Raw genomic sequence first — 56,768 nt, 5'->3', positions numbered from 1 at the left:
AGCCCTTCTCCTTCTTCGCCAGGTTGCGCTGAGCGCGAGCAAGCCGGGCGCGATATTTCCGCTCATGCTTCGGGTTGGTGATCTTCTCGCCGGTCGAGAGTGTCAGGAGACTGTCCAAGCCAGCGTCGATACCGACCGCCGAATCGGTGGCGGGGAGCGGCTCCACACTGGGGTCGTCGCACAGCATGGAGACGAACCAGCGTCCGGCCGCGTCCCGGCTGACGGTCACTGTGGACGGCGTCGCCCCCTCCGGGAGCGGCCTCGACCACACGATGTCCAACGGCTCCGCCATCTTCGCCAGCATCAGCCTGCCGTCCCGGAAACGGAACGCCGAGGATGTGTACTCAGCCGAAGCGCGGGACTTCTTCTTCGACTTGAAGCTCGGATACTTCGCCCGCTTGGCGAAGAAGTTCGTAAAAGCCGTCTGCAAATGCCGAAGGCACTGCTGGAGCGGAACCGACGATACGTCGTTGAGGAACGCCAGTTCCTCGGTTTTCTTCCACGCGGTCAGCATCGCCGACGTCGCGTTGTAAGTAATCCGTTCCTGCCGCAGAGTCCACGCCTCGGTCCGGGCCTGAAGCGCCAGGTTGTAAACCTTCCGCACGCATCCGAAGATGCGCGACAGCTCGGCTGCCTGCGCATCGGTCGGATAGAAGCGGTACCGAAATGCCCGCTTCACTGGAGTGGCCACAACACACACGTTAACGCGTCAACTCGTGGGCATCTGCGGGCGGTTGGGGGCGGACACAGTTTCTCACTGACGGCGAAGCGGCTTTCCCTGCCCTGCTCCGCAGGAGTCCCGTTTCCTCTCCGCCCTGAAGGGCTCGGAATATCCACGGAGGAGATCAGATGACCGGCGCAACCCCCAACATGTCCGACAGGGGGCCCGACACCTCGCCGAACAGTTCTGTCGGCGGCCTCGGCCGTCTGTCCGCTCTGGTCAGGGATGGCTCCGTCACCTCGGTGATGCTCGCTACCGCGAGCATGCAGGGTGGGCTCAAGGGCAAGACGTACGGCACCGCGCACTTCCTCGACGACGTCGCCGTCCACGGGACTTCGTGGTGCGGGTACCTGCTGGCCACCGACGCGGACATGCGCCCCCTGGACGGCTTCGGCATCGCCTCCTGGGACACCGGTTACGGGGACATGCGGCTCGTTCCCGACCTGGCGACGCTTCGCACGCCCACGTGGATGCCCGGCAGGGCGCTGGTGCTCGCAGACCCCGTCACCCACGACCAGCAGCCGGTGGCCGTCGCTCCCCGCCATATGCTCAAGCGGCAGCTGGAGCAGTGGGAGCGGCGCGGGATCACCGCCAGTACCGGGCTGGAGGCCGAGTTCGTCCTCTACCACGGCACCCGCAAGAGCGCGGAGCGCGCGGGATTCCAGAACCTCACGCCGCTGTTCGGGGGAAGCCGGGACTACGGCCTCCACCAGCCTCCTCTGCTGCGTAAATACCTCACGGACCTGCACGCGGCACTGACGGGGACTGGTCTGCCGCTGGAAGCGATCAAGTGCGAAGGAGCCTCCGGGCAGGTCGAGGTCACCTTCCCCCACTCGGAGCCCCTGCACGCCGCTGACCAGCACATGCTGCTGCGCCACGCCGCAGTCGAGATCGGCACGGTGCACCGCGTGCTGCCCCTGTTCATGGCCGCTCCCGACACCGGGGTCGGCAGCGGCCTCCACATTCACCTTTCCCTCCACGACGCCGAAGAGCAACAGCCGCTCTTCGCCAGTGACGGGACGGATCTACCCGAGGAGGCTCTGCACGTCATCGGCGGACTCCTCACCGCGATGCCCGTGCTCGCCCCGTTCTGGGGCCCGACGGTCAACTCATGCAAGCGGCTCACGCCCGGTACGTGCGCGCCGGTGAACTACAGCTGGGGATTCGACAACCGCACCTGCGCGGTCCGCGTCGTCGGCACCGGTGCCCGGCGCCATCTGGAGATCCGGCTGCCGGGCGCCGATGCCAACCCCTATCTCGCGCTCGCCGCGGTCCTTGCGGCGGCCGGCCACGGCCTCGACAACAAGATCGTCCCGCCGTCACAGGTGCACGGCAACGCCGTCACCGACACCGACCTGCCCCCTGTTCCCCGCTCGCTGGACGAAGCACAGCAGCTCATGCGGGTCAGCGACCTGCCTGCGCAACTGTTCACCCCCGAGGTCGTCGAGCACTACGCCCTGTCCGCTCACCACGAGGTCGAAGCCCATCGCGTCGTGGTGAGCCCCGAGGAACGACGGCGAGAGATCGCCCTCCAGTGACCCCTCCCCTCCACACCAGCAGCCCAGGCATCCCGCGCACGCCAACCCACCTGGAAAGAGAACGTATGACCGCGGCCGACACCAGCATCGAGCTCACCCAACTTGCGTGGAACGTGAAGGACGGAGGCATCGACGGCGCCAGCGAGGACCGGCGTATTCAGCAGCTGGAGTTTCTCGACTCGTTCTACGACCTCGATCTGCTGTGGATCATGGAGGGCACCGGCTGGCATGAAGGCCGGCGTATCAAAGACGTTGAGAACATCACCGGTCTGACCGCGCTGCCGCCCGTGACATCCCGCATCGGCGACGGGCGCAACCACAGCATCATGTTCTACAACGCGGACAAACTCACCCCGAGCAGGCCGCACACCGAACTCGCGCGTGGTGCCTTCTACCACGGTGTTTCGCGGGACGTGTTCGACGTTGACGGCATCCCTCTGCTCGCTCTCGGCACGCACCTGTCCTTCGACAGCGGCGCGGCCCGGCTGGCCGAGGCCCACTTCCTGGCCGACTTCGGCGGGGAGTTCCCCGGCTGGCCGGAGGACAAGGTCCTGCTCATGGACGCCAACGCCCCGGATGACAACGACCCGGAGCTAGAGGACTGGTCGCGAGTGCCGCAGTATCTGTGGCACCGCTACCGCGAGGTCCTCCCGGACGGTTCCTTCGGCGGCTGGGACCGGGGCGCCCGCCGTCTGCTCCTTAAGTCCGGTTGGTGCGACCCGCAAAACGATGTGCGCGTCCAGCGCGGGCCGACCGTGGGCTACTGGTACGACAACGAGAAGGTGCCCTTGCGCCTGGACCAGATCCTGGTCACGGGCCGGCGCATCGAGGTCGTGGATTACCGCACCCTCATGCCCGAAGCCCCGGACTTGACCAAGCTCTCCGACCACCTGCCGGTCCAGCTCGACATCCGCCTGCACCGCCGCCCCCGCGAATCGCAGGCCAACAGCGCCGCATGACGGATCCAGGGCGGCCACCGGCGCATCACCGTGCCCTGCGCTACCCGGCAACCGCCACACGCGGGCTGGCCGTTGCGCTCCGGCAGCGCGCCCATATCCGAAATCCCTGTCCTCTAAATCACTAAGGAGCGTGAGTGAAGAAGAAGCGCGACGACCAGTACCGGCTCGTGAACGCGAATGTGGAGCGCAACGGCGGCCCCGAGCTGGAACCGGGGACCTTGCCGCCGGTGTTCTTCGCGGTGCATCACGAGGTCCTCGTCCCGTTGGCGCCGGACCTTCTCGGTATGACGGAGCTGACGCATGCGCAGACCCGGGCCGGTGCCAGTCCTGAGGAAGTGGAAGCGGCGGAGCGGCGGTTCAAGGCCCACAAGGACCTCCTCAAGATGGAGGGCTTCCGCGCGGAGATGGGCTACGGCAACAATCCGACGGGCTGCTTTGTGCGTCCTGGCTCGTTCCTCTTCGGGCCTGATGCCCGGCGTCCCTTCTTGGGACAGCGGACCCCGCCGACCGTCCTGACCCTGCGCGTGCCCGGGGCGCCGGCGGCGATCCATGTCGGTGTCGCCCACCAGTCGTTCAATTCGCCACCGGCTCGGGAAAACGAGGTTTTCGGCCTCACCTCGCTCGTGGACAAGATCAAGGCTGATCGCAGGCCGGCCGACGAGGAAGGGGAGCCCGGCGCCGCGGCGCCGGGGGAATCCGCTGATCCTGGCTGGGCCGCGTGCTGGCTGCTCATGGACGCGAATGACCTGCCTGAGCCCGAGGGGGAGTTGGTCCCCCATCCCGACTGGTCCTCCCCCAGCGTCACCGACGAGGTGCACCGGGCCCACCGTGCCGAGCTGCTGCCCGACGGGTCCTGGCGCAGTTACACGAACGTGGACAAGATCATGCACCACTGCCGCATGTACGACGCGGCCCGCTGGGCGGCGCACCACGGGCAGTTGCAGGCGCTGGCCCCCACTGCCGGCCGGGCACGGCCCGACCAGGGCGGCCCGCACCGGATCGACCGCGTCTACATGGACCCCTACACCGTCCAGGCGGTGGAGGAGGTCCATGTCATCCCCATGGACGGGCTCAGCGATCACGACATCGTGGTGGTCGACATCTCGAAGCGCAAGCTCGTCGAGACTCTCCTGCGGCGCTCGGTCGAGCCGCTGCCCGGATGGCGCAAGCAGCCGCTCCTGCCGAGGGTGATCACACCATCCCGCGCCGAGGTGATGCATGGCCTCGTAGGGGACTCCCCCGCTAAACCGGCGGCCTGACCGCCGCACAGCCGTTGCCCGGCACGCGCACACCCTTGCCGGGCAACGGCGGCCTCCCCAAGCGCGTTGATCACCGCCCGGCCGTCTTCGACCGGCGTCTCACCGCCAGCATCACCTGGATTCCAGCCCGCACCCGATATCCCGGAGGTAGCCGTGAGTAGTTCGCTGGACGGTCACCAGGATCTGCCGCCCAGCACCTCCCGCGTCTACAGGCTCTTGGGCCTGGTCTTCTCCGACACCATCGACGCGGGCTTGACCGCTGCGGTCTGCGGCCTGCCCGCTGGGCAGGCCGCCCAGGTGCTGCAACAGCTTTCTTCCCTGCGTCTCCTGGGGAATCTCGGCCACCAGCGCGGGCGCGACATGGTCTACCGCTTTCACCACCGTGCACGGCAGCACGCGCGGTCCCTGGCATCTGTAGACGAGCCCAGCGGAACCGAGGCAGAGGTCACCCGTCGTTCCCTCGACTGGTATCTGCTCACCGCGACCGCGTGCGAACGTCTGGTTACCCCTGCGCACCAAGTCCTCGACCGGGACACTTCCGCCCCGGACATCGTGGCCGCGCCCCTGCTCGACGAGACGACGGCGCTCGCCTGGCTCCAGGCGCAGCACGCGAACCTGATGGAGGCTGTCCGCGTCGCCCACCGAAAGGGTCTCTACGCCACGACGTGGCAGCTGGTGCACGCGATGTGGCCCTGGTTTCACCGGGTGCACGACTACAACGCCTGGTTCGAGGCCCACGAGCTCGGCTTCGACGCCGCACAGCGCTGCGGACACCGCCTTGCACAACGGATCCTGCTCAACACATGGGGCGTGGGGCTCAGGTCGGACCGCCAACTCGATCGCGCCCTCGAAGTGTTCGAGCAGGTGCATCACCTGGCCGTCGCGGACGACGACCAGCGCACCGCGTCGCAGGCCCTCCACGAAATCGGCAACGTCCACCTGGACTCGGGCCGGCTCGCCGAGGCCGAACGCTTTCTCCAGCAGGCGCGCGCCATTCGAGCCGCCCTCGGCTACGAGCGCGGCGTGGCGCTCACCGACATCTGCCGCGGCCGGGTTGCCTTCGACTCCCAGGACTATGCCCGCGCCACCGACATCTTCCGCGCCGCGTTCCGCGCGCTCGTTGCGGAACACTGGTTCAACGCTGCCCGGGCACTGGCCTGGCTCGGCGCCTCCCGCGCGCAGTCCGGAGACTTCGCCGAAGCCGAGCGGTGTCTGCGCCACGCCAGCAAGGAGTTCGCCGACCACGGCTCGGACCGCTGGACGGCCCGAAGCACCGAGATGCTCGGTGATGCCCTCACCCTGCAGGGCAGGACCGGACCCGCGCGCGACCACTACCTCCGTGCCCTGGCCCTGTACGAGCCGATCAGCCCGCGCGACGCCGCTCGGGTCCGAGCTTGCCTGGACGCCGGCTCCTCGGGCTGACCCGCACGAGGCCGCCCACGACCGCACCAGTGACGGTCGGATGCCATGCCGCCAACCCGCACCGTCAAACTCACAGCCCAGGAGGGGACCATGTCCGCAAGGCGTCTCGCCAACCTCAACGCCTACAAACTCACCCCCCTGACTCGCACCACCAGTTCCTGGGGCGCCCGGGTCGATGCCATCTGCGAGATAGGCCCCGACATCCTGACCCTGCAGGAAGTCGTCGTCAACGAGCGGTCCACGAGTCGGGAGTACTGGGAGGACTATGCCGCCGAGCTCATCCAGGATCTCGCCCAGCAGTGCGGCCTGACAGCACAGGTGGGCGCGACCTCCGGGTACCCGCACGGTACCGCCATGGCCGCGAACTGGCACCGGCCCTGGTTCACAGCGATCCTGTGGAACCCTGAAACGGTCCAACTCGTCGGCGACTCCTACCGGCCTTTCGGCGCACCCGACTTCTGGCACGGCTGCACGACGGCCCGCTTCGATATCGGCGCCGAGGAGCCGGTGCTCGTCGCCAGCTACCACGGCGACCCATTCCGCCCCCGATGGCGTGCCGAAGAGGCATTGCGCTTGAAGGGCATCTTCCGGCAGACCGGCGGCGTCCAACCCGGCTTCGTCCTGGGGGACTTCAACTCACTGTCCGCGGCCAGAGTCAGAGGCTGGTTCGGTCTGCGCCGCTACTACGACCACAACGTCTACCTCCGTCAGCGCCACGACGATCTCGAATTCCAGGTCGCCCCCCGCTCGATCGGCCGCTGGTGGAGGCGCAACGTACCCGAACGCGCGACCCAGGCGCTCCTGCGCGACGGATACATGGTCGACGCTGCGGCCCACCTGGGGGTGCCGTGGCAGCCGACCGTTGGACATTGGGAAGACGGCAAAGGCGACCCCGATCCCTGGGGAGCACGGAGGATCGATCTCATCCTGGCCACCAGGCCTGTCGCCCCAGCGCTGACGGCCTACCAGGCCCACCGGAGCCCGACCGCCGAGGAGGCGTCCGACCACCTCCCCGTCTACATCGACGTCGAGCCCAGCAAGATCCGAACCAGCTAGGAGGAGCGATGAGGAACTTCATGGGACCGAAGCGGCTGTGGGGCCGCGAGGCGGGCCCGGAGGAGGACTGGATCAAGCCGCATGTGCTGTGGCTGCCTCAGCGCGACCGGCAGGTGATGGACTACTTCGGTCGGCTGCGGGAGGTTGTCGAGCAGTACCCGGACGTGATCACGCCGATCGCGGACGAGGACGTGCACATGACGGTCCAGAAAGTGGAGCCCTTCACCAGCGACGGCGTCCGAGTGGACAGCGAACTGCTTGACCGCGCGGCTGTGGCTGTTCAGCGTGAGCTCAACGCCCTGGAGGCCTTCGAGATCGAGATCGGGCCGGCCCGCGCGTCGGGGTCGGCCGGGATCGTCGAGATCTGGCCCGAGACGGGTCCGGCCGCGCTCAACCGTGCCGTCCGTGCGGGTCTGATCTGCGCGGGCCTGTCCCTGCCGCCGGAAGAGGAGCACTTCTGGCCGCACATGTCCTGCGGCTATGGCACGCAGGACAGCAGCACGCCGGAACTCGCTGCCCGCTCCGACCAGTTCGCTTCCGCGATCGGCAAGACCATCCGGCCCGCGGTCCGCACCCGCGCCACGGTGTCGAGCGTGTGGCTGGTGTGGGAGCGCCAGGACGCCCAGCGCAACACCTACACGTTCACGCGCGCCCACGAATTGCATCTGAGCGAGGCCGCCTGAGCCAGCCGGCGTCCACGGGCCGGTGCCCGCCGTCGTACGCACGGACACCGGCCGTACGACAACAAGTCGCTCCTACTCTCGGAAAGGAACTTCTGTGCAAGCGACGACTTTCATGTCGCATGTGCGCCAACACGGGGCGACGAGCAGTACCCGGCCCTCCAGCGGCAGACGCCCGGCCGTCCCACGTGCACCGGGTCCGCCGTCGCTGACCGACAAGCTCGCCGCTGACCGCGACAACGTCCGCTTCGCCGACAAACGCATAGCCGACCTCGACCTGACCCGTCTCGCTGAGGTGTGCCGCGCCTTGGCCTTCGATCAAGCCGTCTGAAACCCGAAAGGAGCACGTTCCTGTGGAGACGTACACCAACACGGACCGGATCTTCGACAGCGCCGCCGCCTTCTACCACGTCAGGCCCGGCTACCCAGCGCAGCTTCTGAATGCCGTCGCCCGCCTCGCGAGTGGCGGTCGCGTCCTGGACCTTGCTACCGGGACCGGTGTGGTCGCCCTCGACCTGGCTCGGCGGGGCATTGCGGTCACGGCGGTCGACCCCTCGCTGGAAATGCTGGACGAGGCCCGGCGGCAGGCCGACCTCCAGAACGTCACCGGGATCGACTGGCGGCAGGGCACCGCCGAGCGGCTCCCGGACGGTGTGGGAGACGGCTTCGCCGTGGTGACCCTCGGGGATGCCTTCCACTGGGTGAACCGCGAAGTCACCCTGCACAACCTCGACAGCATCGTCCGGCCCGGCGGCTGCGTGGCCCTGCTCTCGCACCGCTGGCACGGGCATCCCAAACCGAGCTGGGACGCGCCGGTCCACCGGGTGCGCGCACGCTACCTGGGCCAGCGCCGACACGCCGGACCGACCGGTGGCCAGCGCCTCAGGTTCCAGGACGGACGGCACGAGGACATTCTGCGGGCCTCCGCCTTTTCCGACCTCGTCCATACCATCGCCGACTACCAGATCGACGTCTCCCTCGACGACCTCGTGACCTGGCAGTTCTCCCAGATCTACTCCTCACCAGCTGTCCTCGCCGAGCAGCGCGACGCCTACGAACGCGACCTTCGCGCGCTGCTGGCCGCCTGGGAGCCCAGCGGCCGATTCCGGGAAACCAGCCAAGCCCATCTGCTCACCGCACACCGCCCCGCCGAACCCGCACCAGCCTGACCACACCCGCCCAGCGCAACACCTGCACGTTCACGCGCGCCCACGAATTGCATCTGGGCAAGGCCGCCTGAGCCAGCCGGCGTCCACGGGCCGGTGCCCGCCGTCGTACGCACGGACACCGGCCGTACGACAACAAGTCGCTCCTACTCTCGGAAAGGAACTTCTGTGCAAGCGATGACTTTTATGCACGGCAGTGAACAGTGGCCTGACGGCCTTGAGCTGCTCCACGTCTACGCACTGGTTGATCTTGAGCGCAATCCGCGGCTCGCCCGGCTCATCGCCGCGCAGCGCGCCGCCCTCGCGGACTTCCCGCTCGCCTACGTCGAGGACCAGTGGCTCCACATCACCCTGGCGCAGATCGTGGGACACAGTGCCGGCAGTCTTTCCACCGCGCAGCGGGAGGAACTGGTGTCCGGACTGACGAGGCGGCTGAGGGACATGGAGCCGGTCACCGTCATGGTGGGCAGCTGCCTGAGCTATCGCACCGGAACCATCTACGACCTGAGCGCAGCCGGGCCGCTGGTTGAGGTCGGCCGACGGGTGCGCGCGGGGGTCGAGGAGGTCTTCGGGCCGGACGCGGGCGCCTTCGACACTGGCGTGCTGCATCTCACCCACGCGTACGCCACCGGGGAGGCCGACTCAGACCAGGTCCAGCGCAAGCTGCGGCGCGTGGAGCCCGGTCACGCCCCGCTGGCCATCGATGCCGTGCACGTGGTGAACGTTCGTGCCGACAACCAGAACAAGACGATCACCTGGGGCCAACCTCTTGCCCGGATCCCCCTCGGTGGCGCCGCACAGGACTCCGCCCGTTCCCACGAGAGTGGTGGCCTTGCTGGGGCTGAAGTGGGTGCAGCTGACGTGGAATCAATCGACAGTCTGCTGCAGGCTGCCGAACTCGCCGTCGACGAGGGCGCGTTCGAGCGGGCCGACGAGCTGTACATTGCAGTACTTGCCGGGGTGGAGATTGGCCCTTGCGTGGGTGACCTGTGGCACCTGCAGATCGTGCGTGATCACGCCCTCGTCGCCTACGGGCTGGGGCACTGGGCGCAGGCCGAGGCACAGCTGCGGCGTGCCCTGGCGGGCCGGGAAAAACTCGCGGGCCGCGACGCGGCCTCCGTGGTCGATTCGCTGGCCCGGCTGTCCGAGGCCGTCGGCGAGCAGCACCGGTGGGTGGAGGCAGAGGCCCTGGCCCGGGAAGCCGTCCGCCGCGCCGAGCGCGCGCTCCCCGAGGTGCACGAAACGGCCCTGGGAGCACGTCTGGCGCTGGCGTGGGTGCTCGCCTCGACCGGCGAGCCCGACGCCGAGTCGCTGCTACGGCCCCTGGTCGAGACGCTGGACGCCGTCCACGGCCTCAACCATCCGGACACCCAGGCCGCCCGGCACCTGCTGGTCGAGTTCCTGTGCGACCAGCAGCGCCTCGAGGAAGCGACCGTCCTGGCTGAGGACCTGCTCGCCATCCGCGAGGCCACGCGGGGGCCGGAGCACCCCCACACCCTCCTGCTCCGCGCCCAGTTCGCCCTCCTGCTGCACCGCACCGGCCGCGGGGACGAAGCGGCGGTCATGGCCGAGCAGACCCTCACCACGAGCGTGCGCGCCCAGGGGGCGCAGGCGCACCACACCATCAAGATCCGCAACATCCACCACGAGATCACCGTGGGCTGACCACCCCATCTCCCCCGCTCGCCCGTCCCTTCCTCCCCTGTCTCCTTCCACAGAAAGACGATCACCAAATGCTCCATACCGGCTTCTCCTTGACCACCGGGGAACTCTCCGGCGGCGGCCGCCCCAGCGAGGACCGCATCGTGCAGGCCCCGGGAGCGGTCATCGTCCTGGACGGCGTCTCGACCGTCTCGGACGAGGAACCCCGCGGCGGCTGGTACGCAGAGGTCCTCGGCAACCAGGTGGCCTCGGTCCTGGCCGCCGACCCGGACGCCGACCTGCGGCACGTGCTCGAACAGGCCATCTTGGCGATCGTCCGCGAGCACGGCCTGGTCGCCGGATCATCCCCGGCTGCCACCGTCTCGATCGTGCGGCACGCCGGCGAGACGACCGACGCGCTCGTTCTGGCGGACACTCCCGTGATCGCGCGCACCGTCCGCGGGGAGCTCGACCCCGTACGCGACGACCGCCTCGCGCAACTGGTCTCCGGGCACCCGGCGTACGAGGAATACCGGAGGTGGCTTCTGGCCGGCCGCAGCTTCGCGGCGCCGGAACACCGGGCCCTGCTCCAGAAACTCCGCGCCCATCAGCTCCGTCACCTCAACAACGGTGCACCGGGCGGCTACTGGGTCGCCGAAGCCGTCCCGGAAGCCGCCCGCCACGCGGTGGTGCGCTCCTGGCCGACCGCCAGCATCGCCGACATCCTCGTGATGACGGACGGGGTGAGCGCCGGCGTGGAGGAGTACGGGCTGTACTCCACCTGGGACGACCTGACCAGAGCCTGCCTCACCGGCAGCCCCGAAAAGGTCGTCCGCGCGATTCAGGACGCGGAGGCGGACGATCCCGACGGTCGGCGTTGGCCGCGCTACAAAGTCCACGACGACAAGGCGCTCGCCTTCCTGCGGTTCGCCCACGTCGACCGCGCGGCCGCATGAGCGGCGGCAGCGCGCCGACCCGTCAGCGACCGGCGGGGGTCCGGCCGAGCGTCCGGGAATCCGTGCTGAACGTCGCGCTCGGCATGCACACGGACGGGACGTGGCGGCGGACCGCGATGTGGCAGATAGCGGCCGCCGCAGGCGTGTCACGGCAGACCCTCTACAACGAGTTCGGTGACCGGGACGGCATCACCCGGGCCCTGCTGGAGCGTGAGACCAACCGGATGCTGGATGGAGCGGGCCGGCGGTGGCGTCAGGCCCGCGGGAAGGGCGCGGACCACGGCGACTGCCTCGCCGCAGCAATGAGCTGGGTTCTCGCGTTCGCATCGAGCCGTTCCCATCCCTTGTTCCACGATGTCCTCACCGGCCATGGCTACGGGACAGCGGCCACAAGTGGTGGCCGAGGACTGGCCGGTGCCCTGGCTGACCTCTGTCGCCGTCTGACGGACGCCGCCGTGCCCGGCGGCCAACCCGCCCGTCCCGACCAGCTGCGGGCCGTCGAGGCCGTCGTCCGGATGACGCTGTCCTACCTCCTCGTCCCGGCCGAAACCCATCAGCAGGCTCGTGCGCAGATCGCCCACACCGCGCGGAACCTCCTGCCGGGCACCGGCTCTGCCCCCGTCCCGGCCGGCGGCAGAGCCGGTGCCTGCACACCAACCACCTGATACACAGCTCGCGAAAGAGAACACCTCCCGATGGCAACAGCAACAGCGCCCGACGACGCTCTTCCCCAGGCCGAACGCGCCTACCGAGACGGGCAGTTCTACGAAGCCGAAGTCCTCTACCACCAGCTGCTCGGCGACCTCCCGCAGGACAGTCACCTGTTCCTGGAGGCCCTGCGCGGCCGGGCCCTCGCGCTGCACGGGCTGGGCCGTTTCCACGACGCGGAGCAGCAACTGCGGCGGATTCTGCTCGCTTGCATACACGAGCCTGAGGGAGAACGCGCAGTCGACGCGCTCGGCCACCTTGCGGCGGCCGTCTGCGAGCAGGAGCGGTTCATCGAGGCCGAGGCTCTGGCGAGAGATGCCGTCCGGCGAGGCGAGTCGGCGCTCGGGCAGCGGCACGAAGCAACGCTCTTGGCCCTTCTCTCCCTGGGGCGGGTCCTCGCGCACACCGCGCCGGCGGAGTCTGAACCGTGGATTCGCGAGACCCGCGAGGTGATCGCGCGTGCCCTGGGCCGGTCTCACCCGGTCACCTGGTCTGCGCAGCATCTGCTGATGGCCACCCTGCGCGCGCTGGGCCGGTGGGACGAGGCGGAGCAGGCCGCCGACGGCTTGATCGTGATGCGGGAGCGTCATCAGGGCGCCGGTCATCCGTACGCGCTGCAGGCCCGGTGCGATCTTGCCTTGATCCTTCACGCCGCTGGGAAACGGCTCGAGGCGTCGGCCGCAGCTGACGACGTCGTGGACGTGAGCGTGCGGGCCCTGGGGCCGCAGCACCCGGTCACCGCCCGGATACGTCAGGACCACGCGACGATCACCGGCCGATAGCCGGCGCCCCTATTGCCGTACGCCGCCTCGGCGGCATCCGGTCCTGGACCGGCAGCACCTGCGAGGAACCCTGTTGCTGATATCCCCTGTCCCTGAACTATGGCCCCACCAAAGAGAAGCGGTGGCCGCGACGGTGGGCGAACTGACCACCAGCGAGCGCGTCACCTTGCCGATGGCCTGCGGAACCGGGAAGACCCGGACTGCGGGCGAAGTGGCCCGCCTGGTCGTTGACCCCGCCACCGGGCGGGTGCTGTTCGTCGCCCCGCTCCTGGAACTGCTCGCTCAGACCCTGCGCGAGTGGCGCAGGGTGTTCGGTGACGACGTGCTGGGCCGGATCACTGCGGTCTGCTCCGACCCGGCGGTTGTCGCCGACCACCGGCCTGAACTGGATGCCGAGCGTGCAGTCGTCACCTCCGCCCCGGCCGAACTCGCCCGCCTCATAGCCTCAGGGGGCCGGGCCACCGTGGCCTGCACCTACCAGAGCCTCGGAGTGATCACCGCCGCGCACCGGGACCACGGGCTCCCGCCCTTCGACCTGGCCATCGCTGACGAGGCGCACCGCACGGCAGGGCTGGCGGACGGGCAGTGGACGGCGTTTCACGACAACACCCGCATAGCCGCGCGCCGCCGCCTGTATCTGACCGCGACCCGGAAGATCGTGGCGGCGGGCGGCGACCGCATCATCAGCATGGACGATACGAAGGTCTACGGAAACGCACCGTTCAAGCTGTCCTTCTCACGCGGCCGTGAACTCGGGCTGCTGGCCGATTACCAGACGGTGGTATCCGTCGTCACCGACCAGCAGATCCGTGCCGCCGCATCCACCATCCGCTCCCGCCCGGAGTTCCTCCAGGTCGGTGACTCCGCACTGTCGCCGTCTATGCTCGCCACCCAGATCGCGGTGCTGCGGGCCGCGCGTGAACACGGCATCCGCAAGATGCTGACTTTCCACAACAGCGTGGCCGACGCCCGCTGGTTCGCGACCACTCTGCCCCTCACCGCGGGCCTCCTTGACGACGGCGACCGTCCGGCGCGGATACGGGCTGACCATGTACACGGCGGCCAGCCCCTGGCCCAGCGCCGCCGCATTCTCGACCTGCTGCGCGCCGACGACGACGTGTTCACGCTGGTCAGCAACGTCCGTGTCCTGGGCGAGGGCGTCGATGCCCCCGCGGTTGACTCGGTGGCCTTCATCGACCCCCGCCACTCGGCGATCGATACTGTTCAGGCTGTCGGCAGGGCGCTGCGACGAGGCAGTCACCAGGGGCCCAAGACCGCCTACATCTTCGTCCCGGTCCACCTCGGGCCCGGGGAAACCCCGGAGGCAGCCCTCGACTCCTCCGCCTACGCCGCGGTGTGGCAGGTCCTTCGCGCGTTGTCCGCCCACGACGATGAATTCGCCGCGCACCTGGCCGGCCTGCGCCGCAGGCTCGGCTCCCTCAACGGCCGGCCCCTGCCCACCCGAAACCAGCTTCCCGAGTGGCTGCACATCACGGGCGTACCCGTCCCGCCCGGATTCGCCGACGCCATCACCGTTCGGGCCGTGCGGTCCAGCACCGAGACGTGGGAGGAATTCCTCGGCGCCTGCGCCGCCTACAAGGCCGAGCACGGCGACCTCCTCGTGCCCGCCGTGCACGTCACAGCGGGTGGTTTCCCTCTCGGGCAGCGGATGAACTACGAACGCACCCGCTACAAGGACGGAACGCAGACCCCTGCGCGGCGGGCCGCGCTCGAAGAGCTCGGAGTCGTCTGGGACGCCCTGGAGCACCAGCGGCATCGGGTCCTCGATGAACTGCGCGCCTTCAAGAAGGCCCACGGGCATTTATCCATTCCGGCCGGCTACGTCACGCCCGGCGCCCATCCCCTCGACCTGTTCAATGCCGCACGCCGACTGCGTGACCGGCACGCCGAAGGCCTCCTTGACGCCGACCACGTGAAGGCGTTGAACGCGCTCGGCATGGTGTGGGAGAACCGGCGGGAGGAAATCTGGTCCCGGTTCCTTGCCGACCTGGACGTCTACCAGCGTGCGCACGGCGACCTCGACATCCCACAGGAATACCGCACCCCCGGCCCTGACCCCCGCCGCCTGGGCAGACAGGTGGCATCGGTCCGCAGAAGCAAACGGAAAGGCACCCTCGCACCGGAGGCGCTCCGGGACCTGGAGGCGATCGGCTTCATCTGGAACGCCGACGCGCACCGCTACCAGCTGCACATCACGGCGCTGCAGGCCTTCAAAGCCGCCCACGGGCACGCCAATCCCACGCAGAGCTACGTCACGCCGCCGCCCGAGAGCATCCATCTCGGCCGATGGGTCTCCAAACAGAGACAAAAGGCCCGCGCCGGCAGCCTGCCTGCCGACTACGTCCGGCAGCTCACCGATCTCGGCGTCCGCCTCCCTGTGACCGGACCGGCCAAGCAGTGAGCCCCATGACCACAAGGCGTCGCCCACCACCGGTCAGCGCCCGTTGCCCGCGTGCGCCTCCCCGATGCCACTAGGGCCTGCCCGCCTCACGACGGGCCGGCTCACGAGTACGACCTGCGTCGCTCCTTGACTCACATTCCTGTACGGCCCCGACCCCCAACGAGGAGAACCATGCTGACTGTCATGAGCCAGAATGCCCAGTACGGAGCAGACCGGGACGGACGCTGGGAGAGCCTGATCGAGGTCATCCGCGGCGTCGCCCCGCACCTGCTCCTGCTTCAGGAGGTCGACTGGCTGGCCGACACCGACAAGGCCGAGGCCGCTGAGCAGGCGCTCGGCATGAGCCTGGCCGTCGCGCCGTCCCGGAACCTGAACACCGCGGTCGCCTGGGATCCCGCGGTCCTGGAAAAGCTGGAGACGGAGACCAAGTACTCCGCCACCGACATGCACCACGGCTACTGCGCGCCCCGCTTCAATCCCCTGGGCCTGGAGCGGCAGCTCCCGGCCCCGCTGGTCGCGATCAGCACGCACCTGACCCCGTACTCCGCCGAAGTCGCCGCGACGGAGGCCCAGTTGCTGATTGCACGGGCCTACCGGTACGGCGGGATCGGCATCGTGGCCGGCGACATCAACCACTGCCCGCTGCACGACCCGGAGATCGACTGGGAGGCCGTCCAGCCGTACAACCGCACCTCCCGGTGCCTGCCGCGCGACAGTGAGGACGAGCCCTGGCGCGGCAACCGCATCGTGGGCAAGAGGTTCCGGGACGGCGAGTTCACCGACGTGGGCGGTCACTTCAAGGACTGGCAGGCGACCGGAAAGGCCGGATTGCTGCGCGTCGACCAGGCTCACGTCACCCCTGCCCTGCGTCCGGCGCTGCGGTCGTACAAGCGAGTGGACCCGGGCCCGGCCAGCGACCACTACGGCATCACCTGGGAGCTCGACCTCGAAGCGGTCGACACCACCCTCATCCGCTCCTACACCTGAGCCCGACGGTCGCCGCCCAGCACGGACGGCATGACGCCAGCCGACCCCTGACACGCTGACCGGTTCCGGGCAACACCTACCGGTGTGCCCGGAACGCCCACTCCCACCGGAGGAACACGTCCTGTTCCGGGTGGGGAAACCGGATCCCCGTACGCTGCGGAAGCGGACCGACGGCACATGCGGCTCCTCTGCGGCGGGAGCACCCCCTCAACCCGGCTTCACCCGGCCGTAGGTCTGGGCCTGCCACAACACGACGGACGGCGCCGACAGGGCGCCTGCCCCTACGACATCGAGAGCAGAGACAGCGAACGTGGCCGTGACAGCATCACCCCTGTGGGATCACCAGCACGAGGCGCTGGAAGACCTCAGGAAAGAACTCTTCTCGGCGAGGCGCGTCACCAACGTCATGGCGTGCGGCACCGGAAAGACCCGGGTCGGAGCCGAAGTCGCAAAGGCGGTGTCGCCGTCCGAGCCGGTGCTGATCGTGGTGCCCACGCTCGATCTGATCGCCCAGACGCTCGCAGCCTGGCTGGAGGCGCTCGGGCGTGAGGCGCTGGGCCACATCATCGCGGTGTGCGGTGACAGAGAGGTCGCCGACCGCGACACGACCGACGACTTGCGCGCCCTTCAGATCGAGGTCACCTCCGACCCCGGTGAGCTGGCCGAACTGCTGCGCACGAGGCGGGGACGCAGCACCGTGGCCATCACCTATCAGAGCCTGCCGACTCTGGTCGCTGCACACCAGTACCGGGGTGTGCAGCCGTGGAAGCTGATCGTGGTCGACGAGGCTCACCGTTCGGCCGGAATCAGGGACCGGCAGTGGTCGGCCATGCACGACGACGAGCTGGTGCCCGCATTCAAGCGCCTCTACATGACGGCGACACCGCGTCTGGTCAGCGTGCGCGACGGCGATCTGTCCGAGGTCGTCAGCATGGACGACGAACGGGTCTTCGGCCGCGTCGGACACCGGCTGAGCTTCGCGACGGCCCGGGAGCGCAGACTCCTGGCCGACTACCGGGTCATCGTCTCCGTTGTCACGGACGAGGAGATGCACCGCCTTGCCACCGAACGCGACGGCAGCACCTTCCTGCAGCTCGGGCGATCCGCGATATCCGCGCCCATGCTGGCCCGCCAGGTCGCGATTCTGCGGGCAGCGCGCGAGTTCAACGTCCAGCGCATGATCACCTATCACCGTCTGGTGGCCGACGCGCGCTGGTTCGCCCAGACACTGCCCCGGGCAGACGCGTTGCTCGGGCCGGCGGACACGTTGACGACGGGCTACGTCCGCGGTTCCCAGACCCGCGCCCAACGGCGCGCGGAGCTCGGAAAGCTGGCGGACAAGAGCCTGGACCGGGTGGTCATCTCCAACGCGCGGGTCCTCTCGGAAGGTTATGACGCGCCGGCCGTTGACGGCGTGGCCTTCATCGACGCCCGCAAATCCACGATCGACACCGTTCAGGCCGTCGGCCGGGCACTGCGTCTGGGCGGCAGGACCGACAAGACCGCGTACATCTTCGTCCCGGTCCTGATGGAACCCGGCCAGGACCCCGTCAGCGCTCTGCAGGACTCCGCCTACGGTCCTGTCTGGCAGGTGGTGAGCGCGCTGGCCGCGCACGACGAAGCTCTCGGTGCGGAGCTGGAGGCCAGGCGCCGCGAGCTGGGCGGGGGGTACCAGCCCTCCCGGGATCCCCTCGCGGATCTGCCGGAGTGGCTCCAGGTCCACGGCATACCAGTGCCCCACCGATTCGCTCAGGCGATCACGGTAAAGGCGGTCCGCTCCACCACCGCCTCGTGGGAAGAACACGTCGGGGCCGCCGTCGCCTACGCCGCCGAGCACGGCGACCTGCTGGTCCGCAGGGACTTCGTCACCGACTCCGGGCTTGCCCTGGGACAGTGGATCCAGTGGGTCCGCCAGCTCCACAGCACCGGCAGACTGTCGCCGGCCCGGCATGCCCAGCTCGAAGAGATCGGCATGGTCTGGGACGCCCTCGACGAGTACTTCACGCGGCGCCTTGAAGCTGCGGCCAAGTACCGTGCCGAGCACGGAGACTTGCGCGTCCCCCGCAATTACGTCACCTCTGGCCCCGACCCGATTCGCCTCGGCGCATGGATCAACAACCTCCGAGGCCGGCAGGAGAAGGTGTCCGCTCAGCAGCGTGAGGCGCTGGACGAGCTGGGCATGGTGTGGGCGGTGTTCGCAGAAAACTGGAAGCGGGGCATTGAAGCGGCCCGCGCCTACCACCAACAGCACGGTCATCTTCGGGTCCCGCGCGACCATGTCGAAGAGACTCAGGACGGCTCCGAAGGCTTCGCTCTGGGACTGTGGCTGCAAGTCAGGCGTGATGAGTACAAGAAGACGCCCCCGGAGAGGATCGCCGAACTCGACGCACTGGGAATGATCTGGAAGCCCTACGAGGACACGTGGCGCCGCAATTTCGAAGCGGCACGGGCCTACTACGCCCGTCACGGCAACCTCGATCTGCCGACCCGGCACATCGAGCAACTACCCGACGGCGAGGTCGACCTCGGCGCATGGCTCTATCGCCAGCACGCCGAAATCGAAGCCGGCACACTCAGCGCCGAACGCACTGCCGCACTCGAAGGCCTGGGCGTGAAGCTGATACGACCTTTCGAGCGAGCGTGGCAGCAAGCTGTCGCCGTCGCGCGCCTGTATCACGCAGAATTCGGCAACCTGAACGTGCCAGCTAAGCGCACAATGACCGGCCTCGACGGTGAGGAATTCAGACTGGGGGCCTGGATATCAAAAGTACGGGATCGTCGAATTCGCGGAAAACTGACAGAAGAACGGATTTCAGAACTTGACGCGCTCGGCATGATCTGGGATGTCAAGGAGGCCACATGGCGGGACAACTACGCCGCCGCCAAGGAGTTCTATCGCACCCATCACCATCTGGAGATCCCCTCGAAGTACGTCACCGACCTCCCGGAAGAACTGCGCCTCGGCGGCTGGATCAGCCGCCAGCGAACCGAGCATAAAAATGGCAGACTCGCTGCGGAACGTATCAGGGACCTCGCAGAGATCGGCATGCGATGGCTGAATTGACAGTTCCGCCAACACTGGCCAGAACGGCCGACTCGGCACCCGCACCAACGGCCGCCGCCTCGGCCGTACGGCTGCCGGAGCGCCCAGTACCAGTGGCACAGCACTCTGCCAACTGTGCATCCCCAAGAGCCTCAGTTGGCCAGGACCGCGTAGGGTAGCCGGTCTTCCAGGGGGTGGGGGGGGGGGGGGGGGGGGGGGGGGGGCGGGCCCCCCCGCCCCCCCCCCCCCCCCACCCCCTGGAGAGAGTCAGATATATTCTCCGGGCCTTACTGCGCCAACGCCCGGGTCACTTGTGGCACCACCGCGCAAACGCAGGGCAGCCCCGGAGCGACCACATCAGAGCCGACCGCAATGCCGTCGGCCACGGTCTCACCCGGCGGCGCTCCGATTCCCCGCCGCCATCGGCCTGCGCTCCGTCCGAGGACGGCGTAGCCGCGTCCTCTCCGCGCCGGTTGAAATGGTCAGTGCCGTCGCCTTCCGGAAGTCCAACAACTAGGCTCAGGGCATGGATCAGCTCATTTCCGTCAGCCCAAACCGGACCATCCTGCGTGACGTCACCTCACCGAAGTGGTGCCGAGAAACTTGGATGACTTCCTATGAATTCCTCATCACCAACGCCACCGAGAACTGGCGGGACATCATGGCCGTAGGGGGGAACCGGGCATTTCAGCACTCTGCCGATACCGAACTCCTGGAGTCCCTTGAGAAGAAGGCCGCTCACCTCGCGGCCACAGAGGCCGAACGGCTGACCCAAGCGGACCTGTTCCATCTCTCGCCGGACCGGAGCGAGAGCGCCCGAACCGACTTCTTCGCACGCCGTAACCTGAGCCCCGATCAACTGCCCTCCGAATCAGGGTACGTAACCTGGTCTCGGCCCATCGCCCGCACCAGGAGCAACGCCCCAGTGGTTGCCGCACACTGGGGCCCCACCGAAGGCGGAGAAGGCACATGGGTGGCGTTCTGGGCCGCACTCGAAGGTGAGCATTTCCAGCTCGTACAAGCTCTGGGCTGGAACGTCTACGAGCAGGAGTCCGCGATTCCGCACGGCACCTTCCCCGCCCAGTACATGCAGGCCGGCCAGGAGAGTTGGACCGCCATGCTGCGCGCGCTGTTCAACACCTGGAGCGTCCTGACCGGGGAGCGCCGGAAGCTGAAGGAGGTGAAAGCCGAGGTCGCCCAGGCCAAGATCATGCGACAGCTCGGACTCAAGCCGCGCCCGGTTCATCACCTGCTCTGAACTCTCGAACCTCCCCCTGGCACGAAGCCCCGCACCCGACTCCGTCCAAGCCCCCTTCAGACTGAGAAACGTGAGTTGGTCTGCACACAGAAACGACGTGGAGCGCTCCTCCGCGCCAGGTGACGGCGAGGCGACCGAGGGCGCTTCCGACCCCTGTCGACGAGTCACAACGAGTGTCCCCGTCGTCGCCGTCACATACGTGTGGTTGCCAGCGTGCTCAGCCCTGGATGTCCCCGGCACTTGACCTTGGTTGGATCATCAGGGCGGTCAGCGGGCGAGTGCGGGTCGGCCCGACCACCTCGAGCCACGCCTTGCCGCCAGGGACGCAGTAGGGGATGCCGTGGTAGCCCTGCCACTTCCAGTTGATCCACCACAACGGCTCGCTGCGGTGTGCCCTTGCAGACGTCGTGGGGTGAGCAGCCGCGTGCCAGACAGGTCGATGTCGTCGAGCTCGGCACCCAGGCGTTGCAGGTGGGACAAACCGGCGAGGGCCGCGCGCCGCAGCGGGCTGTCCGGCGTCCAACGGCGGAAGGCCCACTGCATGTTCGGGTCGTCGAGCAGGTAGGTGTCCGGCGCGTCAGGGAGGGACACCTTTGAGATGGTGATGAGGTCCTTGTGCTGCCACTTGATCAGTTCGGCGCGTACGGGGCGGGGGATGTGGCGGTCGAGCCCGGTGAACGCGTCGATCATGTCGTGGCGTTCGGCGCGGCCGGCGTCGGGGTCCTCGGCGATGCCGTGCAGGACTGCGAGTGCCTGGTCGAAGGTGTCGCCGCGCTGCCACAGCGGCAGCATCACGGTGCCCTCTGCTTCAAGTTGTTTGCGTACGGAGTCGTCGAACTGGAACTGCAGGCCGCGAGAGGTTCCCGTCAGGGCGCGGCGCAGCGGGGTGTAGGGGTTGCCGCGTCCGGTGAGCAGCGAGTGGAGGATGATCTCCTTCATCCGCTCGTCGCGCTCGATCCGTACGGCGACATCGACGTCGTGTGGGGCACTGGCGCCGCGCGCGAAGCTGCCGAACAGCCAGATCTGCCGTACTAGGCTGAGCGGCCACTCCTGGCTGTCGTCGAGCCGGTACAGCATGTGTTCGATCAGTTCAACGGCCCGTGCCCGCTTCACGCCTTCCCCTTCCATTCCTGGCGGCCAGCGTAGTGGCGCGGCGCCCACCCAGGCGACGCAGGTCAGACCGAGTTGTTCGGAGTCGGCGATGATGCGCAGCACTCGGTCGTCGTCGAGGCCAAGGTGGACAACGACGGCGAGTTCTTCGGTCGTGCGGGCACCTGCCTCCTGGGTGAAGTGGTGGGCACCGAGTTCTCGAGCGGGCCGAGGGGCGGCTTCGGGCATCCCGTCGGCAGGGTTTCGAGGACGGGGAGGATCCATCGGGTGGAGAGGGAAGCACCGGTACGGGCAGAAGTACACAGCGCGCGTCGTGGGCGGCCCGCCCGGTCCCGCAGAAGACGTAGGCTCAGCCGGTCGGCCGCCGAGAATCCCGGGCGCCTGCCAAGCGTGGGAGAGATCCGCCTTGTGCCAGAGCGGAGTTGACTCGCTATCATGTCCGCAGTGTGCTGTCGCCAGTGCATGCTCGGGGTCGGTCCCACCGTCGGCCTAAAGGGAGTGAACCCCGCGGCCGCGGGGAGGCGAGCGTGGATCAGGCATTTCCTTGACCATCCGTGCACACGGCTGGGCTCGTGGTGGGACGGTCCGGCTGGTGTTGTGTACAGGAGCCGGTCATGCCGCGACCTCGCAAGAAGAAGTCCTCACTCTCCCACCAGCAGAAACTCGCCCGAGCCCTCAATCAGGCCTGTGGGTGCGGATACCAAGAAGCCCTGCGCCGTGTCACCGAGGCGGCCCGCCAGCAGCTGCTGCCGCCGGTACTGGACCAGGCGGGCCGGACCGCAGCGCTGGAGCTGCTCCTCGCCCCGGACCGCCACCGTGGCCCGCAGGCCCGGCCGATCCTCACCGAACACCTCCAGCAGCGGATGCTGACGGCCTTCCGCGCGGCCCACTGGCCTGTCGAAGCCGACGGGTGGGCCGAGTCCGGGCAGTGGACAGGCTGGCCCGGTCCCGTGCGGTCCTTGCTGGCCCGAAACCGCGGTCCGCTGCCCGGGGCGATCCCCGAGGATCCCGACGACCCCGGGCACAACGACCTCACCCAGGACGCCGAGTGGACGTTCATCGCCCCCAGGATCACGGGCCTTGAGCCAGAGGCGATGGTCCTCACCCTTCCGGGCTCCACCCCGGCCGCCGAGCTCGTCCAACAGGTCTCGGCCGCGTTCGCCGCGGCCCGAGCCGCCCACATCGCCAAGCTCTCCGACCGTCGGGCGTGCGAGGTCTGCGCCGACCCCTACCCGGCGGACCACCTGCTCACCGTTACCGAAGCAGCCCGCCCGCAGGTCTGCCCGGCGTGCGCCTTCAGCAATGACCTGGTCGATCTGCACCCCCTTCAGCTGGCGGCGGACCTGGACAGGCTCTTCCACCAGGACATCACGCTCCCCGCCGGGTGGACGGCGGTGGCCGCCTTGCTGGCCTGCGCCGGCGGTCAAGCCTTCCTGGACCGGCTGCGGGGAGACGACGGACGGCGGCTGGCCGCCGACCACTGGGCGGATGCGGGCAGGCTGTGGATCCCCTTGCCTCCGGCGGCCCGACCGGCCGCGCTGGCAGGTTTCGGTCCGGGTGCCTCGCTGGCCGCGGTCGTCGAGGCCGTCGACCGCGCCCATCCGCAGCTGACCGGCCAGGTGCGGAGCCTGATCGGCGCCGAACTCGACGCTGAGCTCGAGGACGGCGAGGACGCGTACGACCCGGACGACTATTTCGTGGCGCGGCTGTGGCCCGCGGTCGTCGCCTACGCGGTGTGCCTGGGCACCCAGGCACAGGAACGGCCCGGGCGGCGTTCGCCCTGGCATGCGGTGGACCGGTTCGCGATCGACTCCCTCGAGGACGCCTTCGAGCAGGTCGGCAGCGATCTGTCGGGCGGAGCCGACGCCTACTTGACGTTGACCTTGGGCGTGGAGGCCGTCGCTGAGGCGTTGGGGTGGCCGGTGCGCACTACCGCCACCGGGGGAGGCCGGGCGTGACCAGCGAGCCTGAGGCGGTGGACGTCTCGGAGCAGTGGTCCCGGGGTCTGGCCCTGCTGCGGTCCTGGGCCGGAGAGCACGGCGACACCGATGTCCCTCAGCGCAGCCGCTACCAGGGGCTGGCGCTGGGGAGGTGGGTCAACAAGTGCCGACAACGCCGCGAACAGCTGACCCCAGCACAGGTCCGGGCCCTGGAGGAGCTGCCGGGCTGGTCCTGGAATGCCCGGCAGGACCGGTGGGCCGATCAGCTCGACGCCCTGGAGGACTACCTGGCCGAGCATCGGCGGATGCCCCCGCGCGGGGAGATGGTCGACGCGCTGCCGCTGGGCGAGTGGGTCTACGAGCAGCGACGCCGCCGTCGTCAGGGCCGGCTTACCGAGGAGCGGGCCGCCGAGCTGGAGGCCGTCCCGGGCTTCAGCTGGCTGCCCGCTCCCCGCGCGGGCAACCCGAAACTCTCGGGGCCGCGGACGCGCGAGCACGACCGCACCCGCGCCGGGCGGAATTTGCGCCAGCTCGTCGAGGCCGACGAGCGGCTGTGCCGGGCGGAACGGGCGCCAGCTATCCACCGGTTCGAGGAACCGGACCCCGGCCGGGGGCTGGTGGTGATGGTCAGCGGCGACTATCACGATCCGGACGAGGCCTTCACGCTGGTCCTGGGGCGCCGCCACAACTGGATGGACCTGGCCACCGCGATCGACCGCGTGTATGCCCGGACCGAGCAGCACAAGGCCTGCTTCAGCTTCTCTCCCGGGCACCGGCTGTACCGCGAGAGCTGGCCGTCGCGCGGCGGCGTGGACGGGATCGACGTCGACCTGCCCTGGGGCTACTGGGACTGGACGCGTTCGGCCGCTTCCCTTTCGGACGGTGGCGAGGGAAGCGGGGCCGGTGCCGGGGCTGCTGTGGCCGGGTTCCTTGCCCCCGGCCACAGCGGGACGTACCTGTTCGACTTCGGCGACCGGTGGTACCACTCGGTCAGGGCTCTGCGCTGGACAGTGGCGGAGGAGGACGAGCAGACCGGCGGTGGGCCGCCACTGCTGGCGGTGTACCCGATGTGCGAGCTTCCCCCGCAGTACGACGGGGACACGGTGCCCGAGCTGAACCATTTCCTCAGCCTGGACACCCTCCAGATCACTGGGGACAGCGCGTAGCGGCCGGTCCCGGCCCAGCACCGACTAGGAGTCGGTGCCGACGGGATCCGCCAGACCCGTCCTGGCGGGCGCAACGACGAACTCAACTCCGCGCCTTCACGCTGACAGGAAGGCCCGCCGCCCGACCCGCCCGGCGGTACGTCAGTGCCCACCCCATGTCGCGGCGGATCTCCCCGTCCGAATCGAGCTCCGTGCGCCACCACAGCCAGCCGAACATCAACTCGCGGCCATCGGCGCCAGGTGCTGCGAACGCGAACGTCGCGGCGCCCGCCTTCGCCAGTAGCCCGGCGGCTTTCTGCGCTGGGCCGAGCGCGATCAGATCGCGGCGTATGTCCTTCCGGGCAAGTTGGCGGAGAGTGCGGACGACTATCCGGAGGAGGGCAGCGATGCCCAAGGCGGCGACGCCGCCGACGAGCGCCCAGGCTGTGCTCACTACGCCCTCCCCTTTTGGATTCATGCGCGTATCGCACGCCTGTCTACCTGATCAACGGTCACGGTCACAACGCCAACCGGCCGCTGTTCCCGGGCCGCATCGGGAGGACAGCTTCGGCCCTGCCCAGGTCTGGTGCTCTCTACCGGTCGGGGTCGTCGTTCCACAGGAGGACGTGGGTACGGAACGACAGTCCGTATCCGCGGGCCAGGGCCGCGTCGACTGTCTTCTGCGCTGTGGCGATGTTCGTGCGGCGGTCCGATCCTTCCGGCATCACCATCACGCGCTGCGTCGGCACGGGCACGTCCGCGACGATGCGGTCTACCTCTTCCAGGTCGGTCTCGTAGTCCTGTGTGACGACGAACTTGAACCACGCTTTCTCCGTGTCCCGGAGCGCGGCAAGCACCGCCGGCTTGTATCGCTTCGACAGTCGGTTGCCGGAGTTGGCCAGTTTCGGCGACACGTTGTACTGCGTGACGCACGCGTCGAACTCGGCGACCGGCGCGATCGTGCCGGCCGTCTCGATGTGCACTTCGTTGCCGCAACCACTCAGCCGCTGCAACAGGGGCACCAGCCCCCGCTGCTGCATCATCGGCTCCCCGCCCGAAACAACGATGATCGTCGGCCGCGTTTCGACTTCCCACAGGGCCCGCAACCGGTCCATGACCTCGGCCGGCTCCATCACTTTCAGGCCGTACGCCGGGTCATCGTGCTCGTACCGCTTGCCGCTGCGGGTCTTGGCCGCCTTCTCCTCCGTCACGGCCCACGTGTACGCCGTGTCACACCAGGTGCAGCCCAGATTGCAGTCGAAGGTCCGCACGAACAGACAGTGCCGCCCAGCTGCGCTCCCTTCGCCCTGAACCGTCGGCCCGAAAACCTGGCTGATCCTGAGCATCTGTCCTCTCTCCTGAGCCGGGACCACCACAAGCAGGCGTCGGCCGCATCGCGCCGAGCCGACCACGGCAGCCCATGCGAGCGCCGCAGAACCGGCCGGTCCAACTGGCGGTGATGTAAGGGAAGTTCGGGGAATCCGGCAGGCATGCGTAGGCTGCTGCCGGGCGTTGACACTACAACGCCGAGCGGAGCACGAGCGACGGTATGGGCATGGAGCTCTGCATGGCGGTGGAGGGCCCGACACCGAATATCTGGGCATCACGGGCCATGTGACGGGTGGTGAGCTCGTTCGTCGACCGGCTGAGCCACCTCATCAATCTCGTCCCTGATCCAGGCGGCGCTTGACAAGGCATATCCGGTATCTCGCCCCGGTTGTGCCGAGGGCTTGCCCTGGCCAGTTTCGCCGTTTGATCAGCGCGTCTCCGGCTGAGCACGTACGGTCCGGCTATGGATGCTGGCGACGTCGACGAACTGCTGCAGCAGATGAAGGAGGCACGGTTCCCCTCGGCCTGGGATGGGTGCCGCATGTGGGCCTCCGGACTGGTCTCCTGGCACCTCGCCAACCGCCCCACCACTTGGGCTCCGCTTCAGGACCTCCAGGACCAGGCCCAGACGTACATCCACCATGTCGGTGCGGTGATCGCCAGCGCCCTGCATGCGACCGCAGTCGAGCAGCAGTTGGATGCACCCAACGGGGCTGAGCTGCTGGCCATCCCGCTCGCCCCGGCGTCCGCCCGGCTCGGCGACAGCGTCCTCGACATCCTGGTCCAGGCCGCGCCCCCGGACATCAAGCTGGCGTCGCTGCTGCACTCCATCCCGCGGTGGATCGACGCCAGCGACGACAGCACACGCAGCAAGGGCGAGTTCATCATCGAGCAGGCCCGCGACGTCTTGGTCGTGCACGCCGAGTACGCGCACGCGGTCGGCGACCGGCTGCGCGCCGTGCTGGAGACCAACCAGCTCCTGGACGACATCCAGAAGGGCGTTTCCTCCACCGACGTTCTCCTGGCACCGGATTCCCTCGTGTACGAGCGTGCCCAGCCCGTCGAGATGCACATGCAGGCGGTCAACAACCTGCAGGCCATACTCCTGGCCGACCAGACGACCGGGACAACGGATCCTGGTCGCCGGCGGGACTTCCTCCTGCAACGCGCGGCCCTCACCGACCGCATCACCCTCGGCCGGAGCGAGCGCCCGTCCGACGACGCCCAAGCCCAAGCCGAGAAAGTTCAGCCGCGCCCTGCTCGACTGGGACCGCGAGCATGCCTCCGGAACGGGCCCCGCGCTAGCCGACGATCCTCAGTGGACGGACAATCCGACCAGGTACATGCGCCAGGAGTTCAGCGCCCACCTGGACCGAATCAGCCGACCTCTCTTCGACTGACAAGCCCTCCCCCGAGCCGAGCGGACCCACTCGGCCGCGCGACCGACATCTGCGGGCAGGCCGTCCGTGCTCACCGTCCTGTCACGGACGTGCGGTCGGCAAGAGCGTGGGCGTAGGTCTCCCCGGTCGAGCGGATGCCGCAGAAACTACGGCAGGCAGCTCGGGCAGGAGTGAGGCGACGGTAAGGTCGAACTTTGTGCCTGCATCGGTGAGTTGGAGGGAGAGACTGCGGTGTTGCTTGCTCTAGTGCTGGTGAACTCAGTGCCTTACGTGATCGTTCCGGCGGCACTGATATGGGCACGGACCGGCTCGAAGTCGGCAGGAAGCATCCTGACGGTCGCCGCGTCCTTGGCGCCGCTGGTCCTGTCGTTCAACGGCCTGACAATGCTGTACTTCGGATATGAGTGGGCGACGGGCGAGAGGGGCGCGCCCCCATTCGTGTTGGCTGCGGTCGTGTTCGGGCTCGCGGCATTGAGCAGTTCCTTGCAAAACCAGAAGCCCAACTGAGCCGAGCTGCGGGCGCAGGCCGCTGCTCTTCCCCCTTTGCGGACGCCCTTCGGGCGGTCGGAACATCGGAACAGCCGTTGGCTATAAGATCGATCACGGCCGTCCGGGCGCCGGACCGTCACCCGTTCGGGGGAGGATCGTTGGGATCGTCATGAAGACTGTTCCGCGCGACCGCCTGTATCAGGTCGGCACCCGCGTCATGATCACCGGCAACCCGCACGCGCCCGGAGCACTCGCCGTGGTCACCGCCAACGGAGCCGACTCGTTCGAGGACTTCGACTACACGATCGACGTCAACGCGATCGAGACCAACTGCACCGGCTGCGGCATCCTGTGCACCGGGCCGGACGGCCCGTGTCTGGCCGGGTACAACCACTGGGCTCTGCGCCGGATCGACGGCGGCGGCAACGGCCCAGACGACGTCCTGCCCCCGCCGGTCGCCCCTGGCGCCACCATCCCGTTCACCGAGGAAATCGCTCTGGCCGTGTGACCGGACCTGGACGGTCGGCCGCTGAGGCCGCCCTGGTCTTCGGCGGCGGTCATGACGGCTGCCCGGCGAGCGCGGCAAGGCGCTCGATCTCGTCCAGGCCGTTGTTGCAGCACCGCCCGCACACGAGGCGGAGCTTGTTGGGCTTCTCGGGCAGCGGGATGTTGTACGGCAGCCGCTCCTCGCGCTGGCGAGGGTCGTTGTCACACTCGGCGCACATCAGCCCCGCCGCGCGGGCCTGCTTGGCCGTCCAGGCCGGCCAGTCCGCCGCCAGGGCAAACCCCATGGCCACCATGCCCTCGGCCCGCGGCTGGAAGACGGTGAAGCCGAAACCCGGGCAGTCGTCGGGGATCTGCTCGATGGACTCCTTCAGCGAGGGCATCCACCGCACCAGGTGCGTCAGGTCCTTCCTGGCAATCCGGACCTCCTCGCCACGCCGCAGCCGCTTGTCCCCCGAGTTGGCCAGCGGGAAGCGGCAGGCCGTCACGAGCTCGTACGGTACCTCCAGCAGGTCCAGATCCCTGCCGAGTTCGGCGGCGGTGGCCTTGAGCTCGCCGCAGCCTGCCTCCCGCCACAGCGCGAGCCCGTCGCCGTTGAGCACGCCGGAGATCCTGATCGTGGCGCCGATGCGCCGCTGCCCGGCCCGCGACTGCGCAGTCACTGCTGCTGACATCGGCCCACCTCGTCTCGTTGCGGTGCCCGGGGCGGCGCCGTCCGTACTACGCAACGACCGGGCGGACTGCCCGGCCCGCCCGGCCCGGAGTCATGGGCCGCTGTGCGACGGACCCAACCGTGTCACGTCCGCTGCCGGGGCGTTGTGGTTGTGACAACGCCTCGGGGTACCGTCGGTGACGGCTCAGGCGGGTCGGCCGAGTTCTTGCTCGACGACGGGGACAAGCAGCGGAGCCGCTGCGCTTATCTCCCAGCAGCGAGGAGGGTTGGGGTGGTTCGGAGGGGTTGGGTCGTCGACGCGGACCGGCCTGTGCCGCAGGAGACCGTAGCGGCGGGCGACGTAGTCGGTGACCGTCCCCGTCTCGCTGCCGGCCATGCGCCGCCGTGCGGTGGAGGAGTGACCGCGGGTGAGCACGTCCATGATCGCGGAGAGTTGGTACAGCACGTCGCCGGGCCGGATGGTGCCGTCCTTGAGCAGGGCGATGATCTGGCGGGTCAGAGCGGCGGCCAGGTGATCGTAGGAAGCCTCGGACACGGGGACGGGCTGGAAGAACTCGGGGCGTACTTCTCCGGTGCCGCGGATTCGGGAGGTGGAGGGCGCTGTCGGACTCATGCTCCTCGCCTTCGCACGGGGACGGGGCCGACGGCCGCCGTCCCCGTGCGACCAGGTCACAGGAACTCGGTCGCCCGGGACGGCCGCTCGCTCAACGCTACAGCCGATTCCCGGGATTGCGATGCGTCGGGGTGTCTCGGACGTGGTCCGGCCCGACCGTGTGGGAGGGGTATGGCCACTCGTGTTCGAGCTCGATGGCCATCAAGGGCTCAGCTGTCCACAGCGTGTCCAGGTCGGCTCTGCACGCCTCCCGTTCGGCTCGCAGTTCTCGAAGGCGTGATTCACTGTCGCGAGTGGTCTGGGTGAACGCGATCTTGAGAATCTGCGCGTTGTACCACTGGTTCACGGTGTGGAGCCGCTCGATAGTCGCCTCGTTCTCCGGTGGGACATCCGCTGCGGCGGCCCAGTCCCACGGGGCATCCCGGGGCGGTTGGGGAAGGCAGTCGGGGACCTCTGGTTCGAGTGGCATGACCATCCTGTCTGCGGGGGTGGCGGTCCTCGGGGTGGAAGCCGGTGATCAGCGGAGTTGTGCTGCCGCGAGGACCGGCAGCAGGCCGGCGGGGCGACAGTCGGGCGGCTGCTTGGAGACCGGCACGGTGCGGATACCCAGCGCCTCACCCCCGGAATCTGCGTGCGGGCTGTCGCCGACCATCAGGGTCCTGGCCGGGTCGACGCCCAGGCGCTCGCAGGCTATGGCGAACAACGCCGGATCTGGCTTGCGGACACCCTCCTCGTAGGAGCACACGACCGTGCCCAGGTACGGAAGCAGCCCGGCGGAATCGAGTGGCACACGGATGTCCCATCCGATGTTGCTCACGACGCCGCAGGCCAACCCGGCTGCGGTCAGCCGCTTCAAGACATCGACCGCATCCGGGTACCGCTGCCATCCATCGGCAGTCATGTGCCGGCGGTAGAGGGCCTGCGCTGCCTGGGGCCACGGCAGCCCGGCCCGTTCCAGGAGGTCCCGATAGACAGCCTCATGGATCTCCGGACCCAGCGCGCGGTGCCGCCACGCCGCGAGTTGGTCCGGCGTCAGGTCGCGGCGTGGCGTCGCCGGGCCAGGAAAACCCGCTGCCGCGGCCTTCGCCGCCCACGCGGCCTGCTCTTCCGCCTGCACCTGTACCCCGGCCTCGGCCAAGCCCCTCGCCAGCCAACGGCCCGTCGGCTCGGGGGCCATGAGAGTCCAGGCGAAGTCCCACAGGACCGCCGCCACCGTCTTCGTCACTCGGTCAGACTAGGCATCCAACAATGCCGCGTCTGCCGAACTGCCCATCACGAAAAGGGCACCGGTTCAGGCGAGCGCGCCAGCGCCGTCGTCTACTGAGACCCTCCGCGCGGCGACTGTGAGCCAGACCACCGCACGGACGATTTCAGGGCCGAGACCAGGGGCCCGCCTACTGAAATCTTCGGTGCCGCCCGACATCAGCGGAGTTGCATGTCGTCGTGTGCGGCGACACGTCCCAACTCCACGGTGTTGTCGGGCAGTCTCCAGTACATGAGCCGTGGGGCGGCGGCCGTGCCCTGTTTGATGTCGCAGCGCCAGGCGATCGCCCCGTCTGCGCGGGTGCGTGGGGCAGAGCCGGCTATGCGCATGCGGCGCGGGCGCCGGGCGGCGCTGCCGACGGCCCTGCCGGTGAGGACTTCCACGACCACGTCGAGGATCTTGTTGCGATCGACGAGCTCGATGGCCTCCAGCGCGGCCAGCCAGTCCCGCCCCAATCGGTAGTCGGTGAGCGGGTGTTCGTCGCGGTCGGTCTCGGGAACGGTCCACAGCCAGTGCTGTTCGATCTCGTAGCGGAACTGCCGCTCGGGATCGTCGTACACCTGGGGCACGGGCGGCAGGTAGCTGTCGCGGTCGGCGGCACGAAGCTTCTTGCCGAGTTTCTGGAGCTGCTGGCGCAGGTCGGCGATCGTCTCTGTCTGTTCGCGCAGCCGCCGTTCCTTGTCTGCGACCTGCCCGGCCAGCCGGGTGAGTTCGGCGGCCCCACGCTCGTCGTCAGCGCCGGCATGCTCGTGGGTGTCGCACACCGTCTCCGGCGCCGTACGCACGGCCGTCAGCGTGGATGACGCCGCAGACGTCGCCGGATGCAGCCCGGCTGCGGTACGTACGCGAGCGACGATGTACTGGAAGTCCTGGTCGGGATGGCGTGGGTCGACCTGGAAGAGCGGGTGCCGCTGCCAGGGGTCCCTGGGGGACGCGTCGGGCAGGTAGAGGCGGACCGCGCCGCCCCAGGTGTTGAACTGGGCGAGATACCCGGACAGCGCTCGGCTGGCTGCGTTGCCAGTGGTGACGGCTACCTCGGCCGCCCCGTCCAACCGGGCGTAGAGAGCGTCCGGCGAGATCAACGGCCCGTCGCCATGCGGGCGGGAGGTCGAAACGAGCACCAGTGGCTGAAGCCGGGCGGGGTCGAAGACCCGCTCAGCGAACGCGGCCGCCCCGTCCACGTCGACCTGGCGGATCGGGCTCTCCACCGTGGGCATCACGATCAAAGGTCTGGCCATGATGTTCAGTTCTCTCGCACGACGGCGGCCTGCGCGGCCTGGGTAGGCATCGTACGCAAGGAACCGACCCGGGTGTACTGGCCGGAACGCCCGCCGGGTTCAGGGCCCAGGCACACGGCGGCTCCATCGCGGCCAGGACCACCGACGATCTTCCGGGCATCCACTGCTGCCTGCGGTTGTTCACACACGGGTTGCCCCCTCTCCATACCCACCCGCAACCCTAAGCCGCTACAGGCCCCCACGTGCCCAAACCGGTGTACCGGACCTCACGTCGCACCTCACTGAGGATCCCCCTCGTGCAGTCAGGGCGTGTCGTCGATGAGCGCGGTGAAAAAGTCCGGGGACGCTCCCGGGCCGGGATGGTGCGGCTCCCACTCGATGTCGATATCTCGGTCCTCGAACGTCGTCTGCAGGTAGTCCTCGGCCCAGCGCTTCGCCAACTCTGCGTCATCGGGGCCGATCCGATCCGTCGTCTCGTAGACGACCGTGTCGGCGTCGGCGCCGTGCCGGAGGGTCCAGGCGGCGTCCATACTCCCCTCCGCCTCGTACCCGAGCGTCCAACGCGGCTGTTCAACGGTCTCGTTCATGCCCGTCCTCTCCAGGTGTGTGCGCCATGTTGCCGGACGGCGCTTACATCGCCCGGCCGGTCACCCGATTTCCATCCCCGCTGTGCCTGAGGCGCACCGAAGAATCTCCATAACTGGTGCCAACGCGGCTGCTGCAGATATCAGCTGCCGCGTGAGAGCAAGCCTCTTCCCGGCCCTGGAACCGGTCTGCCGCCACACCTGCACTGTGCACGGATGGAGGCGCGGGAGCGGCTGGATGAGGCGGCCGAAGTCTTCGTGGCGCTGACCTGCGGGTGGCTGGATAGGCGCCCAGGGCTCAAGCTGGGTTGAGCGCCCGGCGGCTGCAGGGCGGTTCGGCTCGGGCGTGGAATCGGCGTCGGGGGCACACAGCACGGCGTCCGGCTCTACTGTCGGTATCAGCCTGCGGCCTCAAAACCCTCCCGGCGTGCCGGCCGCGGTCCAGAGGGCGTACTGCCCCCGCACGTACGTGCGGGGGTCGTGCGATCTGATTCCGATGTCTGGTGTCGCATCGCTCGTGTCGTGTTCCTGATCGTGCTGGAGGAGTGCGGCGGCAGCAGCCCGTGCTTGTTCGGCGCGGTGTGCGGGCTGGTCGTCCGGTCCCCAGGCCAGCAGCCACCGGTCGGCGACGGCCGCGGTCTGCAGCAGCTGGGAGCGTCGGTCGGCCGGTGTCCAGAGCTGACCGCTCAGCTCAGCGAGAGCGTGGGATTCCCCCAGCTGCCGTGCCAGAGCGATGTGCTGCCTCAGCGAAGGTGCACCGGGGTAGGCGGGCTGCGCATAAGTGTCGTCGGTGAGTGCTATCCCGATGCTGGCTGCCCGGGCGAGCGCGGGTATGCGGTCGACCACGCACGCGCCGCCTACCGCGTGGGCGGCCAGGACCTGGTGGGCGCGCCCGATGGTGTGGAGAATCTGCGCCTTGAGCTCGACGTTCCCGTGCTCCAGCTGCTCGACCACGGCGGCGAGATGGGAGGCCAGCTTGCCCGGTGGCGCTTTCGGAAGGGATTCCACGGTGGCGACGGCGGTCGGCGCATCGACCAGGAGGCGCGCGGCCCTGGCGAGCGGAGTGCGCCGGATCGACGGGGTGTCGTCGCCTGCCGCCTGGTGAAGAGCGCACGCGATCAGGGCCTTCACCCCTGCGGTGTGCTCTTCCTCGTAGCCTTCGGCCGGCGACCAGTCCTCCACCCGGACACAGGAGTGCCAGGATTCGAGTCCGGCGGCCCACGTCGTGCACTCAGTCCAGCGGTCGGGGAAGACCGCAGTGCGGAGCTGAGCCGCAATCACGTCAGCATCCATGGGCAGCACCTTAGACGGTCGGGGTGCCGGGAGCCGGAGCAGTGGACCCGATCTGGTCTTCCGCTTGCAGCGCCCTGGGTAGCGCCACGGCTGTCCGCAAGGGTGCTCTCGCGAGCTGACTCACCCGAGGCCGGGGCAGCCGCCTCGAACGGGTAACGCGCGCATGGGAGTTGGCTCGCCGGAAACCATCCGTCCTCAGGGGGGAGTTACGGCAGTGATCGCCCAGCAGTCGAGCAGTCGCGGGCGGACGAACGCGGTCAGGGAGCCGTATGCAGTGGTGTACGCCCGGGCGATGCGGGTGTGACGCAAGTGGACGGCCAAGGTCAAGTGGGCCAGGGCGCAGGCCTCAGTCCACTCCTGGCTGCTGCACTCGTGCAGCCGGGCCGCGTCGGCTTTCGTGAGCATGTCCGTGACGTCGGGGGGCGGGGTTCTCAACTTCTCCCGAAGCGGGGCGGTGGAGGTGTCATCCGGGTTCAGACGGGCAGCGAGGTCCGCCAGGTCCAGCGTCATCAACGGGTCCCCCCGGGGCGGCTCCCCGGCATCGGTCGTCGGCAGTCGCCCGCTGATGGCGGTGTCGTGAAGCAGTTGCCACAGTGCCAATCCGACTGTGCGGGCGTCACACTCGCCGCGGAAGTCGAGGACCAGGCGCTCGAAGAGTGTGCCGTGGTGAGGCAGCGCCCAGGCCAAAAGCCCCCACGAAAACAGGGCTGAGCGCAGCAGCAGCGGCTGCGCCGGGTCGCTCAGCTCAAGGTCGTCCAGACGCCGGGCCCCGGGGAAACCGACTGCCGGAAGTAGGGCCGCTGGAGTGCTGGGGCGGCCAGGCACGTCCGAGCCGAGGAACAGCCATAGCCACGCGCCCTCTACGGTCTTCGGGATACGGAAGGGCGCGTCGTCCGGGATGCTGCCGTACTTGGCGAGGGCGTAGAGCTGGCGCACTGCGGCGGTCGGCAGACCGCTGTCGGTCCAGGCGTGGTTCTGGGGACAGCGGATGACGGCGTCGCGGGCCCCCGTGCGCAGGGTGAGGCCAGAGGTGGTGTGGCACCACGGGCAGGCGACCGGCTGTTCGTGCTTCTTCCAGTTCTCCGGATGTGTCACTTGCATGGTCAGGCCTGCGGGGACCTCGACAGTGAGGTCTTCGGGATCGAGGGAGTCGATCCAGCGCCGGCTTTGCGTCACCAAGTTTTCCCTTCTACTGCTCGGCTAACTCTGGAGCTTGACGTGCTTGTCGGCGCCGAAAGGCGACCGGCCTGGGTTTCGGCCAACCGGGACCGAGGACACCCGACCAGGGATCCGGCACGGTGCTCTGCCCGCCCCGTAAACGGCCGAGCAGTCCTCGGGAAACGGCCTTGCCCTGCTCACGCGGTATCTCGGCGTCGCTCTCAGAGTTCCGCCGCCGAAACGGTACGCGGCGCGCCGGGGACGTCGTGACCGACGTACTGGGTGAGCTGGGCCTGGAGTTCGGTCAGTGCCTCAAGTGCCCGTCGTGTCCTGGCACGGGCCACCTCATAGCGCGGCCACGCGTGCAGCTTGGAAGGATCGGGCCATGCCCGATCTGCGAGGTCCGTCGGCTCATCCTGGCCGGGCAGAGCATGCTGGGCGCAGAAGTCTGCCCAGCTCTCACGGGTCAGGGAAAGGTCCGAAGCCGCCCTGCCCGCCTCGATGGCGGCCGTGAACAAGGGATGATCGGGTTCGAGTGCAGTGAACAGCTCCTCGACGACCCGGTACACCTCGGCACTGTGTTCGACGACCTCCCCGACCCCCTGGTCCAAGTCGTGCTCCCCGTCGGTGTACATCCATACCAGCGGAGCCAGGTCAGCGAGCGCGAGCTGCGCTCGGCGGGCTGCCACCTGCTGCGCGGATTCGCCCCTTCCGGGCCTTCCCCGCCTCCATCGGCTCCACCTCACGTCTGCCCCGCTCCTCTCGCATGGTCCCCCGCGTCTGTCAGACACTCTGCCAGTACGCAGACGACCTCAACCAGGGGCCGCCCAACGTACGCCGGGGTCGGTCAGGGTCAGGCATCCCGCGGTCCCTGCCCGGGCGGAGTCATCCGGCCGACCAGTTCGTACCACCGCTCGATCGGGCAGACGATGGTCGCGGCCCGGGAGGAGGACATCCGCAGCATGACCTCGTCGCCGCCGGGCAGGAGGGCGACCTCGAGATGGTCGACCTCTCGCGTCCCCCACGCGTAATACCAGTCCAGGCCACTGTCGTCCTTGAAGGTCGCGACGACCTCGGCGGCGACGGCTGCTGCGAACGCCTCCTGGGCGGCCTTCGGGATCCGCACGGTGGCCATTTCGGGTTCAGGGAGGTCCGTCACGTCGTGTCGTCCTTCGTCGGCGGTACTCACATTGGGCTTGTCTCGGCCCGGGATGTCCTGCCTGCCGGTGCCGCCCGCGTGCGCTGGCACACCGGGCTTCAGGGGCGGATCAACTGGGCCTCCTCGGTGAGGTCGAGGAGGACATCGAGATGGGTGCCGATCGGCTCCCGGGCGGCAAGGTGGTCTTGTTCGGTCTGGAGCGCCGGCGGAGTGCATCCGGCGGCGAGCGCCTGCAACTCGGTGTGCAGTCGGGTGGCCGCCTCCGTGGCCGGTTCTGGTCAGCACCTCCGCCGCTCCCCCCTCAAAGTTCTCGGCCCCACGGGCAGTGCCGCTTCACCCCGGTACGTACGTCGATACGGGGTCGCCACGATCATGCTGTGCTTCGGCATGCGGTGCCATGCCTCCGCGAATTCACGTGAGGTCGGGGACGCAAAGGAAGCCTGAATCGGGCGGTTTGACCCTTGCGTTCCCGTTCTGGCGTTGGCGCCGCCGCGGGACAGGGCGCTGCCCGCCCGTCATCTGCCATTTCTTGAAAAGGCGTTGGCGGTTGGAGGGGTTCGCGGGCGGCCTCTACGCTGTGATCGACGAGAGAGAGCCGCGCATTCGCTGTCCGGGCGGAGCCGGCGAAGGAGGGGGCCGGAATGGGTGCGCACCAGCACGGGTCGGTGGAGCTGCCCGGGGGACCGACGGACGCCGAGGGGCGGGCAGTCAACGAGCAGCTCCTCGGCGCGTTGGTGGGTGCCGCGCTCAAGGGCAGCGAGTGCGTGGCCGAGCATCTGGACGAGGTCGCCGCTGACCTGGCCTGTCTCGTCCGGCTGGTGAGCTTCTCCCGGCTGACGGCGCTGCGCGTCTATCGCGGTGAGCTGCCCGGGTTCATGACCGATGACGACGACGGTTTCGGCCCCTCCGCTCCCGAGCTGAAGCGTCTGGTGCGGGCCGTCACCGCCGGTGAGCCGCTGTTCGAGCTGTGCGAGCAGATGACACCCGCAGAGCGGCGGGCCGCGGCCGGCGATGCGCTCGACTTGCTGATCGGCCACCTCACCGTCGCGCACTCGGAGGGCCTCGATGACACGGAGACGCTGGCCCAGCTGTGCTGCGCGATCGGCCTTGTGCTGGTCGGCTGGTCGCTCCAGGCGGCGCCGATGGTTGACCGGGAGCTGACCGAGACCTGGCAGAAGTACCAGTTCGGTCAGCGTGAGGCCGGGCTGAAGGGCACCGGTGCTGATGCGGTGACGCTGCTCCTCGGCGCGGTGCTCCACCATCAGGCTCGCAAGGACGAGGTGAGCACCGAAACGATCAAGGGCCTCGTCTTCACCCGCGCGTTGCCGGTACTGAAGGACCTGGAGCGGACCGAGGAGATCCTGCGCGTGTTCGTGGCGCCGCCGGACGCGGACGCCACCACCGCGCCGATCAAGCGGCTCGCCCGCCGCGACCGCGCCTTCATCACCGACCTGTGCAGCTATGCCCGCCACATCCTCACGCTTCATTCCAGGAACTGCCCGTACGGGCTGCGCGACACAGGCCACGAGTGCTCCGTCGAGCACCGGCTTGCCGCGGTCAGCGGCGGCAGCCAGACCCCGGTGTCAACCCCCTCCCCCAGCACGCCAGGAGAGGGACGCCGTGTCGCGCTGCCCCGCATCGGCTACAGCGAGGACCGGCCCACCGAAAGCGCCCCCAAGAGCCAACCCGACGATCACATGTGGCAGATCAACGTCGACCGGATCCTGCTGACACGGTGGGACGCCGACGTCGCCCGGTGGAATGAGAACATCTCCGAGGACTCCTCCATCAGCGGCACCCCTCCCTACGACAACGAGACGGGCCTGGAGGCGTTCGCCTGTCCGGCCTGCACGAGCCGGGAGAACTTCCTCGCCGAGGGGCGCTGGGGTGATCCGCTCACGCTGCACTGCAGTTGCGGCGTCACGATCATGTCCCCTTTCGACGCGGACCCGAACGACCTGGGCCGTCGCGTCCTGAAGCGGCTGATCCTGTGTGAAGCCGATCCGGCCTACGGCGCCCGTCGACTCATGCCCTCGCTCGCGGAACTCCAAGAGCGCGAGCGGAGCCGTCGTTCCTCCCGGTCCTACCTGGGCCCCGACGCCGATACGGTCGAGCTCGCCGAGGCGATCGACCTGGAGCAGGGCGATCTCGCGCAGGCCCTGACGACGGTCCTGCGCCCGCGGCTGCCCGAGCGGCACGGCGGTAACGCTCTCACGCTCCTCCTCCTCAAGATCACCTACGTGCTGTCGGCCCCGGCGGTCCGGGACAGCGACGACGGCACTCGACTGGCCACCGCCGCACGCGCCTTCCTCGCAGACCTGAAAGAGGAAAGCGACCGGTGGGCCCCGAGCCGACAACTTCTCCTGGACCGGCTGCGGTCCTGGCAGGGCGCAACAGGCCCGGAGGCGTGGCAAGCGGCCTGGGCCCGCATGCTCGATCTGGCCGCTCCCTGGTTCAAGGACTACCGGGTGCGGGACGGTCGGCTGCGCGACGGCTGCGCCGCCCTCGCTCTCGCCCAGTACTTGCTGGCCCGTGAAGCCGACACCGGCGTCGACCAGATCAGCAAGGACCAGGTCCTCGCCCTGCTGCCCTCCCCCGCCACGGACGGTGCAGCCGAACCCGCGGTCGAGGCACCCCACCTGTGGGCCGCACGCCTCGAGGCGCTCGGCCACGACCTCGACGCGGACGACGATCCCGTCGCCGGAATGTGGCGGCATTTGTGCACCCCGGTACGCGTCCACCCCTACAGCGAGCAGTTCGTACCTGCGCTGACGGCTGGCCTCGACGCCGTGATCGGCCCGCGCTCTGTCTACGACATCCGCTTCTGACGCCGCCCGCGGGCGCCGCTGTCTGCCGACCACTCCAGGAGATCCTTCGTGCGCTACGACCTTGCCGACGTCTTCACCGACGCTCCCTTAACAGGCGGCAACCAACTCGCCGTGTTCGCTGACACCCCCTCAGCCCGCGACGGCCGGCTGATGCAGGCCATCGCGCTGGAGATGAACCTCTCCGAGACCGTCTTCCTTCAGCCACCCGAGGCCGGCGGCGACGCACGCGTGCGGCTCTTCAGCACCGTCACCGAGGTGGACTTCGCCGGCCATCCCCTACTGGGCACCGCGGCCGTTCTGGCCCAACACCACGATGACGACGCGCTCACCGTGCGGCTGGAGACGAACGTCGGCCCCGTCCCGGTCACCACACAAAGACTGAGCGAGGACCGCTTCACCGCGTGGATGGACCAGCCGCTGCCCACGATTTCCCCCATTCCCGACAGCCAGGCCGAAGACCTGGTGGACGTCCTCGGCCTCAAGCGCAGCGTGCTGCCCATCACCCTCTACAACGCGGGCATCCCCCACCTGTACGTGATGGCCGAGTCCCCCGATGACGTGCGCGCCATCGAGCCCGACTTCCCCGCCCTCGGACGCGCGGCCGGGCCCGGGCGCGCCCGCATCAACGTCTTCGCGCTCACCGGCGCGACCACGGCCGTCACCCGCATGTTCTCCCCCTACGACCGTGTCCCCGAGGACCCCGCGTGCGGATCGGCGGCCGGCCCACTCGCCGCCCACCTCGTACGCCACCAACTCCTCACGTCCGGGACGGAGATCGTTCTCAGCCAGGGCGAAGCCGTGAACCGGCCATCCACGCTCCGGGCCGTGGCGCAGGCCGACCAGGACGAGATCGGCTCGATCCGCGTCGGCGGCGGTGTCTGCCTGATCGGCTCCGGCCGGCTCCGCCTCGCCACAACGGACCGTCCGTACCCGAACTCCCCGGCAACTCACCTCGCAGATGAGTAGATTCGGTGCGGCGGTCTCCTCGTCGGGGCCTCCTGGCCGACGCCCTTCAGCATCAGCCCGCCCGGGACGACCGCAGTGGCACCCGACGCCGACGAGCCGCACCGGCCCGTCCGACCCAGCCGTAGGAGGAGCTCATGCAACAGCGCGCACACCACCCGTACCCCTACTGGGGGTGGGCTGTACTCAGCGCCGGCCTCGGAGCCACGATCATGATGAACGCCGACAGCACGCCAGCCTTCGCAGTGGGATGGGCCGGCCTCGCGCTCGGCCTGGTCTACCTGGTCGTCGCCAACCGATCGCTGGCCCGACAGGTGACGTCCGTGAACCATGCGCAGCCGGAAGGCGGCGAGGCAAAGGCGGGCGCCGGTGCGGCATCCTGGCCGACCCCACGCCTGCGCACCCGCTTTAAGCCCGGAACCGACGCAGACACCCACGAGTAGTGCCGATGGGACGACCTCGCGATCCGCGAGATGACGGAGGAACGCCCGGTGGAATGGACGCAGGCGGTGGAACGCGCCGACCAGATCGCAGCGTTGGGGCATCACCCGGCCGACACGTGGGACGGGCGGGCGATTCGCGGTGTACTCGCGGTGGCCCTTGCATGCCTGGGCAAGCGCCAAGGCCGACCAGCGGCCGAGGTGGAGATCGGCAGCATCCTTTGGCATCTGGACCAAGGGCCCTCAACGGTCTACGAGCTCGGTGCGGAGGCCGGGTTGGGAGCTGAGGACGCGCAGCCCGGGGAAGCCGCCTCCGAGTGGGCTTGGTTGATCCGTCGGTGGCCGAGGGAACCCGCGCTGGCCAACAGCGGAGGAATGCCGCGCGGGATCGGGCGGGGTTCCTCACTTCCCGCGGTCGACGTGGTGACGGGCTGGGCCAGCTCGCTGGCGCAGGTGGCACTCACCGCCGAGCGGCCGGCGGGCTATACGCCACGTACGCCGGTGCGGGTGGTCCGCGGGGAAGACGAAGGGCGGTGTGGCGAAGTGGTCGCCGCCGCCTGGCTGATGGACGACGAGAACCGCACGGTGAAGCCCGGACCGCCGCCTGGCTACGAGGTTGTCCTCACAATTCCGGGGCAGGAAGAAGGCCCGCGGCGCGTGGTGATGTCCACGCTCGAAGGGGAGATCAGGATGGAGGCCCCAGGCCCGCACGGCGAGCGCGTCATCGTACGGACTGACGATCTCGTCCCGCACGACCAGTAGCCCCGCGCCGGCGGCGACTCCTCGGCATCCAACATCAGGCGTTTCAGGTCAGCACGCCACTGCGCTCGGCAAGGCCGCGCAGCTCAGTCGAGGTCGGCCCCGAGCCCAGCAGGCTGGAGACATCGCCTGGTTGATGCTCCGCGACGGCCCGCTGTCGTCCGCCAGCTCCCTCGGCGCGGTGGTGCCGAAGGATGCTCCAGCACAACGCGCAGGTTCGATCGCTGCCGAACACCCCGACGCGCATTGCGCCGTACGGATCGTGCAACTGACGCGGTGAGCGGTGCCCCGGGGCGGTGGTTGTCCGTCCCGGGGCAGCCGTGCTCAGCTGCAGGCAAGGAGCTGGTCAGCTTCCCGCCGGCAGATTCCAGTGCCTGGTCGAGGTGCTCGGGCTGTCAGCCGCTGGCGTTGGCCACCGGATCCTCCGCCGACCACGCGAGCGGCCTCGGTGAGGACTTGGCTGGCCTCGACGGCCTCCTGGCCGAGACCCCGGCGACCAGCAGCGCCTTTCCATCCTGCTCGGCGCCAAGGACGACGACCGCGCGGTCGTGCGGGATCCGGGCCACTACGTCGGCTGCGATCCACGCAGTTCCTCCGGGGCGATCCCGGTGATGCGGCGGGCCCGGGCTGTCCCCGGCGGGCTGGGCTTGGCTCGCAAGGTGTTCGGCCTGCTGGTATAGCTCGGCCGCGCGTAAGCCGGGCGAGCTCGTCTTCGGCGGTGGCCAGTGCATCCAACCGCTTGCGCAGGAAGTAGCGAGTCGCGCATCAAGATCACTTCAGGCCGGTCCATGCCGGGTCGAGTACGGCGGGCAGGATCTCGGCCGGATCGGCAAGAACCTGGTGGGCCCCGGCCTGGCGGAGCCGTTCGGAGCTGGTGAAGCCCCATCCGGCGCCGAGCGCGGTGACTCCGGCGGCCAGGCCGGCCCGGATGTCGGACTCCGTGTCGCCGAGGAAGACCGCGTCCTCGGGCGCGACGGACAGCTTGCGCAGCGCGAGCAGGATCCCGTCGGGGGCGGGCTTGAGCGGGGCGTCGTCGCTGCACACGATCACATCGAGAAGGTCGAGGATCTCGGGCCCCAGCAGCCAGGGGACCCGGCGCTGTGTGCGCGAGGTGACGAGCCCGGTCGCGATTCGCTCGGTCCGGAGCGCGGTGAGCGTGCCGGGGACATACGGGAACACGGTGGCGGCGAGGGTGGCGGTCGCGGCAGCCGCGTCCCAGGCTTCCTCGTTCAGCTCGCCCTTCGCCCCGAGATCGGCGAGTACCTGCTCATGCGAGCTGATCGCCGCGTCCTCCGGCAGGTCGGCGGGGCTGATCCGCCGACCGAGGTGGAAGGTGGCGAAGCCAGCGAGAGTGGCGCGCATCGCCTGGTGGCTGTCGGCGAGGACGCCGTCGAGGTCAAAGAGCGCGGCGCGCTTCATGCCCGCTCACTCTCCTGCAGGCTCGGAAGGTCGGCTTCGGTCAGCAGGGAGTGGCGGGTGACGTTGTGCTCGGCAAGCATGGTCCTGCCTCCGGGGCACCCCAGCACGTACAGGGCGCCCGCGACCCGAGCCCCGGCGATCCGCAGCGTGCGTGCCGTGGTCTGCATCCGGGTGCCGGACCGGCGCCGGAAGCGGTCCGTTCCTGCTCACACAGCGACATGGAGGCCCAGCCAGGGCGTAACCCACAGGCGATGGATGCGGAGAGGGTGAGCCGCAGTAGGGCTACCGGTTCTCGTCCTGCGCTCAGCCGGCCACGGGCGTGCCGTAGCGGCTGCGGTACGCCTCCTCGAACGCCCGGTGGAACGCCTGCTTCTTCGTCCCCTCGGCGACCTTCGCACGCACGTCGCGCCCGCGCTCCCAGTAGCGGCGCCCGGCCTCGGTGGCAAGTACGGCCTCGGCAGCCGCAGTCAGGTGGGCGGGCGTCAGCCCGCCCGTCTCCCACTGGATCTCCAGCGCGGTCACCCGGGCGTTCAGATACAGGTGGGTGCGGATCTCGTCGTCAGTGAGCCCGTCGAGCCGCTCGGTCGCCCACAGGCGGGCCAGGTCCGGGTCCGTGGCTGCGTGCCGCAGCAGCTCCACGTGCAGCTGCAGCGCCTGCACCCGCAGCTCCTCCCGGGACTGGGACCGCCGCTGCAGGACGGCGACGATGACCAGGGCCACGGCCACGATGTTCAAGGCGAAGCTGGCGAGGAGCGCGGCAAACACGAGTACCCCCAAGGGACGTTGAGTGGGCCGGTGAGGTGAGCATGGTGCCGCTCGATCGTCCCCGGCCGGGCCGGACACGGCAAGACCGCCACGGACTCCGGCGCAAACCGGCCGCCGAGCGGCGCGGCCCCGTACGCATCGCGTCATGAACTCGCTGAGAGACAGCGCCTGTTGACAGTAGGTTGGGCGAGAACTACTGGACGCAGGTCGGGAGGGTGTTCTCCGTGAAAGATGGCGACCCAGCACAGCAGGCATTAGGCAAGATCGACACCTCAGTGCCGCATTCGGCGCGGATATGGAACTACTGGGTTGGCGGCAAGGACAACTACGAGGTCGACCGCACAGCCGGAGACCAAGTGATGAAGGTGTTCCCGGGCATCGTTGACGACGCCCGGCACACCCGGGCGTTTCTGGCACGTGCTGTCCGCTACCTTGCAGGCGAGGCGGGCATCCGGCAGTTCCTCGACATCGGCACGGGCCTGCCGACCGCCGACAACACTCACGAAATCGCCCAGCGGGTAGCGCCGGAGTCGCGGATCGTCTACGTCGACAATGACCCTTTGGTGCTCGTGCACGCCCAAGCCCTGCTGACCAGCCACCCCGAGGGAGCCTGCGACTACATCGATGCCGACGTACGAGCCTCGGACCGGATCCTCGCGGGAGCCGCCAAGACGCTGGACTTCAGCCGTCCCATCGGACTGATGATGCTGGGGATTTTGGGCAACGTCCCAGACTACGACGAGGCGCTGGAGGCACTGAAGCACCTGTTGGACGCTCTGCCCTCCGGCAGCTATCTCGTAGTCAACGACGGCACGACCACCAACGTGGAACGCAACGAGGCTGTCCGTCAGTACAACGAGAACAGCGGCAGCCCTCATCCCTACACCAACCGCAGCCCAGAACAGATCGCCGCCTACTTCAGCGGTCTGGCCCTTGTAGAGCCCGGCGTGGTGCCCACCTCCCAATGGCGGCCCGAACCGAACCCGTGGCCCACCACCGACGTCGCGGTGCTCTGCGGAGTCGGCCGCAAAATCTGACGCCTCTTGGCTCAGCGGATACCTGGACCGGAAGCGGTGGAGGCGTCAGGTGTCTCACATGCTCGACGAGGCATTCCCTGTCCGACAGCGCGGCGAGGTCGTCAGCAAACAAGGTGTCAGCTGGCCCGTGCGAGTTCGAGGAGTTCGTCGACTCGCCGACCCGAAGCAGGTGGAACCCCTCCCCGATCACCGAGCCCCTGCCGGAAGAGCAGTGGGAGACGGCGCGGGCCCTGCTCGCCGAGGAACTTCCCCAGATGGCCCGCGAGTTGATCGCAACCCGGACGGGCGCCCTGGCATCCGGGCATCCACGACTACCTCAGCGGCCCGGTCGGCTCCCGCCGCGCCATGCTGCGGCTGCTCGACCCGCCCGGCGCCGAAGGCACCATCGAATCGTACGCCTGGAACATCGCCGGGCCCGCCTGGGAGCCGGTGGAGTCCACCGGCCGCGAAGAGGCCATGGCCCTCTACCCGTTCGGCATCGAGATCTACTACCAGGACCTGATCGCCGTCTTCGAGGGCCGGGCTCAGATCTGGGACGTCGTCGGCGGCTCGTACCAGGGCTGGCACATCGGCGAACCGCTCGACTCCCCCGTCTACGCCCTGTTCGCGGTCTACGGCGAGCACCAGCGCCCCGACCTGGCCGCCCGCTGCTACGAGCACAGCCTCACCGCGCTCGGCCACACCCAGGGCGCCGCGGCATGAACACCCAACTGGCCGGGCCACTCGCCGGTGCCGCCCGCGTGCGGCCCGACGGGTGGCTCGCCACCCCGCTCACCACCGACCCCGCCCGGGCAGAGGCCCAGGCCCGCTCCCTGATCTACCGCCATCACCCGGCCGCGCCCGGGCCGGTGCGCTGTCTGACCGCCCGCTACCGCACCGCGACCTTCACGCTCGGCACCCCGCCCCGCCAGCTCCTCAAGCGCCACGGCGACGAGGCCGCCTACCTAGGCGAGGTCCTCGCCTACCAGCTCCTGGAGGGCGCACGGGTCCTGCCCGAGTTGCACAGCGCCAGCGACACCAGCCGCACCCTGGTGGTCGACTTCCTCGACGAGGGCGCGGACATCGACCACGAGGACGGATTCGAGGAGCTGATCGCCACCGTCGCGGGCCATCCACACCTCACCAGCCCGGTGGCCCCAGCACACCGCCGAGACCATGAGCCGCTGGCGCCTGGTCAATGCGGCCAACTCACCCGCACCCGCGTGGGTTCGAAATCCCGCCGCATGGCGGGAGCTGCTGCAGCTGACCACCGCCGCCCACGGCGACGACCACGTGCCCCTCGGCCACCTCGACCTCAAGACCGACCACTGCCGACGCCGCCCCGACAAGCGCCTCGCGCTCATCGACGCCGAGACCCTGCGCCCAGACCTGACCGGACTGCCCGACCTGATCACCCTCGCCTACCTCGCGCAGGTGAACGGGCGTGCGCTGTCCCCGCGCTGGACCCGCCAGGCATACCGTCGTCACACCAACGATCTCGGCGCCCAGTGGAGCGACGCCGGCCTCGTGCGCGCACTGATCGCGTTCGCCGAGGCCACCGGTCTCACCTCCCTCCACGGCGCCGACCAGTGACCGACGGAGGCACCCGTGTTCAACGGCATCCGCGCCATCATGATCTTCGCCGAGGACCCCGAGAAGTCCGCCCGCTGGTGGGCCAGCGTCCTCGAAACCGAGGTCCACCTCGACGTCGACGGCAGCTCCGTGTACGCCTGGCTCGATGTCGCCGGCGTGGAGTTCGGTTTCCACCCGCTGGAGGAGAAGCGCAACCGGCGCGGCGGCAGCCCCGTGCCGTACTGGTCCGTCGACGACGTTCACGCCGTACGACAGCGCCTCCTCGACGCTGGCTGCACCCACCACCGTGGCCCCCTCGACGTCGGCGACGGCACCGGCCGCAAGATCGCACAGCTCACCGATCCGTTCGGCAACGTGATCGGCATCGACGGTTTCTGACATCCCCGGAGGGCATCCATGCGCCACTGGCCGCTCACCCAGCTCACGCTCACCACCCCCGATCTGGTCCTGCACGTCCCCGACGATGACCAACTCGACGAGCTCGCGCAGGTGGCGGCCGACGGCGTTGTCCCACCGGGCGCCGTGTACTTCCCGCAGCCCTGGGCCTCCGGCACCCCCGAGCAGACAGCCCGCAACGTCGTTCAGAACCACTGGTGGGCCCGCGGTGACTGGCGCGAGGACAACTGGCGCCTCCACCTGGCCGTTCTCCACGACGGCCAGGTGATCGGCCAACAGAACCTCTCCGCCCGCGACTTCCGCGTCACGCGCGAAGCCCGCACCGGCTTCTGGCTCGGCCAGCGTTTCCAGGGCCGCGGCTTCGGCACCCAGATGCGCGCCGCAGCCCTCCACCTCGCCTTCGTCTGCCTCGGCGCCGAGCGCGTCACCTCCACCGCCTTCGCGGACAACGCCGCCTCCCGCCGCGTCTCCGAGAAATTCGGATACCAGGCCAACGGTGTAAGGCGCCTCGCCGTCGACGGCCGCCTGGTCGAGGTCCACGAGGCGGTGCTTACCGCCGAGACGTGGCGCCGACAGGACCAGCAGCCCGTCTTGATCAAGGGATTCGACGAGTGCCGCCACCTGTTCGGCCTGAACCCGGAGCCCCCGGAGCCGGGACCCGTCGACATGATCCTGCACCTGTAAGACGAGCCGTCGGCCTCCATCAACTTCCTCTACCGAGCACGAGTTCACCATCAAATCGGTACCCCACGACGGCGCTTTCGCCTCGTGGAACGAATTCCCGGACTGCGTCGACGGCCTGCACGGACTGAGCCGCTTTCGCCGCACGTGGACCCGCCGTCTCAATAGGTGATGTCGCCCGTCACCGCGGCGACCATGACCGTGGCGGCCCTGCTCATCGCATACTCGGCAGGCTCAAGCGGCTCCACGAACTCGGCCGCCGGCAGATGCCGCTCCTCCCACTCGTTGACCGTTTCACGCCAGATCTGGTCCTTAGCCTCGGCAGGATGAAGCCCGCTCTGCCGGATGTGTCGGCCGACCCGCTCCTCGTCGAGGACAGGCGGAGTGGCATCGAAGGCACTGCGCATCCGCTCCGCGTACGGCAGGAGTTCGCGCCCCGCCACGGCGTAGGCCGCCACGAGCCGGCGCATCGGTGAGCGGCGCAGCAGAAGACGGACCCACAGGGCCGACAGCATCTGCTCCGCTTCCTCGGTGAGACGCGCATGGTACGTGAAGTGGTGCGTGCGCCAGCGGTCGAACACGTGCCTGGGCGGCGGGAACCAGGAAGGCCGCCGGTCCTCGTCGATCTGCTTGGAACGGGTGAGGAACGTGCCGCCGAGCCTGAGCTCGAGCCGACCGGGGATCCACTCCTGATTCACCAGTGACTTCTCGATCGCGGCCACCTCGGCACGCAGTTGCTGGATCGCCGTCGTAGCCGCATCGGTCGTCATCCCCCTCACCGTAGCGCTCCGTTGAAATCTGGCCTACCACCGACGCCCGGCACAGTCGGGCCCTTCAAGCACGTACGGACGTGATCTCGGCTGCCCGATGCACGATCTCGCAGGTATGGCGTGGAAAGAAGCTGTGCTCGCAGTCAGCGACATGCGCCTGGACAACGAGGACGGCGGTGCCGCCCACGTCGGACAGAAACGCCTCGTCGGCGGAGAGCCGTTTGCCCGGAGCGGCGAAGAACTCCACGGCGCGAGGGGCACGGAAGTCACGCAGAACGCGTCCGGTGAGTCCGGTATCCCGCAGGACGGCAGGGGCATTGGAGTACGTGAGCCGGGGGAGCCTGTCGAGGCCGATGCCGTCCTCGACTGCCAGGTGATGAAGCACCGATCCCAGCACGAAGGAAAGCACAGCCTCTGCAGCAACCGGTGCACCCTCCTCCGGGAACCGCGCCGCCCAGTGGACATTCCAGCGGTTGGTGAACTCCGCAGCCTGCTGCGGCTTCGCCCGGTGCCACCACCCCGCCATTCCGGCACCAAGGGCGACGCAGGCTTCCGGAAGCGTCTGATGCGTGCCGAACCCGCCTTCCTGCTCGAAGCGCACGTACTCCGCCAGGTGCATCAACGCGACATACGCCACGGCCTTCCTGTGGATCTCGGGCATCTCAACACACGCGGCGAGATGAGGATCCTCGGCCTTCACTTTGTGCGCCAGCAACCCGAACGCGGCGTTGTGGGGGTGATCCGGCGTGTATGGGGTGTAGGGAGGCAGGCGGCCGTCGTACATGCGCAGCGGCACGCGACGCGTGATCTCCACCAGGCGTGCGGTGCTCGCGGGGTCAGCGGCGATCTGGTCGAGCAGCGCATCGGCGCACGGCTCGCAGCCGGCGAGAGCCGATGCCGTCAGCTCGCCCAGCAGGAGCTGGTTGACGCCAGGTTCGGCAGGACCGGGCTCGGGCAGCTCGACGGGCGGGTGCTGGTGCTCGCTCACGGTGGGGCTCCCCCTCTTCTAGTTTCACGGATAGCGTAGGCGCGGCCGTTCCGCGCGGTCATCGCCCGGTGACGGAGTGAGGCCCGGGCCGTGGTGCCCGTGCGACTGGACCGTCTCTGCCTCGGTCATCCGGGCCGTGGTATCCGACTGGCCCCTGCGAGCGGCATCTTCACCTGGGGGTGCCGACGCACTCGTGGACGACGAACAGCGCCGCCCGGTATCGCCTGGCGACTGGCCAGGAAGCAGGCCGCCAGTAGGGGCGCTCGCTAGTACTCATCGCCCCAGAGCTCGGCGAGTCGGCCAAGTTCACGGCGCTGCTGCTCGCCGAGAAGGATGTCCGCGATCGTGCTGCCGCGCTCCCAGTACGGGCCGTCGGCACGGGAGCCGGGGTGACGGGGGCCCGTATGACGCACATGGGTGCGCCGAGCGACCGTGTCCACGACGGCCTGCGCGGCCGTGCAGACTCGGTCCCACAGCAGTCGGTCGTCGGGGTGGGAAGAGAGAGCGTTCTGCACGAGCAGCGCCCGCGAGGCACCCCCTTCGTCGTCGAGGTCGGGGCTGAGCTCGAGCGCGTTGTACGGCGACCGTCGCAGCGTGCCGGTGACGCCTTCGTCCTGCGGAGCAGCAAGCGGCACGAACACCGCGTCGCGGAACGACAAGGTCCAGTCGCAGGATCCGCTCGTTCAGAGCCGCCGCGAGCAGGAAGGAGACCAGGGGCCGGACCACCCCGACGTACAGGGCGTTCTCCTCCTCGGAGAACTTGAAGAATTGGTCATGACGGTCCTGCTCCAGCGCTTCCACGTGCAGGCTGATCAGGAGGTCCGCCCAGACCAGGCAGCACTCCCACACGGTCTGGGGGACGTCTGCGCCGCCGGGGGCTCAGCAGGTGTCATGGTCCATCCCTCTCGATCGAGCCCGTGAACAAGGCGTTGTCCCCGGGCTGCAGCTTATGAAGCCGCTCGCGGAGGCGAGGAACAAGGCGATTCAGGCACACGCCGCCGAGGCGTTCCGGCGCCGCCGGGCTTCGTGGCGTGCGCCGGCACCGATCCGGCGTTCCGAGGCGCGGTGCGACTGTTGTCGTCTAGTGTCCTGCCGTGGATGCCGAAGTGATCGCCGCTCAACTGCGCGCCGCTGTCTTCCCGGACCGCTGGACCGAGTGCTCAACATGGGCCTCCGGGCTCCAGTCATGGCACGGCTGCGTCCATCTGGAGCTCTGGTCGCCGACCGAAGGCTTCGAGGACGAAACCGCGGCGTGGGTCCAGGCCCTGGTTGCGTGCGCGCTCCACCAGGCGGCCGGAGACGACACCCCTGCTGTCCGGTTCACCTCCCTGGCCCGAGCCAGCGAGTTGCTGGTGGACGCACCGACCACCGTGGCCATGGTGGATTCCCTGCCGGAGGCTCCACCCGGTGAGCTGGCCTCCTACCTTGCCTCGGTGGTCGGGCAGCTGGAGCAGGGGAACGTGGAAGTCCAGGAGAGCATTCTCCAGATCATCGGCCTCTCCCACGCCGTCCTGGCCAACCACGCCGCCCAGGGCGAGCGCCTGGACGACCGTATACCCGCACTCGCCCGCGCCTCCGTCCTCGGACTGGCCCTCGCCGACGACACCTACTCGCATCCCGCCTACCCGGGCGCTCCGGCGCTGTCGCAACACCTGTCCCTGGTTCGAGAACTGCAGGAATCACAGGATCTGACGGAGCTCAGCGGGCAGGCCCTGACGCCGGCCGACCGGCGGGCCTTGCTCTTGCAGACCGCGGCGTTCACCGACCGGTGGCTGCTGGCCTGGGGGCCGGACGACCAGCCCGCAGAACGGGTCGAGCAGGCCCGGGCTCTCGCCGAGGCGCTCCTCCAGCACGACCAGGACCACACCGCGCCGAGCCGGGCACCGGGCAGTACGCCCGAGCCTCGGGATCCCTGTGCCTATGTGCGTGAGCAGTACGCCCTCTGGAGGGCCACGGCCTGACGTTCCTGGTCGACCAGACCCTGGCGTAGCCGACTCGGTCGGCTCAGGCCGTCGCTGGTGTGCCCCGGGCACCAGGAAGAAGCCGCCCACTGGCGCACGCCGATCGCGGATCCAGGCCGGACGTTGACGGCTCAGTCCGATGGGCGACTGGACGACGATCGGGATCATCACCCAGGCCGTGTCGGCGTCGCACCCTGACACACGGCGGGCCCAGGGGCAGGCCGCGTCGAGGACACTGGGTCCTGGCGGCGTTGCCGCGGGTACCGAAGAGTCCAGGTACCTGTCCGTGACGAGTCCGGGTCACTGCGCGGCCGCGGGCCTGGCCAGCCACAGCGTCATGTGGCGGCCGCCGCCCGACGACGGCGGCCAGGCACGCGGGGGCCGGCGTCCGAGTGCCGCCGCGACCTCGCCGACCATGGCATGGTTGCCGACTGGATCGGCCAGGGTCGCCAGGAAGGGGAAGTACCAGCCGAACGTGCTGCCGATGAGCTCGCTGAGCTCCTCGCGCGTGGTCTGCTCGCCCGACGGTTTCACCGGGAGCAGGGATACGGCGGCGGTCGCCTCGGCAGCCTCGGTCACGGTGGAGCCGGACAGCAGCAACTGCCACTCGTAGACGTCCTGGATGCCGGGACCGCGGTGATAGTCCAGGCACAGCAGTTCAGCGCGCTTGTCTGTGGCGTTGTAGTCGAGGAAGGCAAGCATGCCCCCGCCGTAGACGGGCACGCCGTCCTTAATGTCGGTGTGGAGCAATGCCACGCCGTGAACAGGCATTGCGGCCGGGAGATCTACAGGAGCGAGATCCGCACGGGCCCCCGGGTCGGGCAGCCAGTCCAGAACAACGGCGTTGCGCCCGCGGGATTTCCAGGCGCCGAGTCCCGCAATCACCACAGCATGCTGGACAGCCAGCTCGACGTCCTTCACCGATCCGAAATCGGCGAGGGCGCGGGCGACGCGGCTGTAGGGAACCCAGCACCACTCGGGCCAGCTCCCGTACTCGCGGGCACGGACTTCCTCCAGGTGGTCGAAGATTCCGGGGTAGCGCTGCTGCGCCTCCTCTTCGAGGATGGCCAGCGGCTGGGCGGCGTCCCGGTACAGGCGGGCCGCCCACCGCAGCCCCGGATCGAGCTCCTCATCCCGCTCTGGCAAGAACGCCTCGTCGAGTTCGCCCGGAACGATCCGGTCCGGGTTGCTCAATCCGCCCGTCGCCAGCTCCGGGAGCAGTTGCGCGGCAGCATGTACCCGTTCCCGAACCGCCGCGGCAAGGGCCTCCGTGTTCTCGGCCCTGGCCACTTGTACCCCGCGGTGCTTCGCTTTCTCAGCTGCCAGCGCCCGGCCGAGCTCCGGGTCGGCTCGCTCCTCGCGCACCGGCACCAGGCCGTGCTTGAGCGCGTAACAGGCCGCGATGATCGCGCGGATGGCCGGGGCCGAGTCCCGGTCTGAACCGTGGAGCTCGGCGAGCGGCACCAGCCGGGCGTCCACCAGGGGCACGAACGGCAGGTGCATGTCTACGTGGAGCATGAGCGGGCCGAAGAACCGTTTGCGGTACTCGGCATCCGCCCTGCTGGTCCGGCCAGCAGCGATCTCACGCTCGACGAAGGCCTTCGTGTCCGTCCACCAGGTCAGGTGGACGCCGTCTCCGAAGCCGTCCATGGGCGGGCCCCAGGTGGCTGCCGTGATGATGCCCTCGTCGGCGGACACAGAGACAGGCGAGGCGAAGAAGACCATCCCGGCAGGCGACGGCACAAGGTCAGCAGTCACGGGCATCAGAACGTCGAGATCGTCTGCCACGGCGCGCAGCGCGCTGACTGCCGCGTTGTCGAAGGCGTAGAGCCGCGCATCGGCGATCCGGCGTGCCTCGGCCTTCACCAGTGCCTGGGCCTGTTCCTCGGCGGGTAGCCGCCGCCAGTCCGCCGGCATGGTGTACGAGCTGCCGTGCGCCATGCTCCGGGCGACCACCGTTCGGCCTTCCGGGCCGCGCAGATGCAACAGCGTCCCAAGACGCGTGGCCACGGCGGAGTTCACGAGTTGATCTGGACGATGCGAGGACATGCCTCCGAACTCTAGCCATCGTCGTAGCGCCCGCTCCCCGTGCGCCCTTGCGATTGCAGTGGCACGGCCAAAGCCTCGTCAGCTCCAGCGAGTTCGCCTGGGCGGCCATGGTTGGCGGTTCATTCGAGAACGCCACTACGCTCGTCGGCGGCGTTCTCGTCTCGGGTATGGTCAGCGTATGACAGCCGAGGGGACAGCGAGCAGGATTTCGCATCTGCGGCGCTGGCAGCGCATGGCACTGGCCGCGGTGGCGGGCATCATCGCCGGGTACGGATACAGGCTGGCTGCCGGGGAGTTCGGCGGCTCCTGGAGCTGGACCACGCTGGGCATCACCTTGGCCACGACCGTGGTCGTGCGCTCGTTCCTGGAGCGGGTCGCGCGCGGTCGGTAGCGTCCCCGCCCGACAGCCAGCGTACCTGCCCAACTGCACCAGAGTGGGAGGCTGTTCAGGAGAAGGCGAGCTGGCGGAAGGTGTTACGTACGTCCGTCAGGGGCTGGCGGTCGCGTGTGTGGGCGGCGTCCCGGTACAGGCGGGCCGCCCACCGCAGCGCGGCGACCGGGGATTTCTGGATGGGCGAGGCTGTGCTGACGATCCGCCCAGGTGCCCTCGCCGACGGGTACACCAACGTGGTCTGGGGTGAGATCCACACCCAGCTGGTGAACCTGCCCGGCGGCGAGCTCGCCCAGGTGCGGTGTCTGCGCGAGCAAGGACTGTGGACCCCGATGCACGGCAGGGCGACCCGCAACGCAGCAGCGCACGACCGCACGGCGATGCGCTCCTTGGGATTCGACTGGAGGACCCGGCACGCGGCTGCCCAGGAGGCCGAGACCCATCTCGCCCGACACTGAACGGCGGTACTGGACATGGCCGGAAGGCTGGCTGCCACAGGGCGGATCAGCGGCGACGAGGTATGCGACGTCATGAACCATCACCTGCGGCGGCGAGGCGAGTGGACACCGCCCGAAGCGATCATGCTGCTCGGCGCCCCGACGGCGTGGACGCCGCCTCACCCGGACCCGCGCGCGCCTCGTGACGGCCGGTGCCGCTCGCCACCGCGACTTGACAGTTGCCCTGAACACAACGCCTGGGACAGGATGGAGGATTGCATTCAGGGCAATCCTGTCTGGATGGCGCGATGCGCGCCCAGCCGCTCGACGGCGTACAGCTCGGGGGCGGGGCGCGCTGCACAGGGAATGCCCGCGGCACACTGGACCGCGTGAACGCTCGGGAAGCGACAGATTCAGCGCAAGTGTGAGCGAGAACGACCGGCTGCCGACCGTTCCTGTTCATCGGGGCAATGCTTCCCAGCACGGCCGCCCACTCCCGTAGAGTCGCAGATCCAGGAGAGAGCGGAGGGCGATGGGCAAGGCGAGCCGGGCAAAGAAGGAACGTCGGCAGAACAAGGCGCACAACGGCCGCGGGAGCAGCACCCCGGGTGTCATCATGCCCGGCAGCGGCGAGCACAGCCTGGCCAGCGGCTACACCATGGGCATGTACACCTACGGCAAGAACCTTTTCTCCGGCCAGGCGCCCGAATGGCTGGCGGACGCCGATCCTCTTGATCTGCTCTACATCGGCCTTGCCTGCGAACCCGGCTACGTCCCCGAGGACGGCGAGTACACCCTAGCCAACGGGCGGGAGGCATGGCTGGACATCCTGCGCCCCACCGACCAGTGGGACGGCGTGGAAGATCTGCTGCGCCTGATGGTGCGCTTCTCCGACGAGCAGCAACTGCCCATCGACAGCTCCGACTTCCACCTGGGGTTCGCCCAGCTCCTGGCCGCCGACACCACACACGCCTGCCGCCGCCCCCTGCCCGACGAGCTGAGCCCCTCGCGCACCCTGACCGGACACCGGACCTTCGCCACCCCCGAGGCCTTCGCACGCGCCACCGCCGGCCGCCCGATGGCCGACAGCCACGAACTGGCCGACCTGCTCCGCCTCGCCGAGGTCGACCTCGACGTGCCCTGGGACACCACGCCCCGCGACGCGCTGCGCCTGGGCATGCGCAGACTGCGGCGCTGGAGCATGCCCGACGAGATTCTCCCCGTCATGGCCCTCTTCGCGGGCATCCACGGCTTCGACGACCATGACGCGGCCGACTTCCCCGCCTTCGGGCGACGGGCCGCGGCCTGGCTGACCGGCATCCCCGAAGGCACCCCGCTCGCCGAACTCACCGACACCCTCTGCACCGGCGTGACCGAGCGGCGCCCGGCCGCTGACATCCTGCGCGAAATCCTCGCCCAGCCTCAGGCCGGACAGCCCGTGCCGGAACGGGACTGGGCCTGGAGGTCGTCGATGGGCCTGGCCGCCGTGCGCGAGGCGACCGCACTCGGCCTGCGTCCCCTGACCCGATACGGCCAGGTCGTCCCGGTCGACCCGGTACCCGCAGCGATCATGGCGGCCCTCGAGGACGAGCAGGCGGCGATGGCCGTGCGCAGCATGCAGCGCGACGCCTTCGGCCGCCCCCTGGGCGTCGACCCCTGGTTCGCCCACGCCCAGCAGCTCGTCTCCCGGGAGAACATCTCACCCCCACGGTTCTCCGCCGCCACCGCCTACGCCGCCGAACACACAGGCCTGATGCCACCCCTGCCCGAGGGCTTCACCAACCCCAAAGAGCAGCAGGAGTGGGACGAGGCGATCACCGCCTACCTCCAGCAGCATCCGGACACCGAGCACGACGCTCACGTCGAAGGGTGGCGTCGGGCGCAGCAGATGCTGGCCTTCGAGGCCTTCGTCGCCCACCGCCACCCCAGCGTGGGCCAGGCCGTCGCCACCGAACTACGCACCCAGCCGACCAACTGGCGCGCGGACATGATCGCCAGCGGATTCCCCTCCGACAGCGCCGATGACCTTGCCCAGCCGGACGCCCGGGCACGGGTGCACGAACTGGCCCGGGCCTTCGACGTCACCTCATCCAGCGTCGACGAAGCACTCGACCTGGTGACCGCACATCCCAAGGGGTTCACCGACACCGACAGCCAGCAGTCCGCGCGCGCACTGACACCCGCCCTCTTCTGCGCTCTGACCCACCTGCTCAACCACCCCTGATGCAAAGGCAGTTGTTCAGGGCAACACTCATGCCCACACTGCGCGAGTTCGCCCCGTGCCCCGGCTGGCGTCAGAGCTGCGCCAGCGTACACGTTCACTGTGGCGGCTCATGTCCCTCGTAGACTGCATCACCGAGGGGAGAGCCATGAACAAGCTCACGCGGGTACTTCAGAGTGTTATGCGGCCTGTGGATTTCCTGCCGAGGGCTATCGAGTGCTCGAGGTGCGATGAGAAGAAGGTCACCGACCGGGAATTGATCAGAAGGCTGATCATCTACCGTGATGTGAAGCGCTACTACTGGTGCGACGACTGCAAGGACTCCATTCGACGCATCCTGGACGAAATGTCAGAACCGGAGCTGGACGCACAGTACCGGCCCTACCTTTAGCTACCGGAATTCATCTGCAGTGCACCGGGATTCACCCCGGTGGTGAAGCAAATCATGTTGTTGCGCCTCGGAGAGGCGTGGTGTCGTGCTGGCCGAGCCGGTGAATGCCCTAGTGTTGCGTGTTTGAAGTAGCTTTACGTCTGTGCTTTCGGGACAATGGGGCTGTGTATCTGGCCGCTGCGTTGCAGCTCCGCGAGGGTGAC

57 protein-coding genes (1 of these 57 running past the window's edge) are annotated in these 56,768 nt (G+C 69.0%); 35 read left to right on the top strand and 22 right to left on the bottom strand.

Annotated features, from left to right (window positions below; genetic code table 11):
- Positions 1–691: the 5' portion of an RNA-guided endonuclease InsQ/TnpB family protein gene (locus tag ACIBEI_RS41860; protein ID WP_398896082.1), read on the bottom strand. Its footprint begins 503 nt before the window's first position; only the first 691 of its 1,194 coding nucleotides appear in the window; the start codon lies at positions 689–691; its stop codon lies beyond the left edge, outside the window.
- 158 nt (positions 692–849) lie between these two features.
- Here ACIBEI_RS41860 and ACIBEI_RS41855 point away from each other — a divergent pair, with 158 nt between their 5' ends.
- The 16 genes from ACIBEI_RS41855 to ACIBEI_RS41780 all read left to right on the top strand — a co-directional run bounded on the left by ACIBEI_RS41855 (position 850) and on the right by ACIBEI_RS41780 (position 20,598).
- Entirely contained in the window at positions 850–2,259 is a 1,410-nt protein-coding gene (locus ACIBEI_RS41855; RefSeq protein WP_398896081.1) for a glutamine synthetase family protein, read from the top strand.
- A 65-nt stretch (positions 2,260–2,324) separates the two neighbouring features.
- Positions 2,325–3,218: an endonuclease/exonuclease/phosphatase family protein gene (locus ACIBEI_RS41850; RefSeq protein ID WP_398896079.1), complete on the top strand. Its 894-nt coding sequence runs from the start codon at positions 2,325–2,327 to the stop codon at positions 3,216–3,218.
- 134 nt (positions 3,219–3,352) lie between these two features.
- Complete coding sequence (locus ACIBEI_RS41845; protein ID WP_398896078.1) at positions 3,353–4,477, top strand: hypothetical protein; 1,125 nt, start codon at positions 3,353–3,355, stop codon at positions 4,475–4,477.
- Positions 4,478–4,630: 153 nt separating this feature from the next.
- Positions 4,631–5,899 carry a tetratricopeptide repeat protein gene (locus ACIBEI_RS41840; protein WP_398896077.1) on the top strand — a complete coding sequence of 423 codons (1,269 nt, stop codon included), beginning with the start codon at positions 4,631–4,633 and terminating at the stop codon, positions 5,897–5,899.
- Between the two features lie 90 nt (positions 5,900–5,989).
- On the top strand, positions 5,990–6,955 hold the full coding sequence (locus tag ACIBEI_RS41835; protein ID WP_398896076.1) for an endonuclease/exonuclease/phosphatase family protein: 966 nt from the start codon (positions 5,990–5,992) through the stop codon (positions 6,953–6,955).
- An 8-nt stretch (positions 6,956–6,963) separates the two neighbouring features.
- A complete protein-coding gene (locus ACIBEI_RS41830) occupies positions 6,964–7,638 on the top strand; it encodes a 2'-5' RNA ligase family protein (RefSeq protein ID WP_398896075.1) in 675 nt (224 codons plus the stop codon).
- 94 nt (positions 7,639–7,732) lie between these two features.
- Positions 7,733–7,966, top strand: a complete 234-nt coding sequence (locus ACIBEI_RS41825) for a hypothetical protein (protein WP_398896074.1) — start codon at positions 7,733–7,735, stop codon at positions 7,964–7,966.
- Positions 7,967–7,988: 22 nt separating this feature from the next.
- Complete coding sequence (locus tag ACIBEI_RS41820) at positions 7,989–8,804, top strand: class I SAM-dependent methyltransferase (RefSeq protein ID WP_398896073.1); 816 nt, start codon at positions 7,989–7,991, stop codon at positions 8,802–8,804.
- A gap of 174 nt (positions 8,805–8,978) precedes the next feature.
- The gene (locus ACIBEI_RS41815; protein ID WP_398896072.1) at positions 8,979–10,466 is read left to right on the top strand and encodes a tetratricopeptide repeat protein; all 1,488 of its coding nucleotides are present in this window, start codon (positions 8,979–8,981) and stop codon (positions 10,464–10,466) included.
- Between the two features lie 68 nt (positions 10,467–10,534).
- On the top strand, positions 10,535–11,398 hold the full coding sequence (locus ACIBEI_RS41810) for a protein phosphatase 2C domain-containing protein (protein ID WP_398896071.1): 864 nt from the start codon (positions 10,535–10,537) through the stop codon (positions 11,396–11,398).
- Positions 11,395–12,063, top strand: a complete 669-nt coding sequence (locus ACIBEI_RS41805; RefSeq protein WP_398896070.1) for a TetR/AcrR family transcriptional regulator — start codon at positions 11,395–11,397, stop codon at positions 12,061–12,063. Before ACIBEI_RS41810 ends, ACIBEI_RS41805 begins: the two co-directional genes overlap by 4 nt.
- A 30-nt stretch (positions 12,064–12,093) precedes the next feature.
- Positions 12,094–12,888 carry a tetratricopeptide repeat protein gene (locus ACIBEI_RS41800; RefSeq protein ID WP_398896069.1) on the top strand — a complete coding sequence of 265 codons (795 nt, stop codon included), beginning with the start codon at positions 12,094–12,096 and terminating at the stop codon, positions 12,886–12,888.
- Between the two features lie 73 nt (positions 12,889–12,961).
- Entirely contained in the window at positions 12,962–15,310 is a 2,349-nt protein-coding gene (locus tag ACIBEI_RS41795) for a Helicase associated domain protein (RefSeq protein ID WP_398896068.1), read from the top strand.
- 183 nt (positions 15,311–15,493) lie between these two features.
- Positions 15,494–16,297, top strand: coding sequence for an endonuclease/exonuclease/phosphatase family protein (locus ACIBEI_RS41790; protein ID WP_398896067.1), 804 nt, complete (start codon positions 15,494–15,496; stop codon positions 16,295–16,297).
- 310 nt (positions 16,298–16,607) lie between these two features.
- Positions 16,608–19,361 carry a Helicase associated domain protein gene (locus ACIBEI_RS41785; RefSeq protein WP_398896065.1) on the top strand — a complete coding sequence of 918 codons (2,754 nt, stop codon included), beginning with the start codon at positions 16,608–16,610 and terminating at the stop codon, positions 19,359–19,361.
- Between the two features lie 586 nt (positions 19,362–19,947).
- A complete protein-coding gene (locus ACIBEI_RS41780) occupies positions 19,948–20,598 on the top strand; it encodes a hypothetical protein (protein WP_398896063.1) in 651 nt (216 codons plus the stop codon).
- Between the two features lie 267 nt (positions 20,599–20,865).
- Here the strand turns inward: ACIBEI_RS41780 and ACIBEI_RS41775 are convergent, their stop codons facing one another.
- On the bottom strand, positions 20,866–21,936 hold the full coding sequence (locus ACIBEI_RS41775; protein WP_398896061.1) for a nucleotidyltransferase domain-containing protein: 1,071 nt from the start codon (positions 21,934–21,936) through the stop codon (positions 20,866–20,868).
- A 386-nt stretch (positions 21,937–22,322) separates the two neighbouring features.
- Between ACIBEI_RS41775 and ACIBEI_RS41770 the strand changes: the two genes are divergently transcribed.
- Together ACIBEI_RS41770 and ACIBEI_RS41765 are read left to right on the top strand one after the other, a co-directional pair.
- Positions 22,323–23,666 carry a hypothetical protein gene (locus ACIBEI_RS41770; protein ID WP_398896060.1) on the top strand — a complete coding sequence of 448 codons (1,344 nt, stop codon included), beginning with the start codon at positions 22,323–22,325 and terminating at the stop codon, positions 23,664–23,666.
- Positions 23,663–24,814: a helicase associated domain-containing protein gene (locus ACIBEI_RS41765; RefSeq protein WP_398896059.1), complete on the top strand. Its 1,152-nt coding sequence runs from the start codon at positions 23,663–23,665 to the stop codon at positions 24,812–24,814. Before ACIBEI_RS41770 ends, ACIBEI_RS41765 begins: the two co-directional genes overlap by 4 nt.
- An 82-nt stretch (positions 24,815–24,896) precedes the next feature.
- Here ACIBEI_RS41765 and ACIBEI_RS41760 read toward each other — a convergent pair whose 3' ends face one another.
- Together ACIBEI_RS41760 and ACIBEI_RS41755 are read right to left on the bottom strand one after the other, a co-directional pair.
- Entirely contained in the window at positions 24,897–25,247 is a 351-nt protein-coding gene (locus ACIBEI_RS41760) for a hypothetical protein (protein WP_398896057.1), read from the bottom strand.
- Between the two features lie 139 nt (positions 25,248–25,386).
- Positions 25,387–26,139, bottom strand: a complete 753-nt coding sequence (locus ACIBEI_RS41755) for a 7-carboxy-7-deazaguanine synthase QueE (protein ID WP_398896056.1) — start codon at positions 26,137–26,139, stop codon at positions 25,387–25,389.
- 446 nt (positions 26,140–26,585) lie between these two features.
- Between ACIBEI_RS41755 and ACIBEI_RS41750 the strand changes: the two genes are divergently transcribed.
- The 3 genes from ACIBEI_RS41750 (at position 26,586) to ACIBEI_RS41740 (ending at position 28,519) form a co-directional block, all read left to right on the top strand.
- Positions 26,586–27,638: a hypothetical protein gene (locus ACIBEI_RS41750; protein ID WP_398896055.1), complete on the top strand. Its 1,053-nt coding sequence runs from the start codon at positions 26,586–26,588 to the stop codon at positions 27,636–27,638.
- A 136-nt stretch (positions 27,639–27,774) separates the two neighbouring features.
- The gene (locus tag ACIBEI_RS41745) at positions 27,775–28,029 is read left to right on the top strand and encodes a hypothetical protein (RefSeq protein WP_398896054.1); all 255 of its coding nucleotides are present in this window, start codon (positions 27,775–27,777) and stop codon (positions 28,027–28,029) included.
- A 151-nt stretch (positions 28,030–28,180) separates the two neighbouring features.
- Positions 28,181–28,519, top strand: a complete 339-nt coding sequence (locus tag ACIBEI_RS41740) for a hypothetical protein (protein WP_398896052.1) — start codon at positions 28,181–28,183, stop codon at positions 28,517–28,519.
- A gap of 49 nt (positions 28,520–28,568) precedes the next feature.
- Here ACIBEI_RS41740 and ACIBEI_RS41735 read toward each other — a convergent pair whose 3' ends face one another.
- The 10 genes from ACIBEI_RS41735 to ACIBEI_RS41690 form a co-directional block, all read right to left on the bottom strand.
- Positions 28,569–29,189, bottom strand: a complete 621-nt coding sequence (locus ACIBEI_RS41735; protein WP_398896051.1) for a hypothetical protein — start codon at positions 29,187–29,189, stop codon at positions 28,569–28,571.
- 183 nt (positions 29,190–29,372) lie between these two features.
- Entirely contained in the window at positions 29,373–29,801 is a 429-nt protein-coding gene (locus ACIBEI_RS41730) for a hypothetical protein (protein ID WP_398896050.1), read from the bottom strand.
- Between the two features lie 517 nt (positions 29,802–30,318).
- On the bottom strand, positions 30,319–31,026 hold the full coding sequence (locus tag ACIBEI_RS41725; protein WP_398896049.1) for an HAD family hydrolase: 708 nt from the start codon (positions 31,024–31,026) through the stop codon (positions 30,319–30,321).
- 197 nt (positions 31,027–31,223) lie between these two features.
- The gene (locus ACIBEI_RS41720) at positions 31,224–32,303 is read right to left on the bottom strand and encodes a hypothetical protein (protein ID WP_398896047.1); all 1,080 of its coding nucleotides are present in this window, start codon (positions 32,301–32,303) and stop codon (positions 31,224–31,226) included.
- 302 nt (positions 32,304–32,605) lie between these two features.
- On the bottom strand, positions 32,606–32,890 hold the full coding sequence (locus ACIBEI_RS41715; protein ID WP_398896046.1) for a hypothetical protein: 285 nt from the start codon (positions 32,888–32,890) through the stop codon (positions 32,606–32,608).
- 408 nt (positions 32,891–33,298) lie between these two features.
- Entirely contained in the window at positions 33,299–34,180 is an 882-nt protein-coding gene (locus ACIBEI_RS41710; protein WP_398896044.1) for a hypothetical protein, read from the bottom strand.
- Positions 34,181–34,375: 195 nt separating this feature from the next.
- Positions 34,376–35,356, bottom strand: coding sequence for a hypothetical protein (locus ACIBEI_RS41705; RefSeq protein ID WP_398896043.1), 981 nt, complete (start codon positions 35,354–35,356; stop codon positions 34,376–34,378).
- A gap of 203 nt (positions 35,357–35,559) precedes the next feature.
- Positions 35,560–35,973 carry a hypothetical protein gene (locus tag ACIBEI_RS41700; protein WP_398896042.1) on the bottom strand — a complete coding sequence of 138 codons (414 nt, stop codon included), beginning with the start codon at positions 35,971–35,973 and terminating at the stop codon, positions 35,560–35,562.
- A 218-nt stretch (positions 35,974–36,191) separates the two neighbouring features.
- Entirely contained in the window at positions 36,192–36,497 is a 306-nt protein-coding gene (locus ACIBEI_RS41695; protein ID WP_398896040.1) for a hypothetical protein, read from the bottom strand.
- Between the two features lie 98 nt (positions 36,498–36,595).
- Entirely contained in the window at positions 36,596–36,733 is a 138-nt protein-coding gene (locus tag ACIBEI_RS41690; RefSeq protein WP_398896038.1) for a hypothetical protein, read from the bottom strand.
- Positions 36,734–37,138: 405 nt separating this feature from the next.
- Between ACIBEI_RS41690 and ACIBEI_RS41685 the strand changes: the two genes are divergently transcribed.
- The 4 genes from ACIBEI_RS41685 (at position 37,139) to ACIBEI_RS41670 (ending at position 41,490) form a co-directional block, all read left to right on the top strand.
- Positions 37,139–39,325 carry a hypothetical protein gene (locus ACIBEI_RS41685; protein WP_398896036.1) on the top strand — a complete coding sequence of 729 codons (2,187 nt, stop codon included), beginning with the start codon at positions 37,139–37,141 and terminating at the stop codon, positions 39,323–39,325.
- A 48-nt stretch (positions 39,326–39,373) separates the two neighbouring features.
- Positions 39,374–40,291 carry a PhzF family phenazine biosynthesis protein gene (locus ACIBEI_RS41680; protein WP_398896034.1) on the top strand — a complete coding sequence of 306 codons (918 nt, stop codon included), beginning with the start codon at positions 39,374–39,376 and terminating at the stop codon, positions 40,289–40,291.
- 209 nt (positions 40,292–40,500) lie between these two features.
- Positions 40,501–40,731, top strand: a complete 231-nt coding sequence (locus tag ACIBEI_RS41675) for a hypothetical protein (protein WP_398896033.1) — start codon at positions 40,501–40,503, stop codon at positions 40,729–40,731.
- 30 nt (positions 40,732–40,761) lie between these two features.
- Complete coding sequence (locus ACIBEI_RS41670) at positions 40,762–41,490, top strand: hypothetical protein (protein WP_398896032.1); 729 nt, start codon at positions 40,762–40,764, stop codon at positions 41,488–41,490.
- Between the two features lie 768 nt (positions 41,491–42,258).
- On the opposite strand, the gene ACIBEI_RS41665 is transcribed toward ACIBEI_RS41670, so the two are convergent.
- The 3 genes from ACIBEI_RS41665 to ACIBEI_RS41655 form a co-directional block, all read right to left on the bottom strand.
- Positions 42,259–42,906 (bottom strand): HAD family hydrolase, encoded by a 648-nt coding sequence (locus ACIBEI_RS41665; protein WP_398896030.1) that lies wholly within the window; start codon positions 42,904–42,906, stop codon positions 42,259–42,261.
- Entirely contained in the window at positions 42,903–43,073 is a 171-nt protein-coding gene (locus tag ACIBEI_RS41660; protein ID WP_398896029.1) for a hypothetical protein, read from the bottom strand. The genes ACIBEI_RS41665 and ACIBEI_RS41660 overlap by 4 nt, the downstream gene beginning before the upstream one ends.
- 136 nt (positions 43,074–43,209) lie before the next feature.
- A complete protein-coding gene (locus ACIBEI_RS41655; RefSeq protein ID WP_398896028.1) occupies positions 43,210–43,683 on the bottom strand; it encodes a DUF6082 family protein in 474 nt (157 codons plus the stop codon).
- A 212-nt stretch (positions 43,684–43,895) separates the two neighbouring features.
- On the opposite strand from ACIBEI_RS41655, the gene ACIBEI_RS41650 reads away from it, so the two are divergent.
- Entirely contained in the window at positions 43,896–44,708 is an 813-nt protein-coding gene (locus ACIBEI_RS41650) for an SAM-dependent methyltransferase (RefSeq protein WP_398896027.1), read from the top strand.
- A gap of 345 nt (positions 44,709–45,053) precedes the next feature.
- Positions 45,054–45,410, top strand: coding sequence for a hypothetical protein (locus ACIBEI_RS41645; RefSeq protein ID WP_398896025.1), 357 nt, complete (start codon positions 45,054–45,056; stop codon positions 45,408–45,410).
- A 242-nt stretch (positions 45,411–45,652) separates the two neighbouring features.
- Here the strand turns inward: ACIBEI_RS41645 and ACIBEI_RS41640 are convergent, their stop codons facing one another.
- Entirely contained in the window at positions 45,653–45,820 is a 168-nt protein-coding gene (locus tag ACIBEI_RS41640) for a hypothetical protein (RefSeq protein WP_398896023.1), read from the bottom strand.
- A gap of 43 nt (positions 45,821–45,863) precedes the next feature.
- Between ACIBEI_RS41640 and ACIBEI_RS41635 the strand changes: the two genes are divergently transcribed.
- Genes ACIBEI_RS41635 through ACIBEI_RS41625 form a run of 3 tightly spaced genes read left to right on the top strand, consistent with a single transcriptional unit; the run spans position 45,864 to position 47,360 of the window.
- Positions 45,864–46,280 carry a hypothetical protein gene (locus ACIBEI_RS41635; RefSeq protein ID WP_398896021.1) on the top strand — a complete coding sequence of 139 codons (417 nt, stop codon included), beginning with the start codon at positions 45,864–45,866 and terminating at the stop codon, positions 46,278–46,280.
- 15 nt (positions 46,281–46,295) lie between these two features.
- A complete protein-coding gene (locus ACIBEI_RS41630; RefSeq protein WP_398896020.1) occupies positions 46,296–46,658 on the top strand; it encodes a VOC family protein in 363 nt (120 codons plus the stop codon).
- Between the two features lie 18 nt (positions 46,659–46,676).
- Complete coding sequence (locus ACIBEI_RS41625; protein WP_398896019.1) at positions 46,677–47,360, top strand: GNAT family N-acetyltransferase; 684 nt, start codon at positions 46,677–46,679, stop codon at positions 47,358–47,360.
- Between the two features lie 158 nt (positions 47,361–47,518).
- On the opposite strand, the gene ACIBEI_RS41620 is transcribed toward ACIBEI_RS41625, so the two are convergent.
- From ACIBEI_RS41620 to ACIBEI_RS41610, 3 genes are all read right to left on the bottom strand, one after another.
- Positions 47,519–48,127, bottom strand: coding sequence for a hypothetical protein (locus ACIBEI_RS41620; protein ID WP_398896017.1), 609 nt, complete (start codon positions 48,125–48,127; stop codon positions 47,519–47,521).
- A 64-nt stretch (positions 48,128–48,191) separates the two neighbouring features.
- Positions 48,192–49,115 (bottom strand): hypothetical protein, encoded by a 924-nt coding sequence (locus ACIBEI_RS41615; RefSeq protein WP_398896015.1) that lies wholly within the window; start codon positions 49,113–49,115, stop codon positions 48,192–48,194.
- A 266-nt stretch (positions 49,116–49,381) separates the two neighbouring features.
- Positions 49,382–49,774 carry a hypothetical protein gene (locus ACIBEI_RS41610; protein ID WP_398896013.1) on the bottom strand — a complete coding sequence of 131 codons (393 nt, stop codon included), beginning with the start codon at positions 49,772–49,774 and terminating at the stop codon, positions 49,382–49,384.
- Positions 49,775–50,209: 435 nt separating this feature from the next.
- Between ACIBEI_RS41610 and ACIBEI_RS41605 the strand changes: the two genes are divergently transcribed.
- Positions 50,210–51,076 (top strand): hypothetical protein, encoded by an 867-nt coding sequence (locus tag ACIBEI_RS41605; protein WP_398896012.1) that lies wholly within the window; start codon positions 50,210–50,212, stop codon positions 51,074–51,076.
- A gap of 300 nt (positions 51,077–51,376) precedes the next feature.
- On the opposite strand, the gene ACIBEI_RS41600 is transcribed toward ACIBEI_RS41605, so the two are convergent.
- Positions 51,377–53,125: a hypothetical protein gene (locus tag ACIBEI_RS41600; protein WP_398896011.1), complete on the bottom strand. Its 1,749-nt coding sequence runs from the start codon at positions 53,123–53,125 to the stop codon at positions 51,377–51,379.
- Between the two features lie 178 nt (positions 53,126–53,303).
- Between ACIBEI_RS41600 and ACIBEI_RS41595 the strand changes: the two genes are divergently transcribed.
- From ACIBEI_RS41595 to ACIBEI_RS41580, 4 genes are all read left to right on the top strand, one after another.
- Positions 53,304–53,516: a hypothetical protein gene (locus ACIBEI_RS41595; RefSeq protein ID WP_398896009.1), complete on the top strand. Its 213-nt coding sequence runs from the start codon at positions 53,304–53,306 to the stop codon at positions 53,514–53,516.
- A 179-nt stretch (positions 53,517–53,695) separates the two neighbouring features.
- Positions 53,696–53,974 carry a hypothetical protein gene (locus ACIBEI_RS41590; protein ID WP_398896007.1) on the top strand — a complete coding sequence of 93 codons (279 nt, stop codon included), beginning with the start codon at positions 53,696–53,698 and terminating at the stop codon, positions 53,972–53,974.
- A gap of 511 nt (positions 53,975–54,485) precedes the next feature.
- The gene (locus tag ACIBEI_RS41585) at positions 54,486–56,177 is read left to right on the top strand and encodes a hypothetical protein (RefSeq protein ID WP_398896006.1); all 1,692 of its coding nucleotides are present in this window, start codon (positions 54,486–54,488) and stop codon (positions 56,175–56,177) included.
- Positions 56,178–56,286: 109 nt separating this feature from the next.
- A complete protein-coding gene (locus ACIBEI_RS41580; RefSeq protein WP_398896004.1) occupies positions 56,287–56,565 on the top strand; it encodes a hypothetical protein in 279 nt (92 codons plus the stop codon).
- Positions 56,566–56,768: the final 203 nt, after the last annotated feature.

Source organism: Streptomyces sp. NPDC050988, from assembly GCF_044456225.1.
Lineage (GTDB): Bacteria > Actinomycetota > Actinomycetes > Streptomycetales > Streptomycetaceae > Streptomyces.
The sequence above is the reverse complement of the archived record's forward strand: the minus strand, read 5'-3'. Positions and strand labels throughout refer to the sequence as shown.

Bases quoted from the DNA above. Each gene is read 5' to 3' on its own strand.
- ACIBEI_RS41700 (WP_398896042.1), bottom strand. From the start codon at position 35,973: ATGTACACCGACGGGGAGCACGACTTGGACCAGGGGGTCGGGGAGGTC.
- ACIBEI_RS41780 (WP_398896063.1), top strand. From the start codon at position 19,948: ATGACTTCCTATGAATTCCTCATCACCAACGCCACCGAGAACTGGCGG.
- ACIBEI_RS41665 (WP_398896030.1), bottom strand. From the start codon at position 42,906: ATGAAGCGCGCCGCGCTCTTTGACCTCGACGGCGTCCTCGCCGACAGC.
- ACIBEI_RS41640 (WP_398896023.1), bottom strand. From the start codon at position 45,820: ATGGCCCGCGACGGTGGCGATCAGCTCCTCGAATCCGTCCTCGTGGTC.
- ACIBEI_RS41805 (WP_398896070.1), top strand. From the start codon at position 11,395: ATGAGCGGCGGCAGCGCGCCGACCCGTCAGCGACCGGCGGGGGTCCGG.
- ACIBEI_RS41715 (WP_398896046.1), bottom strand. From the start codon at position 32,890: ATGAACGAGACCGTTGAACAGCCGCGTTGGACGCTCGGGTACGAGGCG.
- ACIBEI_RS41835 (WP_398896076.1), top strand. From the start codon at position 5,990: ATGTCCGCAAGGCGTCTCGCCAACCTCAACGCCTACAAACTCACCCCC.
- ACIBEI_RS41755 (WP_398896056.1), bottom strand. From the start codon at position 26,139: ATGCTCAGGATCAGCCAGGTTTTCGGGCCGACGGTTCAGGGCGAAGGG.
- ACIBEI_RS41855 (WP_398896081.1), top strand. From the start codon at position 850: ATGACCGGCGCAACCCCCAACATGTCCGACAGGGGGCCCGACACCTCG.
- ACIBEI_RS41635 (WP_398896021.1), top strand. From the start codon at position 45,864: ATGAGCCGCTGGCGCCTGGTCAATGCGGCCAACTCACCCGCACCCGCG.
- ACIBEI_RS41585 (WP_398896006.1), top strand. From the start codon at position 54,486: ATGGGCAAGGCGAGCCGGGCAAAGAAGGAACGTCGGCAGAACAAGGCG.
- ACIBEI_RS41595 (WP_398896009.1), top strand. From the start codon at position 53,304: ATGACAGCCGAGGGGACAGCGAGCAGGATTTCGCATCTGCGGCGCTGG.
- ACIBEI_RS41750 (WP_398896055.1), top strand. From the start codon at position 26,586: ATGGATGCTGGCGACGTCGACGAACTGCTGCAGCAGATGAAGGAGGCA.
- ACIBEI_RS41810 (WP_398896071.1), top strand. From the start codon at position 10,535: ATGCTCCATACCGGCTTCTCCTTGACCACCGGGGAACTCTCCGGCGGC.
- ACIBEI_RS41800 (WP_398896069.1), top strand. From the start codon at position 12,094: ATGGCAACAGCAACAGCGCCCGACGACGCTCTTCCCCAGGCCGAACGC.
- ACIBEI_RS41580 (WP_398896004.1), top strand. From the start codon at position 56,287: ATGTCCCTCGTAGACTGCATCACCGAGGGGAGAGCCATGAACAAGCTC.
- ACIBEI_RS41775 (WP_398896061.1), bottom strand. From the start codon at position 21,936: ATGCCCGAAGCCGCCCCTCGGCCCGCTCGAGAACTCGGTGCCCACCAC.
- ACIBEI_RS41590 (WP_398896007.1), top strand. From the start codon at position 53,696: ATGGGCGAGGCTGTGCTGACGATCCGCCCAGGTGCCCTCGCCGACGGG.
- ACIBEI_RS41830 (WP_398896075.1), top strand. From the start codon at position 6,964: ATGAGGAACTTCATGGGACCGAAGCGGCTGTGGGGCCGCGAGGCGGGC.
- ACIBEI_RS41850 (WP_398896079.1), top strand. From the start codon at position 2,325: ATGACCGCGGCCGACACCAGCATCGAGCTCACCCAACTTGCGTGGAAC.
- ACIBEI_RS41620 (WP_398896017.1), bottom strand. From the start codon at position 48,127: ATGACGACCGATGCGGCTACGACGGCGATCCAGCAACTGCGTGCCGAG.
- ACIBEI_RS41740 (WP_398896052.1), top strand. From the start codon at position 28,181: ATGAAGACTGTTCCGCGCGACCGCCTGTATCAGGTCGGCACCCGCGTC.
- ACIBEI_RS41685 (WP_398896036.1), top strand. From the start codon at position 37,139: ATGGGTGCGCACCAGCACGGGTCGGTGGAGCTGCCCGGGGGACCGACG.
- ACIBEI_RS41710 (WP_398896044.1), bottom strand. From the start codon at position 34,180: ATGGATGCTGACGTGATTGCGGCTCAGCTCCGCACTGCGGTCTTCCCC.
- ACIBEI_RS41675 (WP_398896033.1), top strand. From the start codon at position 40,501: ATGATGAACGCCGACAGCACGCCAGCCTTCGCAGTGGGATGGGCCGGC.
- ACIBEI_RS41645 (WP_398896025.1), top strand. From the start codon at position 45,054: ATGCTGCGGCTGCTCGACCCGCCCGGCGCCGAAGGCACCATCGAATCG.
- ACIBEI_RS41720 (WP_398896047.1), bottom strand. From the start codon at position 32,303: ATGGCCAGACCTTTGATCGTGATGCCCACGGTGGAGAGCCCGATCCGC.
- ACIBEI_RS41770 (WP_398896060.1), top strand. From the start codon at position 22,323: ATGCCGCGACCTCGCAAGAAGAAGTCCTCACTCTCCCACCAGCAGAAA.
- ACIBEI_RS41790 (WP_398896067.1), top strand. From the start codon at position 15,494: ATGAGCCAGAATGCCCAGTACGGAGCAGACCGGGACGGACGCTGGGAG.
- ACIBEI_RS41600 (WP_398896011.1), bottom strand. From the start codon at position 53,125: ATGTCCTCGCATCGTCCAGATCAACTCGTGAACTCCGCCGTGGCCACG.
- ACIBEI_RS41670 (WP_398896032.1), top strand. From the start codon at position 40,762: ATGACGGAGGAACGCCCGGTGGAATGGACGCAGGCGGTGGAACGCGCC.
- ACIBEI_RS41735 (WP_398896051.1), bottom strand. From the start codon at position 29,189: ATGTCAGCAGCAGTGACTGCGCAGTCGCGGGCCGGGCAGCGGCGCATC.
- ACIBEI_RS41730 (WP_398896050.1), bottom strand. From the start codon at position 29,801: ATGAGTCCGACAGCGCCCTCCACCTCCCGAATCCGCGGCACCGGAGAA.
- ACIBEI_RS41660 (WP_398896029.1), bottom strand. From the start codon at position 43,073: ATGCAGACCACGGCACGCACGCTGCGGATCGCCGGGGCTCGGGTCGCG.
- ACIBEI_RS41625 (WP_398896019.1), top strand. From the start codon at position 46,677: ATGCGCCACTGGCCGCTCACCCAGCTCACGCTCACCACCCCCGATCTG.
- ACIBEI_RS41815 (WP_398896072.1), top strand. From the start codon at position 8,979: ATGACTTTTATGCACGGCAGTGAACAGTGGCCTGACGGCCTTGAGCTG.